Below are 57671 nucleotides of genomic sequence, written 5' to 3' on the forward strand. Positions count from 1 at the left end.
CACCGGCCCGCACCGCGGCGAGCTCCGGGTTGTCGATGCTGCCCGCGTACCGGTCGGCGGCGCGGGCGAGATGCGCCAGGCTCGGTGTCGCGGCGCGGCGCATCCGCAGCACCGCCCGGTGCTTGACGGCGGCGTCGGCCTCGGCGCGTTCGACGGCGGCGGCGAACTCGGCGACCGGGTCGAGGGTCGAGCGCCGGAACGCCAGGCGCCGCTTCTTCGGCGGCTGCGGCACCGTCGGCAGCCACACGGCCGGCGCCGCGCCGACGGGCATGTCGAGGGCGGGTGTCTCCTCGACGGTGACGAGGGTGCCGGCGAGGCGCAGCAGCTGCCCGGGGGCGAGGGTGACGGTGCCGGTCAGCGGCTCGCCGTCGATGGTGGTGCCGGCCGGCGAGCGCAGGTCGGTCGCGGCGACCTCGTGGCTGCCGATGCCCAGGTGCAGGTGGCGGCGGCCGGCGGCCGGGTCGGCGAGGACCAGGTCACCGGAGGGGTCGGCGCCGATGACGAACTCCCCCGCCGGCAGCGGCAGCCACCGTCCGGCGTCGGGCCCGGCGACGACGAGCAGCTCGAAGCGGTGCTCGGCGGGCGCGACCGGCGTTTCGGGTGCCTGCTCGGGCGGGCCGAGCACGATCGTGTCGCCGCACCGCAGCCCCTGCGCGCCGAGCGGGCGGGCCGGGTCGAGGCGGCGGCCGGTGCGCAGGTTCCACGCCCAGGTCGCCTGCTGCGGCCGGTCGGCGGGGTCGAGGTCGCTCAGGAGCGCGGTGATGAGGTCGGTGACGGTGCCGCCGTGGTCGGCCCGGAGGCGGACCGTGCGGTCCCGTCCGGTTGACAGCGACGACGGCGTCGTGCCGTCCCGTCGCGCCACTCGCACGTCGATCAGCAGGTCCATGGACCGGCCCCTTCCTTCCCGCGCAGTGCGTCCGTCGGCTACCTGTCGGCGTTGTCCAGTAGGCCTGGTGGCGGGGCGGGCGCACTGCAGGGCTCCGCATCCGACAGTAAGCGCCGGAAGGCCGAGTGGATCGCATCGACGCGCACCAGGATTCCGTCACATACAGCAGTAAAACTGGCGGAAAGCCGCGTCGGTTACCCTCGTCAGCCATGACGGTACGAGTGGCGATGTGGTCCGGCCCCCGCAACATCTCCACCGCGATGATGCGCAGCTTCGGCGCGCGGGCGGACACGGTGGTGGTCGACGAGCCGCTGTATGCGCACTATCTGGCCGCGACCGGCATCGAGCACCCGGGCCGGGAGGAGATCCTGGCGTCCCAGCCCGTCGACTGGCGGGAGGCCGTGTCGGCGCTGGTCGCGGACGTGCCGGCGGCGGTGCACTACCAGAAGCACATGACCCACCACCTGCTGCCGGACATCGGCCGGGAATGGCTGGGGGCGGTCCGCAACGCGTTCCTCGTCCGGGACCCGGCGTACGTGGTCGCCTCCTACGCGAAGGTCCGTGGCGAGCCGACCCTCGCCGACCTCGGCTACGAGCAGCAGGTGGAGATCTTCCGCGCGTACGGCGGCCCGGTCGTCGACGCCGCGGACGTGCTGCGCGACCCGGCGGGCACGCTGTCGCGACTCTGCGCGGCGCTCGGCGTCCCGTGGGACCCGGCGATGCTGGCGTGGCCGGCCGGGCGGCGCGACACCGACGGGGTGTGGGCGCCGCACTGGTACGCGGCGGTCGAGTCCTCGACGGGCTTCGCCGCCCACGACCCGCGCCCCGCCGACGTCCCGGAGCGCCTGCGGTGGCTCGTCGACGCGGCCGCCCCGCTCTACACGGAGCTGTCCGCGCACAGCCTCTGAGCCGCTACAGCCGCTGGGCGTGCTTGCGGGCATGGTCGCGGTACGTTTCGGCGAGGCGGCTCGTGACGGGGCCGACGGTGCCGTCGCCGATGGGGCGGCCGTCGATCCGCACGACGCCGGCGATCTCGCCCATCGTGCCGGTGCAGAAGACCTCGTCGGCGGTGTACATCTCGACCTGCGACACGTCGCGGACGGCCACGCTCAGCCCCTCGCCGGGCGCGAGCCGGATGACGGTGTCGCGGGTGATGCCCTCCGGGCAGGCGACCGCCCGCGGCGTGACGAGGCCGCCGTCGACGACCGCGAACAGGTGCGTGGCGTTGGTCTCCGCGACGAACCCGCGGCCGTCGAGCATCATCGCGTCGTCGGCGCCGGCGAGGTTCGCCTCCATCTTCGCCAGGATCGAGTTGATCAGGTTGTTGTGGTGGATCTTCGGGTCGAGCACGTCCGGGCCGGGGCGCCGCACGCTGGAGGTCACCAGGGAGAGGCCGCCCGTGTCGTACACCGGCGGCTTGTGCTCGGCGAGCACGATCAGCGTGCAGCCGGACGCGTTGAGCCGCGGGTCCATGCCGCTGGTGACCTTGACGCCCCTGGTCAGGGTGAGCCGCACGTGGACGCCGTCGCGCATGGCGTTGGCGTCCAGCGTCGCCCGCACCGCGGCCACGATCTCCTCGTCGGCGGGGATCCGCTCGAAGCCGAGCGCCAGGGCCGAGCGCCGCAGCCGCGCCAGGTGCTCGCGGAGGCCGTAGACGCCGCCGTCGTAGACCCGCAGCCCCTCCCAGACGGCGTCGCCGCCCTGCACCACCGAGTCGAACGGCGAGATCCCCGGCTCGTCGCGGTGCCGCAGCACGCCGTCGACCCAGTAGCGGATGTCGGCGTTGCGGGGGTCGTACTGCTGCAGCACGTGCTCAAGCTCCTTCGGATACGGCCTCAGCGGCCTCAGCGGCTTCGTCGCCCAGCTCCACCAGCAGCTCCCTGAGGTGGCCGGCCGCGGTGAGCAGCAGCTCGTCCGGCACGGGGGCGAAGAGCCGCGCCTGCGCCCTCGTCACGGCCCGCACGACCCGCTCGGCGACCGTGACCCCCTTCGGCGTCAGCCTGACCCAGGCGACGCGGGCGTCGGCGGCGTCGGCGGCCCGCTCGATCACGCCGTCCTGCTGCAGCCTGCGCAGCACGTTGCTGATCCCGCCGGACGTGAGCAGCAGGCTGCCGGCCAGGTCGGAGGGTTTCAGCGCGTACGGCGCACCCACCCGCCGCAGCGCGGACAGCACGTCGAACTCGGCCGGCGTCAGCCCGACCGCCGCCGTCTCGGCGCGGACGACCTCCTGCAGCCGGCCGGCGAGCCGGTGGATCCGCTTGCCGAGCTCCATCGCGGGCCCGACCGTGTCGGGCAGCTGCACCCGCCACTCGTCGACGACGTCGTCGACCCGGTCTCTGCGCACCAACGTCGATCCCCGGCGTCAGTCCGCGATGGTGGCGAAGACGACTGCGTCGGGGGCGGCCAGGTGGATGGGGGCGGACGGCGACACGTCGCGGACGGCGGCGCGGCCCAGGGTGTCCAGCGACGACGCCTCGGTGACGACGGCGGCGGCCTCGATCTTGCCGGCGCCGGACGCGACCGCCATCGCCACCGCCAGCTGCAGCGCGGTGACCGACAGGGACGGCAGGGCGACGGAGGCGGCGTTGTAGGTGCGGCCGTCGCCGTCGCGGACGGCGGCGCCCTCCGCGGCGCCGATCCGGGCGCGGGCGGCCCGGGCCAGGGTCACCAGCTTCGCGTCCTCCGCGGAGAGCTGCGAGGGCTCTGACTCAGGCATCGGCGTGCTGCCTTTCGCTGTCGTGGCTGGCCTGCTCCTCGTCGTCGGGGTCGGCCCGGCGGACGAGCAGGGTGTCGATGCGGTTGCGGCGGCCGGCGGTGCCCTCGGCGAGCAGGTGCAGGCCGCCGACGACGGCGGCGGCGCCGGGGATCGGGACGCGGCCGAGGGCCTGCGCGAGGAGGCCGGCGACGGTCTCGACCTCGTCGGCTGGAAGCTCCACGTCGAACAGCTCGCCGAGGTCCTCGACCGGCAGGCGGCTGGTGATCCGGTACGCGCCGTCGGGGAGCTCCTCGACCGGGGGGCGCTCGGCGACGTCGTACTCGTCGGTGATCTCGCCGACGATCTCCTCGAGGATGTCCTCGATCGTGACGAGGCCGGCGGTGCCGCCGTACTCGTCGATGATGATCGCCATGTGGGTGCGGGCGGCCTGCATCTCGCGGAGCAGGTCGTCGACGGGCTTCGACTCGGGGACGAACGTGGCGTCGCGCATGATCTGGGCGACGGGGATGTCGCCGGCGGCCGCGTCGCCGGAGGTGCGGCGGACGAGGTCCTTGAGGTAGGCGATGCCGAGGACGTCGTCGACGTTCTCCCCGACGACGGGGATGCGGGAGAACCCGCTGCGCATCGCGAGCATGAGCGCCTGGCGGACGGTCTTGTGCGTCTCGATCCAGACCATCTCGGTGCGCGGGACCATGACCTCGCGGGCGATCGTCGTGCCGAGGGCGAACACCGAGTGGATCATGTCGCGCTCGCCGTGCTCGACGACGCCGCGCTGCTCGGCGAGGTCGACGAGCTCGCGGAGCTCGATGGTGGTGGCGAAGGGCCCCTCGCGGTAGCCCTTGCCGGGGGTCACGGCGTTGCCGATGAGGATCAGCAACCGGGCCAGGGGGCCCAGGGCGGTGCCGAGCCACCGGACCGGGGGCGCGGCGATCCGGGCGACCGCGTAGGCGTGCTGGCGGCCGATCGTGCGCGGGCCGACACCGACGACGACGAAGCTCACCACCGTCATCGAGCCGGCGGTGATGAGCGCGGCGAGCCAGTCGCGGTCGCCGCCGACGGCCGCGGCGCTGACGAGCGCGACGAGTGTGGTCGCGGTCAGCTCGCACAGCAGCCGCAGCAGCAGGAGCAGGTTGATGTAGCGGGCCGGGTCGGCCGCGATGACCTGCAGGGCGTTGGCGCCGGGCTTGCCCTCCCGGGCCAGCTCGTGGGCACGGGCCGGCGACACCACGTTGAGCGCGGCGTCGGACATCGCGAACAACCCTGCCACCACGACCAGCCCTGCGGCGGTCGTCAGCAAGGTCACGTCACTCACTTGCGCCAGCTCTCCAGAAGCCGTGCCTGCAGGCCGAACATCTCGGCCTCCTCCTCGGGCTCGGCATGGTCGTAGCCCAGCAGGTGCAGGGTGCCGTGGACGGTGAGCAGCGCCAGCTCGTCGATGGTGGCGTGCCCGGCGGCGGCGGCCTGCTTCGCCGCCACCTCCGGGCACAGCACGATGTCGCCGAGCAGCGCGGGCTCGCCGCCGCCCTCGCCGGGGCCGTGGTCGACGCTGCCCTCGTCCATCGGGAAGGCCAGCACGTCGGTCGGGCCGTCGCCGTCCATCCAGCGGTGGTTGAGCTCCGTCATGTACTCGACGTCGACGAGCAGGATCGACAGCTCGGCGAGCGGGTTGACCCCCATCTCGTCGAGCGCGTGCCGCGCCACCGCGAGAATGGTGTCGGAGTTGACGTCGACGCCGGACTCATTGGCGATCTCGATGGACAACAACTGCTCCTGTTAGCCGGGGTTACCTGCGGCGCCCGCGGTCGGGCACAGCACGCACCGGCGGCTTCTGGGCCTCCTGTGCCTCCTGCGCCTCATCCCACTTGGCGTAGGCGTCGACGATCTCACTGACCAGCCGGTGGCGCACGACATCGGCGCTGCCGAGCTGGGCGAAGTGCACGTCTTCGACGTCACCGAGGATCTCACGGACCACCCTGAGGCCGCTGCGGGTGCCCCCGGGTAGGTCGATCTGCGTCACGTCGCCGGTGACCACGATGCGCGAGCCGAAGCCGAGCCGGGTGAGGAACATCTTCATCTGCTCGGGCGTCGTGTTCTGCGCCTCGTCGAGGATGATGAAGGCGTCGTTCAGCGTGCGGCCGCGCATGTACGCCAGCGGCGCGACCTCGATCGTCCCGGCGGCCATCAGCTTGGGGATGGACTCCGGGTCGAGCATGTCGTGCAGCGCGTCGTACAACGGGCGCAGGTACGGGTCGATCTTGTCGTAGAGCGTGCCGGGCAGGAAGCCCAGCCGCTCGCCGGCCTCGACCGCCGGCCGGGTCAGGATGATCCGGTTGACCTGCTTGGCCTGCAACGCCTGGACCGCCTTCGCCATGGCGAGGTAGGTCTTGCCGGTGCCGGCCGGGCCGATGCCGAACACGATCGTGTGCTGGTCGATCGAGTCGACATACCGCTTCTGCCCGAGCGTCTTCGGCCGGATGGTGCGGCCGCGCCGGGAGAGGATGTTGAGGGTCAGCACATCGGCGGGGCGCTCCGTCGTGTTCTGCTGGAGCATCCCGACGGTGCGCCGGACGGTGTCCTGGGTGAGCGTCTCCCCCTTGCGCACCAGCTCGATGAGCTCGCTGAAGATGCGCTCGGCCATGGCGTTGTCCGCGGCCGCGCCGGTGATGGTGATCTCGTTGCCCCGCACGTGCACGTCGCTGCTGACGGCCCGCTCGACGAGCTTGAGGATCTCGTCTCCGGCGCCGAGCAGCCTGACCATCGTGTGCGGGTCGGGGACCGTGATCTTGCTGATGGCCCGCACGGGCGGCTCCGACGACACTGCCGGTGCGGGGGTTGGGGTCTCGGTCATACGTCGGCCGCGTAGGGCCTCAAGCACCTGCTTCCGGGGCTCGCTCCTGCTGGGGTTGTCCCAGGCTCTTCATGGTATCGGCTGACCGCCCTTGAAGCCGTTCCCATTTCTTGCCGATGCCCGGTTAATGCCTTATAGGCTTTATATCCGGTTGGTTGTCGCCCGATCATGTCCTTTGCGCTGAAAGTCCGGACAGGCCCCTCCGCCCGGTGGTACTGAGGCAGAGGACCACATCGACAGGGAGGCCTGATGGTCGAGCGCAGCGGATACGTCGACGGTGAGCCCTGCTGGGCCGACCTGGTCGCCCCCGACCTCGCCGCCGCACAGCGGTTCTACTCGGCGCTGTTCGGATGGACGTTCCTGGACACCGGCGCCGACTTCGGGCATTACGTCATGTGCCTCAAGGAAGGCAAGGTCGTGGCGGGGATGAGCCCGCCGATGCCCGGCGCGGAGCAGACGCCCGCCGCCTGGAGCCTGTACCTCATGTCACACGACCTGGAGGACACCGCCCGCCGGGTCGACGCCGGCGGCGGCAAGATCATCGTCGCGCCGATGGACATCCCGGGCAACGGCCGGATGCTCTTCGCCCTCGACCCGTCCGGCGCCGCGTTCGGCGCGTGGGAGCCGGGCCAGCACACCGGCTCGCAGCTGTTCGACGAGGACGGCGCGCTGTGCTGGGCGGAGGTCAACACCCGCGAGCCGGACCCCGTCGACGCCTTCTACCAGGGCCTCTTCGGCTACCGGCAGGCCCGGGTCGAGGCCGACGAGCAGTTCGACTACACGGCGTGGAGCCTCGGCAACGCCGATCCCGTCGCCGGGCGGCTCACGATGACCGACGCGTGGGAGGGCATCCCGCCGCACTGGATGGTCTACTTCGCCGCCGCCGACACCGACCGCGCCGCCGACCTGGTCCGGTCGGCGGGCGGCCAGGTGCAGCACGGGCCGTTCGACTCCCCGCACGGCCGCATCGCGGTCGTCGTGGACCCCAACGGCGCCGTCTTCACGATCATCTCCCGCTGACCGCGCCCGGCCGTGCGGCACCGCCGGGCGCAGGGCGGCCCGCGACGGCCCGCGACGACCCGCGGCGACCCGCGGCGGTCAGAAGCGGTACTTGTCGAACGTCTCCTGGCCGCGCGTGAAGCGGTACGTCGCCCAGTGCAGCCGCTCGACCGTGCCGTCCCCGGCGCGGGTCAGCCGCAGCAGCTCGCCCGCCTCCCGCCCGGACACCGTGCGGAACACGTCCGGCTGGCCGTCGACCGGCGCGAAGACCGCCGGGGGACGGTTCGCGGGCTGGTCCGCCTGCCGCGCCTGCAGGGCGCCGGAGTGCCAGCTGAAGACGTACTCGAAGCCCTCACCCCACCAGCGGCCCAGCAGCGAGCGGTACCGCTGCGGCGGCGGCTCGGCCGGCTGCCACGGCGCGATGTCGGCCGGGTCGCTCTCGACCGCCGCGGCGAGCAGCCGGTGCGTCAGGTCGATGACCTCACCGGCGGTGCCGGACGAGCCGAGCGCCGCCGCCCCGAACGCCGCGGGGGTGCCGGCGCCGCCGACCCGCCCGTAGGCGCCGGCGAGGAACCCCGGCATCGCCCCGTCGTGCCCGACGTGCACGATCCGGTCGCCGCCGGGCTGCGGCTGCAGGATCAGGCCCAGGCCGATCCCCCGCGCCCACAGCACGTCCTCGGTGACGGCCCGCGGCGCCCGCATCTCCTCGACCGTCTCCGCCGCCAGGACGCCGCCGGAAGGGTCGACCGCGCGCGGGTCGGCCAGGAACGCCGCCCACTTCGCCAGGTCCGCGGCGGTGCTCCACAGCTGCGCCGCCGGGCCGACCGCGCCGAAGTCGTCCGGGGGCTCCGGGTGCGCGTAGTCGGACCAGGCGTCGACCTGGTAGCCGACGACCGGCCGGGCCGGCGTGACGACGACGTCGTCCAGGCCGAGCGGGTCGAGGATCCGCTCCCGCAGCACCTCCTCCCAGGTGCCGCCGCGCAGCCGCCCGGCGAGGTGCCCGAGCAGCGCGATCGCGAGGTTGGAGTAGTGGAACCGCCGGCCGGCCGGCAGCACCCGCTCGGCCCGGTCGAGCTGGTCGAGCAGCGTGTCCACGTCAGGCGCCTGCATCGTGTCCCAGACGTCGCCGAACGGCTCACGCTGCAGCCCCGACAGGTGCGACAGCATCCTGCCGACGGTCAGGTCGCCGTGTGCCTTCACCGGCAGGTGCCGGGAGATCGGGTCGTCGAGGTCCAGGAGCCCCTCGTCGCGGCACTGCATGACCAGCACCGCCGTGAACGTCTTGGTGACCGAGCCGATCCGCAGCTGGCTGCGCTCGTCGACGTCCGCGCCGACGGTGAACGTCCACAGCGGCCGGTCCGCCCGGTGGATCGCGACGCTCAGCGCCGGAACGCGGGCCTCGGCCTGGACCTGACGGGCGAGCCGCTCGTACTTCTCGAGCGCGGTCATGCCGCCAGCATCCGGCCGAGCGGGCGGCCGCCGAGCACGTGCCCGTGCACGTGGAAGACCTCCTGGCCGCCGAACCGGCCGGTGTTGAAGATGAGCCGGTACCCGTCGCCGGTCAGCCCCTCCTGCTCCGCCACCGCGGCGCAGGCGGCGAGCACCTTCCCGGCGAGCGCCGGGTCGGCGGCGGTGAGCGCCGCGACGTCGGCGTGATGCGCCCTCGGGATCACCAGCACGTGCGTGGGCGCCTTCGGGTCGATGTCGCGGAACGCCAGGGTGTCGTCGGTCTCGTGGACCACGGTCGCCGGGATCTCGCCCGCGACGATGCGGCAGAACAGGCAGTCATCAGTCACAGTCGCATCGTATGTGTCCTGCGGCTCTTGTACGGTGCTGCCATGGCTGGACGCAAGGTGTTGGTGACAGGGGCATCCCGCGGCATCGGCGAGGCGGTCGCGCACGCGTTCGCCGCGGCGGGCGACACGGTCGCGGTGCACCACCGCGACTCGGCGGACCTCGCCGAGAAGGTCCGGGCGGCGCTGCCCGGCGACGGTCACGTGATCGTCTCCGGCGACCTGACCGACCCCGCCGCCGTCCAGGCCTTCGTCGACGGCGCGGCACTCTCCCTCGGCGGCCTCGACGTGGTCGTCAACAACGCGGCCGTCGCCGTCGAGCACCCGATCCTCACCGATGACTACGCCACCTGGCAGGCCGCCTGGCAGGTGACCCTGGCCGCCAACCTGACCGGCCCCGCCAACGTCTGCTGGTGCGCCGCCCGCCACCTCGGCGAGGGCGGCCGGATCGTCAACGTCTCCTCGCGCGGCGCGTACCGCGGCGAACCCCGCTACCCGGCGTACGGCGCCGCCAAGGCCGGCCTGAACTCGCTGACCCAGTCCCTCGCCCTGGCCCTGGCCCCTCGCGGCATCGCCGTCAACGCGGTCGCCCCGGGCTTCGTCGCCACCGACATGGGCAACGCCGTCATGGCCACCGGCGACGGCGACGCGATCCGCGCGCAGAGCCCGTTCAACCGGGTCGCCCGGCCTGAGGAGGTCGCCGAGGCGGTGCTGTTCCTCGCGGGCTCGGAATGGTCCTCGGGCGCCGTCCTCGACCTGAACGGCGCCTCCTACTTCCGCTGAGCGGTCCTCACCAGCGGCCGAGGCGGACCGACAGGGCGGCCAGGGCGGCGGCGCCCGCCGTCGACGTGCGCAGGACCTCGGGGCCCAGGCGCACCGGGACGGCGTCGGGGAACGCGGCGAGCTCCTCCGGTGCGATGCCGCCCTCGGGGCCGACGACCAGGGTGATGTCGCCGTCGAGAGGGACGGTCGACAGCGGTTCCGACGCCTCCTCGTGCAACAGCAGGACGGTGCCGGTGAGGGAGAGCTGCTTCGTGGTCCGCGCGTCGGTGACCTCGGGCAGCCAGGCGCGGCGGGACTGCTTGACCGCCTCGCGGACCGTGGACCGCCACCGTTCGACCGGCTTGGCGTCCTTCCACCGCGCGATGCTGCGGGCGGCCTGCCACGGGACGATCCGGTCGACGCCGAGCTCCGTCATCAGCTGCACGGCCAGCTCCGCCCGCTCGCCCTTGGCGATCCCCTGCACCACGGTGATCCTCGGGTCGGGCGCGGGGACCTGCTTCAGTTCGCCGAGGTCGAGATCGAGCGCACCCTTGTGCGCCGCCGCGACCACCGCCTGCCGCAGGCCGCCGCGGCCGTCGCAGAGCAGGAGCGCCTCACCGGGCGAGAGCCGCTGCACGTTGGCCGCGTGATGCCCCTCGGGCCCGTCGAGCCGCCAGTGGTCCCCGACAGGAAGATCGGGGACCAGGAAGAGCGGAAGGCTCACGCGTGTCCGTTGAACGCGTCGCGCACCCGGGAGAAGAAGCCGCCCTGCTTGGACAGCTCGGCGACCTCCTCGCCGCGGGTGCGGGCGAAGTCGCGCAGCAGCTTCTCCTGCTCCGGCTCCAGCCGCGTCGGGGTGCGCACGTCGAGGTGGACGTGCAGGTCACCGCGGCCGGTGCCGCGCAGGTGCGGGACGCCCTTGCCGCGGATGCGCAGCGTCTGGTTGGGCTGGGTGCCGGCCTTGACGTCGACCGTCTCCTCGCCGTCGAGGGTCTTGATCGTCAGCCGGGTGCCGAGGGCCGCCGCCGTCATCGGGACGGTGACCCGGCAGTGCAGGTCGTCGTCCTTGCGGGAATACACGTCGTGCGGGCGCTCGTGGATCTCGACGTAGAGGTCCCCGGGCGGGCCGCCGCCGGGGCCGACCTCGCCCTGCTGGGCGAGGCGGATGCGCATGCCGTCCTCGACGCCGGACGGGATCTTCACGGTCAGCGTGCGGCGGGTGCGGACCCGGCCGTCGCCGCCGCACGTCGCGCACGGGTGCGGGATGACGGTGCCGAAGCCCTGGCAGGCCGAGCACGGCCGGGCCGAGACGACCTGGCCGAGGAACGTGCGCTGCACCGACTGGACCTCGCCGCGACCGCCGCAGATCTCGCAGGTGGTCGGGTGGGTGTTGGGCGCGGTGCCGGCGCCGGTGCAGGTGCTGCACACGACGGCGGTGTCGACGGTGATCGGCGCCTCGACACCGAACGCGGTCTCGTGCAGGTCGAGGTCCAGCCGCAGGATCGCGTCGGCGCCCGGCCGGATCCGCGGGCGAGGCCCGCGGCTGGCGGTCGTGCCGAAGAACGCGTCCATGATGTCCTGGAACCCTACGAACGCCCCGCCCTGCGGGCCGGCCCCGCCGCCACCGGGCGCGAGCGGGTCGCCGCCGAGGTCGACCATCTCCCGCTTACGCGGGTCGGACAGCACCTCGTAGGCCGCGTTGATCTCCTTGAACTTCTCCTGTGCCACAGGATCGGGATTGACGTCCGGGTGGAACTCGCGCGCCAGCCGCCGGTAAGCGCGCTTGATCTCGTCGGCCGTGGAGTCCCGTTTGACACCGAGAATTCCGTAGTAGTCCTTCGCCACTGAGTCCTATGCCCCTGACTCGTCCATGAGGTTCAACCTTGTCCCAGCAGATCGCCGACGTAGCGTGCCACGGCACGCACCGTGGCGATGTTTCCGGGGTAGTCCATCCGCGTCGGCCCGAGCACACCCATGCCGCCCACCACGATGGAGCCCGGCCCATAGCCGGTCGCCACGATCGACGCGCTGCGCAGGTCCTCGATCTCGTTCTCGTCGCCGATGCGGACCCGGGTCATGCTCGGCTCGACCTCGCCGAAGAGCTTGAGCAGGATGACCTCCTCCTCGAGCGCCTCGAGGATCGGCCGCAGCGAACCCTGGAAGTCCAGCAGGCCGCCGCGGGCCAGGTTGGCGGTGCCGGCGAGCGCGATCCGCTCCTCGGTGCGCTCGACCAGGGTCTCCAGCAGAACGGTCGACAGGACGGTCATCGGCGGGCGCAGGCTCGGCCCGGACTCCTCGACGAGCGCCTGGACGAGTGGCGGGGTGTCCACGAGGCGCTTGCCGACGAGCTTCTCGTTAATTCTGCGGCGCAGCTCGGTGACGTCGTCGGCGAGGATCGGGCCGGGCAGGTCGACCATCCGCTGCTCGACCCGGCCGGTCTCAGCGATCATGACCACCATCAGCCGGGTGGTGGACAGCGGCACCAGCTCGAAGTGGCGCACGCTGGCCCGCGACAGGCTCGGATACTGCACGACGGCGACCTGCCGGGTCAGCTGCGCGAGCAGCCGCACGGTGCGGTGCACGACGTCGTCGAGGTCCACGGCGCCGATCAGGAACCGCTCGATCGCCCGGCGCTCGGCGGGGCTCAGCGGCTTGACGCGGGACAGCTTGTCGACGAAGAGCCGGTAGCCGGCGTCGGTGGGCACGCGACCGGCGCTCGTGTGCGGCTGCCGGATATAGCCCTCCTCCTCGAGGACGGCCATGTCGTTGCGGACCGTCGCCGGCGAGACCCGCAGGTTGTGCCGCTCGACGAGGGCCTTGCTCCCGACGGGCTCCTGGGTGGCGACGTAGTCCTCGACGATGGCACGCAGGACCTCGAGCTTGCGCTCGTCGAGAGCCATGCGCACCTCCTCGAGAAACTGGCACTCCCACTTTGTGAGTGCCAGTCTACGTCGCCCGCGCCGCCCACGGAATGATCGTCATGTGTGCGAACCGCCGCTATTGGACTGGTCTGCGCCAAGTTTGTCCAAAAGAAGTCATGCCACGTCGCTGGCGATAGTTGATCGGTACCCCTACCGTGGCCCCCATGAGTGAACCACCTCGCCCCGGGGAGTACGGCGTGCCGCAGGACCCCAACAACCCCTATTCGATGCCGGGCGGGGCACAGTATCCGCCGCCGGGCCCGGACTACGGCCAGCAGCCGCCGGTCTCCGGTGGAGGTTACCCGCCGCCGACCAGCGGCGCGGGCTACCAGGACCCGAACGCCTACCAGCAGGGCGGTTACCAGCAGCCCGGTGGCTACCAGCAGCCCGGCGGTTACCAGCAGCCGGGTCAGTACGGATACCAGCAGCCCGGTGGATACCCCGGCGCCGGCCCGGTCGGCTACGCGAACAGCGACGAGAAGACCTGGGCCCTGATCGCGCACTTCGGTGGCATCTTCATCGGCTTCATCGCCCCGCTCATCGCGCTGCTGGCCAAGGGCAACGAGTCGCCCACGGTCAAGGCGCACGCCAACGAGGCGCTGAACTTCCACATCACGTGGGGCATCATCCTGTTCGTGGGCGCCCTGCTGTCGGTGTGCACCTTCGGCCTCACGCTCATCGTGCCGTGGATCGTCATCGTCGTGTTCGCGATCATCGCGGGCATGAAGGCCAACGGCGGCGAGCTGTACCGCTACCCGATGACGTACCGCTTCATCAAGTAAGGCATCCGATCGTTCGAGGGGCGGCCATCGAGCCGCCCCTCGCCATGTCCGGCCCCTCTGAGTTCAGGTCAGGGCAGGTCAGGTCAGGTCGCGGGCCACGGCGTCCGCGAGCAGGCGGCCACGCAGCGTGAGCACGGCCCGGCCCTCGGCGAACGGACCGGCCTCCAGCAGCCCGTCGTCGAGGCAGCGGCGGGCGCCCTCCAGCGCCGGCGGCTCCAGGACGGCCAGGGGCAGGCCCGAGGCGAGCCGGATCCGCAGCAGCACGTCCTCGAAGCGCCGCTCCTCCTCGGTCAGCACCTCCCGCGCGTGCCCCGGCGACGCACCGTCGGCGAGGCGCGCCGCGTACGTGTGCGGGTGCTTCACGTTCCACCACCGCACCCCCCGCACGTGGCTGTGCGCGCCGGGCCCGAGGCCCCACCAGTCGCCGCCGCGCCAGTAGAGCTCGTTGTGCCGGCAGGGCGAGTCGCGGGACCAGTTCGACACCTCGTACCACGTCATCCCGGCCTCCGTCAGGGCCTGCTCGGCGGCGAGGTAGCGGTCGGCGGCCACGTCGTCGTCCGGGTACGGCAGCTCACCGCGGCGCATGCGGGCCGCCAGCCGGGTCCCGTCCTCGACGATCAGGGCGTACGCGCTCACGTGGTCCACGCCCGAGCCGATCACGGTGCGCAGGGACGCCGCGAAGTCCTCGGGGCGCTCGCCGGGCGTGCCGTAGATCAGGTCCAGGTTGACCCGCTCGAACCCGGCCGCGCGCGCCTCCGCGACCGCCGCCGCCGGCCGCCCGGGGGTGTGCCGACGGTCGAGCACCGCCAGGACGCCCGGCGCGACGGACTGCATGCCCAGGGAGATCCGGTTGAACCCGGCCGCGCGCAGCTGCCGCAGCCCCGCCGCGTCGACGGACTCCGGGTTGGCCTCCGTGGTGACCTCGGCGTCGCCGGCGAGGCCCCAGGTGCGGTCGATGCCGTCGAGGATGCGGGCCAGCTCCGCCGGCGGCAGCAGCGTCGGCGTGCCGCCACCGAAGAAGACCGTGTCGACCCGCGGCGGCGCGACCACCTTGGCGGCCAGGGCCAGCTCGTCGAGGACCTGCTCGGCATAGCCGGCGCTCAGGACGCCCTCGTCGGCGGTGTACGTGTTGAAGTCGCAGTACCCGCAGCGGGACGCGCAGAACGGGACGTGGACGTAGACCCCGAACCCCGCCTCCCCCGCCGCGTCGGCGACCCCGTCGGGCAGCGCGCCGTCCCGCGGGATCGGCTCACCTTCTGGCAGTGTTCCGGGCATTTCACTAGTGTGCCCGCATGCCACTCGTACGGTCACAGACGGCGCATGGCGTGGCGACGGTCACGCTCGACAGCCCCGCCAACCGCAACGCGCTGTCGACGGCCCTGATCGAGGAGCTTCTCGCCGCGCTCGCCGCCGCCACCGCGGACGACACCGTGCGGGTCGTCGTGCTCACCCACACCGGGCCGGTCTTCTGCTCGGGCGCGGACCTGAAGGAGACCGCGGCCGCGTTCGGCTCGGGCAAGCCGCCGATCAACCGGCTCGGCGAGGTGCTCACCGCGATCTGGGAGTGCCCGAAGCCCGTCGTCGCGCGGCTCACCGGGCCCGCCCGCGCGGGTGGCCTGGGCCTCATCGCCGCCGCCGACATCGCGGTCTGCTCGCTCGAGGCGACATTCGCGTTCTCCGAGGTGCGCATCGGCGTCATCCCGGCCGTGATCTCCGCCACGGTGCTGCCACGGCTGTCCCCACGCGCCGCCGCGGAGCTGTTCCTGACGGGGGCGACGTTCGACGGCGCCCGGGCCCGCGAGATCGGTCTGGTCACCGCCGCCGTCGCCGCCGACCAGGTCGACGAGGCCGTCTCGGCGTTCGTCGCGTCGCTGGTACGGGGAGCGCCGGGCGCCCTGCGCGGCACGAAGGAGCTGCTCCGGCGACGGAAAGCCGACACGTTCCGTGACGAGCTGGCGGCCATGACGGAACTTTCCGTGTCGTATTTCGGTTCCGCCGAAGGAATCGAGGGAATCATGGCATTTCGGGACAAACGAGACCCGAACTGGATCCCTGACGGCGTCGCCTGAACGGCCGGACCCGTCCCGTCCCGGTGTGTAGCGCGGGGATGTGGTGGCGGGTGGGACGTACGCTGGTCAAGTTCTCAGGTCAGGAGGTGACGATGCGTACACGACACGTGCTGATCGCGATCGTGGTGCTCGGCATCGTCGCGACCGCCGGCATCTACGCGCTGCTGCAGAAGCTCGGCGACCACCTGCCGGCGCTGCTGCCGCCGGGCCGCGCCTGCGTCATCGACGCCGGCAGCGCGCCCGCCGCGTCGTCCGGCTCCTCCTCGACCGTCACCTCCGTGCCGCTGGACTCGGAGCAGGTCGCCAACGCCGCCACCATCACCGCCGTCGGCCTGCGCCGTGGTGTGCCCCGGCGGGCGCTGGTCGTGGCCCTCGCCACCGCGTGGCAGGAGTCGAAGCTGGAGAACCTCGCCGGCGGCGACCGCGACTCGATCGGCCTCTTCCAGCAGCGGCCCAGCCAGGGCTGGGGCAAGCCCGAGCAGATCGCCGACCCGCGCTACGCGGCGAACGCCTTCTACACCGCCCTGCTGAAGGTCAAGGGCTGGGAGAAGATGCGCGTCACCGACGCCGCGCAGGAGGTGCAGCGCAGCGCCCACCCCGAGGCGTACGAGAAGTGGGTCGACGAGTCGGAGATCATGGCCCGCGCCCTGAGCGGCGAGGCCACCGGCGCCGTCTCCTGCACCGTCACCGAGTCCTCCAGCCACGGCGTCGAGGCCGCGCAGACCCTCGCCGCCGGCGTCAAGCTCGACTGGGGCAACGTCAGCACCGCCGACGTCACCGACCTCGTCGGGGTCGCGCTCAAGGTCCGCGAGCAGAAGACCGGCTGGCAGTACGCGCACTGGATGGTCGCCCACGCCCAGGACCACGGCGTCAAGCGGGTCGCGTTCAACGACATGGAGTGGACCGCGAAGAGCGGCAGCTGGGCCCGGATCACGCAGCGTGGCGGCGCCAGCGGCGACCGCGTCGTCGCCGAGGTCTACTGACGCGCAGGTTGCACGCCGTTCGGACGGGATTTCGCACTGTCCGGTGGAGAACTCCCGACTCGGTCCGTTGTACACCTCGCGTTACCATCGGTCGTTCCCTGGTTGACGAAAGTAAGGGGAGGACATGACGTCCGCTGCACCCGACTACGGCGGTCTGACCGGCTATGAGCCGATCAGCGAGGCCGACCGCAAGGAATTCCTGGACCAGGGCTTCCTGCTGGTCCGCAACGTGTTGAAGGAAGACCACCGCGCGCAGCTCGAAGCCGCCATGGACCGGGTCTACGCCGAGGAGCAGGCGGCCGGCTCCAGCAGCATGAAGAAGGACGGCACGCTGCACCTGCTGGGCTTCCTGAACCGTGACGAGCTCTTCGGGCACCTGCTGACCCAGCCGACCCTCTTCCCGTACATGTGGGGCCTGGCCGGCTGGAACATCTACACGCACCACAACCACCTCGACATCACCCCGCCGGCGGCGATGACGGAAGCTCCCTCGTGGGGCTGGCACCAGGACGGGTACCGGCAGAACTCCGACCCCGAGACCATGGACCCGAACCTCCCGCGGCCCATGTTCTCGCTGAAGATCGCCTATGTCATCTCCGACCTCTCGGAGCAGGGCCGCGGCGCCACCAAGGTCATCCCGGGCAGCCACCTCTGGAACTCGCTGCCCCGCCCGGCCGACACCACGGTCGAGAACCCCGACCCCGAGGGCACCGTGGAGATCACGGCCAACCCGGGCGACTGCTTCATCTTCGACCGGCGCCTCTGGCACTCCCGGTCGCCCAACTACTCCGAGATCACCCGCAAGATGCTGTTCATCGGTTACACGTACCGGTGGATCCGCAACCTCGACGACATGCCGATCGACTACGACGGCGAGTGGTGGGCCAACCGCACCCCCGTCCAGCGCCAGCTCCTGGGCGAGGCCACGCACACGGCCAACTACTGGGGCATCAACTGGAACGGCTACATCGACGAGGAGATCCCCCTCCGCAAGGAGCTCAAGACCCGCGGCCTCCTCGACCGCTCCATCCCCTGGCTCCGCTAGCTTTACCCCCCTGCCTGACCGAAGCGGCCGTGCCCCTCAACCCCTGAGGCGCACGGCCGCTCCGCGTCCGCCGGGGTCATGGCGCGCGAAGGCCCCCAGTCCGGGGAGGCTGGGGGCCTGACGCGATGGGGGTGTTACAGGGTGCTGCGGCGCCCGCGACCGGCCACGCCGACCACCAGGGCCACACCGACCGCGGCGACCAGCACCTGGATCAGCAGCTCGCCCCAGTCGACACCGGGGGTGTCGGTGGAGATGCCGATGGCGTTCGCGATGACGGTGCCGAGCAGGGCGGCGACCACGCCGATCACCATGGTCAGCCAGATCGGGATGTTCTGGCGGCCGGGGACGACCAGGCGCCCGAGCGCACCGACGATCAGGCCGACGATCAGTGCCGTGATGATTCCGGTGACAGTCACGGTGTCCTCCTTCAGAGCCTCAACCTGGGGGATTGCAGTTGCGGTTGCGCTCTTATTGCCCGTGACCTCAGGGGACCAAACGCCCCGGCGATCGACGAACCTCGCGTATGGCCGACTCCATCGTGATGAACGCGAGAGGGGGCGGATCAGACAAAGGCACCCAGGCGTACTCGGTGCCTTCGGACGTGTCGAGGGTGATGGTGGCGCCGGGGGCCAGCCGGGCCAGCCAGAAGCAGTCCAGGACGGACAGCTGTTCGTTCTGGTACTCGTAGGTGCCGATCCACATGCCGACGAAGTCGCCGAGACGGACCTCGACGCCGAGCTCTTCGCGGGCCTCGCGGACCGCCGCGTCGCGGGGGTGCTCCCAGCCGTCGCAGAAGCCGCCGGGCAGGTCCCACCAGCCGACCTGCGGCGGGCGGGCGCGGCGGATGACGACGAAGCGGTCGGCGTCGTCGAAGATGATGGCGGTGCCGGTCGGGCGGGGGTTGAGGAAGACCTCGTAGCCGCAGGTGGCGCACTCCACCGGCGGGGCGTCCGTGGACGCCCCGCAACGGGGGCAGTGCTTCACTTCTTCGGCTTGTCCGCGGTGGGGGCGTCGGACGTGGACAGTGCGGCGATGAACGCCTCCTGCGGCACCTCCACGCGGCCGACCATCTTCATCCGCTTCTTGCCTTCCTTCTGCTTCTCCAGCAGCTTGCGCTTCCGGCTGATGTCACCGCCGTAGCACTTGGCGAGCACGTCCTTGCGGATGGCGCGGATCGTCTCGCGGGCGATGATCCGGCTGCCGATCGCGGCCTGGATCGGCACCTCGAACTGCTGGCGCGGGATGAGCTTCTGCAGCTTGGAGGCGATGGTGACGCCGTAGTTGTACGCCTTGTCCTTGTGCACGATCGAGCTGAAGGCGTCCACGGGCTCGCCGTGCAGGAGGATGTCGACCTTCACCAGGTCGGCCTGCTGTTCCCCGCTGGGCTCGTAGTCGAGGCTGGCGTAGCCCTTGGTGCGGCTCTTCAGCTGGTCGAAGAAGTCGTAGATGATCTCGCCCAGCGGCAACGTGTAGCGCAGCTCGACGCGGTCGGCCGACAGGTAGTCCATGCCCTGCAGGGAGCCGCGGCGGCTCTGGCACAGCTCCATGACGGCGCCGACGAAGTCGTTGGGGGTCAGGACGGTGGCCCGGACGGTCGGCTCGTAGATGTTGCTGCTCTTGCCGTCGGGGAACTCGCTCGGGTTGGTGACGGCGTGCTCCTTGCCGTCCTCCATGATCACCCGGTAGACCACGTTGGGCGCGGTGGAGATCAGGTCGAGGTTGAACTCGCGTTCGAGGCGCTCCTGGATGATCTCCAGGTGCAGCAGGCCGAGGAAGCCGCACCGGAAGCCGAAGCCGAGCGCGGCGCTGGTCTCCGGCTCGTACACCAGGGCGGCGTCGTTGAGCTTGAGCTTGTCCAGCGCGTCGCGCAGCAGCGGATAGTCCGAGCCGTCGATCGGGTAGAGCCCCGAGTAGACCATCGGCTTCGGGTCCTTGTAGCCACCGAGCGGCTCGGTGGCCGGCTTGGCGTTGATGGTGACCGTGTCACCGACCCGGGACTGGCGCACGTCCTTCACGCCGGTGATGAGGTAGCCCACCTCGCCGGCGCCGAGCCCGTCGCTCTTGATCGGCTCGGGCGAGATGACGCCGATCTCCAGCAGCTCGTGGACCGCGCCGGTCGACATCATCTTGATCCGGTCGCGGGCGCCGAGGCGGCCGTCGACGACTCGGACGTACGTGACGACGCCGCGGTACACGTCGTAGACCGAGTCGAAGATCATCGCCCGGGTGCCCTCGTCCGCGCCGGGCTTGGGCGCCGGCAGCTGCCGCACGATCTCGTCCAGCAGGTGCGGCACGCCGACGCCGGTCTTGCCCGACACGCGCAGGCAGTCGTCGGGCTCGCAGCCGATCAGGTGGGCGAGCTCCTCGGCGTACTTCTCGGGCTGCGCGGCCGGCAGGTCGATCTTGTTGAGCACCGGGATGATCGTCATGTCGTTCTCGAGCGCGAGGTACAGGTTGGCGAGCGTCTGCGCCTCGATGCCCTGCGCCGCGTCGACCAGCAGCACCGCGCCCTCGCAGGCGGCCAGGCTGCGGGAGACCTCATAGGTGAAGTCGACGTGGCCCGGGGTGTCGATCATGTTGAGCACGAACTGCTCGCCGGTCAGGTCCCCCTCGCGGACCCGCCACGGCATGCGGACGGCCTGGCTCTTGATGGTGATGCCGCGCTCGCGCTCGATGTCCATGCGGTCGAGATACTGGGCCCGCATCTGCCGAGCGTCGACCACCTCGGTCAGCTGCAGCATCCTGTCGGCCAGCGTCGACTTGCCGTGGTCGATGTGCGCGATGATGCAGAAGTTGCGGATCCGGTCCGGCACGGTGGCACCGGGACGGTTCACGCCGGGGTCGTTCGTCGGTGGCACAGGCGTCCGTTCTCCGAGTTGGCGGGGATCAGACCCCTATCGTCCCATGCCCACGGATCACGTCGAAGCGGCGCCGGTACGAGGCCCCGCCGTTACCGGAAATGTCCGGAAAAGGCGGGGCACACAGCAGCGTCAGAGCAGTGCGCCCTCGTCGTGCAGCCAGTCGACGAACCCCATCGCGACGACGGCCGCGCAGTCGACGAGCTCGGCGATGAGCTCGGGGTGGGCACCGGACAGCAGGGGCACCTGCATCTCGGCGTAGATCGGGAGCTGGCCGCGGTCGGTGGGGTCGCCGACATAGGCCTTGTAGAAGCGGCGTGTGTGGTTCCACTCGTTGACCACCCGGTAGGACCGGTCGGCCCAGTCCGGGGCACCGTGGCATGCGGCCTGGCACGCACGACGAGGATCTCGTCCGACGGCCCCTCGAGGGCGAACAGCACAGCGTGGCGCTCCCACAGCGCGAGAAGGCTGCCATCCCCATCTGTCAGGTATCGAATCTCCAGCTGCTCGAGGGCCTCAGCGACCCGCAGCAACGTCACCGGTGCGATCACGCCCGCACCCACGTCCGGGGCTCCGTCGCACACCGCGTCGGTCACCGGAATCGGCTCTTCCCGTGCCAGCTGCGCGACGGTCGTGTCGGTCTGCGACCCGTCCGTCTGCTCGGCACGCCATGGCCACTTTGGCATCGTCCCGCGCTCCCTAGCTCCCCCGTGGCCTCCACCCGCAATTGCGGTCCGTCGCCGAGTGATTTCGCTCGGCGGTGGACCCGAATGAGGACGGTACCCGTTCGGACGAGTTTCAGCAGCCCCCAATTTCACCCTCGCCCCACCCGTTCGGGTGAGGGTCTTACCACCGTCTATCCGATGAAGAGAGTCTTGGCAGCACGATGCCAGGCTGAGCCATATGCGCAGGCCAGAGCCGTCCATGGACCCGATTTCCGAACATCGACGAAGTCTCGTGCAGGTGCACGTTCGCTCGTCATGAACCCCATTCGCACGACCGCCTGCACGAGCCGTTGGGGTATCTCGACCCGCTCCCCGCCGTCGGTCGTCACGACGATCGGCACATGATCGAGCAGCGCGTCGCGGAGCACCCGGGAGCCGACCGCACGGCCACCCACGCCCTCCGCGGCGGCGGTCCGCAACGTGTCCGCCGCGGCCGCCCCGACCCGCCGGATGTCGGCACCCGGGATGCGCTCCACGACCACACCCGCGTCGCCGGGGATGGACCACCGCCACTCGCTGTCCCGGAATGCGGGAAGCTGGTCATCGAGCATCACCAGCAGCTCGCGGGCCAGGACGGTGTGATCGCCGTCGACGTGTCCGGGGACGCCGCGGCTCACCAGGACGCCCCACGGCAGGCGTGACCAGAGGGTGACGCGGTCGTCACCGGCCGGCCGCAGCCGGACCACCGCGCCGGCGTCGAGCCGGACCGCCCGGGCCAGGAATGCCCGGGCATCAGCGGCCCCGAGGCCGTCCAACCAAGCCACGGAGCGCCGCTAACCGAGCCACGGGGACAGGAACTCGCGCTCGACGTCCTTGACCCGGCGCGGCCGGCCGGCGGCAAGGTCGAAGGGCACGCAGACGGTCCGCGCGCGGGACGCGACCACGTCGCCGTCGAAGAGCTCGTAGGCGACCGTCAATCGACTTGCCTTGATCTCCTCCAGCCACAGCTCGATGCGCACGGGATCGCCGTAGTCGATGGGCCGCAGGTAGTCGATCTCATGACGTGAGATGACGATGCCGTCCTCGAACGTCTGCAACCCGGCCGACTTCGCCGCGGTGAACATCAATGCCACGCGCGCTTCCTCGTACAGGGTGAGGAAGCGCGCGTTGTTGACGTGCCCGTACGCGTCCAGGTCGGACCAGCGCAGGGCGCAGTGGTAGACGAAGCGGGCCACCTCAGTCGCGGGTGAGCTTGCGGTAGGTGACGCTGTGCGGGCGCGCCGCCTCCTGGCCGAGCCGGTCGACCTTGTTCTTCTCGTACGACTCGAAGTTGCCCTCGAACCAGAACCACTTGGCCGGGTCCTTCTCGTCGCCCTCCCAGGCGAGGATGTGGGTCGCGACCCGGTCGAGGAACATCCGGTCGTGGGAGATGACCACGGCGCAGCCCGGGAACTCCAGCAACGCGTTCTCCAGCGACGACAGCGTCTCGACGTCGAGGTCGTTGGTCGGCTCGTCGAGCAGCAGCACGTTGCCGCCGATCTTCAGCGTCAGCGCCAGGTTGAGCCGGTTGCGCTCGCCGCCGGACAGGACCTTCGTCGGCTTCTGCTGGTCGGGGCCCTTGAAGCCGAACGCCGCGACATACGCCCGGGACGGCATCTCGACCTTGCCGACCATCAGGTGGTCGAGGCCGTCGGAGACGACCTCCCAGACCGTCTTGTCGCCGTCGAGGCCCGACCGGCTCTGGTCGACGTAGGACAGCTTGACCGTCTCACCGACGCGGACCTGGCCGGCGTCGGGGTCCTCCAGGCCCACGATGGTCTTGAAGAGCGTGGTCTTGCCGACGCCGTTGGGGCCGATGATGCCGACGATGCCGTTGCGCGGCAGCGAGAAGGACAGCCCGTCGATCAGCACGCCGCGCTCGTCGAAGCCCTTGACCAGCTCCTTGGCCTCGATGACCATGTTGCCCAGGCGCGGGCCCGGCGGGATCTGGATCTCCTCGAAGTCGAGCTTGCGGGTCTTCTCGGCCTCGTTGGCCATCTCCTCGTAGCGCTCGAGGCGGGCCTTCGACTTGGTCTGGCGGGCCTTGGCATTGGAGCGGACCCACTCCAGCTCCTCGGTGAGGCGCTTCTGCAGTTTCTGGTCCTTGCGGCCGGCGACCGCGAGCCGCTGCGCCTTCTTCTCCAGGTAGGTGGAGTAGTTGCCCTGGTAGCCGTGGACCTGGCCGCGGTCGACCTCGGCGATCCACTCGGCGACGTGGTCGAGGAAGTACCGGTCGTGGGTGACCGCGAGCACGGCGCCCGCGTACTTCTGCAGGTGCTGCTCCAGCCAGTTGACACTCTCGGCGTCGAGGTGGTTGGTGGGCTCGTCGAGCAGCAGCAGGTCGGGCGCCTCGAGCAGCAGCTTGCACAGCGCCACGCGGCGGCGCTCACCACCGGAGAGCGTGGTGACGTCGGCGTCCGGCGGCGGGCAGCGCAGCGCGTCCATGGCCAGGGCGAGGGCGGAGTCGATGTCCCACGCGTCGGCGTGGTCGAGCTCCTCCTGGAGCTTGCCCATCTCCTCCATCAGCGCGTCGGAGTAGTCGGTCGCCATGAGCTCGGCGATCTCGTTGAACCGGGCGAGCTTCGCCTTGGTCTCCGCGACGGCCTCCTCGATGTTGCCGAGGACGGTCTTGGTCTCATTCAGCGGCGGCTCCTGCAGGAGCATGCCGACGGTGTAGCCGGGCATGAGCCGGGCCTCACCGTTGCTCGGCTTGTCGAGCCCGGCCATGATCTTGAGCAGGCTCGACTTGCCGGCGCCGTTGGGGCCGACCACGCCGATCTTCGCGCCGGGCAGGAACGACAGCGTGACGTTGTCGAGCACGACCTTGTCGCCGTGCGCCTTGCGCGCCTTCTCGAGCACGTAGATGTACTGCGCCACGGTGCGCCCCTACCTCCGGTAAGTCTGTGTTCGCGTCGGGTCAATCTTTCCAGGCCCCCGGCCCCGCCCCCAAATCGGGCGTCACTTCTTGGGCTGCCAGTCCCGCACGTCCTCCGACGTGGTCTGCTTGCCCTCGATCACGAGCTTGTCCCGGGAGACCGTGTACCTGGTGCCCTCGTTGGTCGCGATGTACTTGTCGGCACCGGCGTTGGTGACGTTACCCCTCGGCACCAGCAGGCCGTTGTCGCCCTCGATCGGCGTCTCGCCGGACCCGTCGACACCCGAGAAGTTCTTGCGCTTGTCGTGCCCTTGGTACCACAGGCCGTCGCCATCGGCCTCCAGGCAGATCCAGACCTCGTGCCGGTCGGTGCGGATGTACAGCTGCAGGACCAGCGGCAAGGCCGCCTTGGCGTCGCGGCTCTTGACCCCGTCCTCCATGAACGCCGGGCACGGCATGCCTTTCGGGGCGGCCTGGCTGGTGACGGAATCGACAGGCCGGGAAGACTGTCCGCTGCCGGCCTTTGACTTAGGGTCATCAATGTCTCGACGCCCTAGCACGAATCCGAACAATGCACCGATGACGGTCAGGATCAGCAAAGCGAGCAGGACGACGGTGAGCGTCCGGCCCCGTTCGGGCTCGGCGTAGGCATCGTGCGAGGACATGCCCAGCAGGATCGCACCTGTGAGCCAGGACGCTGCATGCTGCCGGGCACTTCGCGGATCAGTAGGCTGAAAGTACGAGGGTGGATCACCCAGGGGGAGGACACGACACGTGGCTGGAAACAGTGCATTCGTGGTGGTCGCCAATCGACTGCCGGTCGACAAGGTGGTCGGACCGGACGGCGAGGTCAGCTTCCGCAGGAGCCCAGGAGGCCTCGTAACGGCACTGGAGCCGGTCCTGCAGCAGCGCAACGGGACGTGGGTGGGCTGGTCGGGCGGCACGGGGGACGCGCAGCTGCCCGAGGAGACCTTCGAGGCGGGCGGGGTGCAGCTGCACCCGGTCGCGCTGAGCGCGGGCGAGGTCGAGCGGTATTACGAGGGGTTCTCCAACTCCAGCCTGTGGCCGCTCTATCACGACGCCGTGGAGACACCGATCTTCAAACGACGATGGTGGGAGTCGTACCGGCTGGTCAACGAGCGGTTCACGAAGGCCGTCGCCGACGACGCGGCACCCGGCGCCACCGTATGGATCCAGGACTACCAGCTGCAGCTCGTGCCGGCGCTGCTGCGCGAGACCCGACCCGATCTCAAGATCGGGTTTTTTCTGCACATCCCATTTCCCCCGGTCGAACTGTTCATGCAACTACCCCGCCGGGCGGAACTTCTCAAGGGTCTGCTCGGTGCCGATCTGGTTGGTTTCCAACGGCCACTCGGCGCACAGAACTTCGTCCAACTGTCCCGACATCTGCTGGGCACCCGGGTGCGGCGCGGCGTCGTGGAGTGGGAGGGCCGCACGGTGCGCGCCGAGGCCTTCCCGATCTCGATCGACGTCGAGGAGATGGAGCGGCTCGCCGCCTCGCCCGAAGTGCAGGCCAGAGCCAAGGCGATCAGGACCGAGCTGGGTGAGCCGAAGACGATCATCCTGGGAGTGGATCGTCTCGACTACACCAAGGGGATAGAAAGAAGGCTGAAGGCCTTCCGTGAATTGTTGTCGGATGGGCGACTCACGGCGCCGGATACGGTGATGGTACAAGTGGCTACGCCGAGCCGGGAGCGAGTGGAGCACTACCAGACGCTGCGGGTGAACGTTGAGCGTGAGGTCGGGCGGATCAATGGGGAGTACGGACGAGTTGGCCAACCGGCCGTGCACTACCTGCATCAGTCGTACAGTCGGGCTGAGCTGGCCGCGTTGTACGTCGCGGCCGACGTCATGATGGTGACTCCCCTGAGGGACGGCATGAATCTCGTTGCCAAGGAGTATGTCGGCGCCCGCGCCGACGGTGGCGGCGCGCTCGTGCTGTCGGAGTTCGCCGGCGCGGCGGCCGAGCTGCGACAGGCCTTCCTGTGCAATCCGCACGACCTCGACGGGGTGAAAGACGCACTCATGCGTGCGATCCACGTCGACCCGGTCGAAGGGCGCAAACGGATGCATGCTATGCATTCCCACCTGCGCTCACACGACGTCCGCGCCTGGGCGGACGCGTTTCTCGACGCTCTCGGCGCAGCATCATGACGACCACACGACCGCCCTTGCACCGCCGTGTGCACGTCAATTGCCCAAACGACCTCCATCGCTCCCACGAACAGGCCGGACATGAACCAAAACTCGGCGACAGGCAGCGTCCTCTCGCTCGACCCGGACCTCCGCGCGGCGGTGCTGCGCGTCGCCCGCGTGCCGAACCTTCTGGTGGCATGTGACTACGACGGCACTCTCGCCCCCATCGTCGCCGACCCTACGAAGGCGACCCCCAGCCCAGAATCCGTAGCGGCCGTCCGCGCGTTGTCCTCGTTGCCACAGACGACCGTCGGCGTGATCTCGGGCCGCGCGCTGCGCGACCTCGCCGCACTCTCGCGCCTGCCGGCCGAGGTGCGGCTGGTCGGCAGCCACGGCTCCGAGTTCGACGTCGGCTACATCGACGAGCTGCCGCCGGAGCGCCAGCAGCGCCGCGCGGAGCTGCACGCGGCGCTCACCGCGATCTGCCGCGACCAGCCGGGCGTGCGCCTGGAGGCCAAACCGGCCAGCGTCGCGGTGCACACCCGCGCGGCGCCGCGCGACGTCGCCGGGCGGGTCTTCGACGCGGTGCGCAGCGGTGCGGCGCTGTGGCCCGACATCGAGGTGACCACCGGCAAGGAGGTCATCGAGCTGTCGGTGGTGCCGACCGACAAGGGCCTCGCGGTCGACGCGCTGCGGATGCAGGTGTCGGCGAGCGCCATCGTGTACCTCGGCGACGACGCGACCGACGAGAAGGCGTTCGCCCACCTGCACGGCCCCGACCTGGGCATCAGGGTCGGCTCCGTCGACGGCGGCACCGAGACGCTGGCCCGCTTCAGCATCCCCGACGCCGAGGCGGCCGTGGGCGTGCTGGAGCTGCTGCTGCACACCCGGCGGCGCTGGCTCTTCGGCGAGCAGGCGGTGCCGATCGAGCGGCACTCGATGCTCTCCAACACCCACACCGTCGCACTGCTCACGCCGGCCGCCCGGGTCACCTGGCTGTGCCACCCGAAGCCGGACTCCGGCGCGGTCTTCGCCGACCTGCTCGGCGACACCGCCGCGGGGCACTTCACGGTCCAGCCGGAGAAGGGCGGGATCCCGCTGGGTCAGCGGTACCGCCCGGGCACGATGACCGTGGAGACCCGCTGGTCGGGCCTCACCGTCACCGACTGGCTCGACCACCACCGCACGGGCAACTCGCTGATGCGGGTGCTGTCGGGCAGCTCCCGGGCCCGGGTCGACTTCGTGCCCCGGCCCGACTTCGGCCAGGTGCACATCCGCCTGCAGCCGCTCGGCGACGACGGCCTGCTGGTGCTCGGCTCCAACGAGCCGATGGTGCTCTACTCCCCCGGCATCGAGTGGGAGATCAGCTCCGACGGCCACAGCGACCTGGCCCGGGCCACGGTCGACCTCGGCGCCACCGGCGGCAGCGCCATGCTGGAGCTGCGGCTGGGCACCGACTCGATCGAGCCGCCGCGGGTGCAGCTCGAGGAGCGGCAGATCGCCGCGGAGGCCGCGTGGCGGGACTGGTCCGACGCGCTGAAGCTGCCGTCGGTCGCCCGCGACCTGGTCCGGCGCAGCGCGCTGACGCTGCGCGGCCTGTGGCACAAGCCGACCGGCGCGATCCTGGCCGCGGCGACGTCGTCGCTGCCGGAGGAGGTCGGCGGGTCGCGCAACTGGGACTACCGGTACTGCTGGCTGCGCGACGCCTCGCTGACCGCCAAGGCGCTCGTCGACCTCGGCTCGACCGAGGAGGCCGAGTCGCTGCTGAAGTGGACGCTGAAGGTCGCCGACAACACCGACGGGCACCCGGAGCGGCTGCACCCGCTGTACAACCTCGACGGCACGGAGCTCGGGCCGGAGGCCGTCATCGAGGCGCTGCCCGGCTATGCGGGCTCCCGCCCGGTGCGGGTCGGCAACGCGGCCAACGGCCAGGTGCAGCTCGACGTGTTCGGCCCGGTCGCCGACCTGGTCACCACGCTCGCCGAGCTGCGCCCGCCGGAGGACGGCGACTTCGCCCTCATGGAGCAGATGGTCGAGGCCGTCGAGCGGCGCTGGCACGAGCCCGACCACGGCATCTGGGAGGCGCGCCGGCGGCCCCGGCACTACGTCTACTCGAAGGTCATGTGCTGGATGACCGTGGACCGCGGCATCCAGCTCTTCGAGCGGGTCGGCCGTCCCGTGCCGGAGTCGTGGGGGCCGCTGCGCTCCACGATCGCCGAGAACGTGCTCGACAAGGGCTGGGACGAGAAGCTCGGCGCCTACACCGTCGCGTACGGCTACGACGAGATGGACGCGTCGGTGCTGTGGATCGGCCTGTCGGGGCTGCTCGCCGACGACGACCCGCGGTTCCTCGCCACCGTCCTGGCGGTCGAGGCCGACCTGCGGGAGGGTCCCACGGTGTACCGGTACCGCTGGGACGACGGGCTGCCGGGCGTCGAGGGCGGCTTCCACCTGTGCACGACCTGGATGATCGAGGCGTACCTGCGCACCGGCCGCCGGGCGGACGCGGAGGAGCTCTTCGCCCAGTTCATCGAGTGTGCCGGCCCGACGGGCCTGCTGCCGGAGGAGTACGACCCGCTGACCGAGCGGGCCCTGGGCAACCACCCGCAGGCCTACTCGCACCTGGGCCTGATCCGCTGCGCCCTGGAGCTCGACCGCTCCTGACGTCGTGCATCTGAAAGGGGGCGCCCAGACGGGCGCCCCCTTTTCACGTCGCGAGGGCGTCGACGACCGGGCCGACGACGATCACGGCCGGCGGGCGCAGCGCCGCCTCCTTCACCGCGTCGGCGACCGTGGAGAGCCGCGCGCGCACGACCTTCTGGTCGCGGGTCGTGCCCTCCTGGATCACCGCGACCGGGGTGTCGGGCGCGCGGCCGTGCTCCTGGAGGACGGCGGCGATCGCCGGCAGGTTCTTCAGGCCCATCAGGATGCTCAGCGTGCCGCGCAGCCGCGCGAGGGCCGCCCAGTCCACCAGCGACTCGGGGTGCGCCGGCGCCAGATGGCCGGAGACGACGGTGAACTCGTGCGCCAGCCCCCGGTGGGTGATCGGGATGCCGGCCGCGGCGGGCACCGCGATGGAGCTGCTGATCCCGGGGACGACGCTCACCGGTACACCGGCCGCGACACAGGCCAGAAGCTCTTCACCGCCACGTCCGAAGACATACGGGTCGCCGCCCTTGAGCCGGACGACGAACTTGCCCTGCCGGGCACGGTCGACCAGCACCCGGTTGATCTCCTCCTGCGCGGCGGACGGGCCGTAGGGGATCTTCGAGGCGTCGAACAGCTCGACGTCGTGGCGCAGCTCGTCGAGCAGCAGGCCGGCGGCGAGCCGGTCGATGACGACCACGTCGGCGGCCGCGAGAAGCCGGCGGCCGCGGACCGTGAGCAGCTCCGGGTCGCCGGGGCCGGAGCCCACCAGCGCGACCCGCCCCGGGCCGGCCTCCGGCGGGGTGGTCGCGAGGATCGAGCCGGTCGCGAGGTGCTCGCCGATCGCGTCACGGACGGCGACGGCGCGGGCGGGGTCGCCGCCGCCGAGCACGGCGACGGTCACCGGCCCCTGGCGGGTCACCGCGGGGGTCCAGGCGGTGGCGGCGTGCCGGTCGTCGGCGCGGACGCAGAAGACCCGCCGGGCGGCGGCCAGCTCGCTGATCTCGGCGGCCGCGGCGGGGTCGCTGACCGCCACGTGGACCAGCCACGCGTCCTCGATGTCGCCCGGCTCGAAGCGCCGCGCGCGCCAGGTGACCCGGCCCGCGTCGACGTGGGCCTGCAGGGCGGGGGTGATGTGGGGGGACACCAGCACGACGTCCGCGGCGGCGTCGAGCAGTGCGGGGACGCGCCTGGTGGCCACGGCACCGCCGCCGACCACCAGGACACGCAAGCCGTCGAGCACCAGACCGAGGGGGTATGGGTTCACTTGTGGGCTACTCCAGCTGAGTCGAAAGTGGCTACCTCGTGCAACACGCGGACAGCACTGGCCACGATCGGCAGCGCCAGGACGGCGCCGGTGCCCTCGCCCAGGCGCAGGCCCAGGTCGACGAGCGGTTCCAGCTCAAGATAGCCGAGCGCCACGCCGGCTCCGGGCTCGGCCGACCGGTGCCCGGCGATCATCGCCGAGGTGCTGGCCGGGGCGAGCGCGGCGGCGGCGAGGGCCGCGGACGCGGCGATGACCCCATCGATGATCACGGGTACGCGCAGCGCCGCGGCCCGCAGGATGTAGCCGACGAGGGCGGCGTGCTCCAGGCCGCCGACCGCGGCGAGGATGTCGACCGGGTCCTCGGCGTGCAGCGCGACGACCGCGGACGTGACGACCGCCACCTTCCGGGCGTGGGTCTCGCTGTCGATGCCGGTGCCCAGCCCGGTCACCGACGCGGGGTCGGCGTGCGTGAACGCCGCGATCAGCGCCGCCGACGGGGTGGTGTTGGCGATGCCCATGTCGCCGGTCAGCAGCACCTTCGCGCCGCCGTCGACGAGCTGCTGGGCGATGTCGATGCCGACCTCGATCGCCTGGAGCGCCTCCTCGCGGGTCATCGCCGGCCCGGCGCTCAGGTCCCGGGTGCCGGGGCGGACCTTGCGCAGCTCCAGGCCGTCGGCGGGGTCGAGGGTCGCCTTCACGCCGACGTCGACGACGGTCACGCTCGCGCCGCACTGCCGGGCGAACGCGTTGACGACCGCGCCACCGGCCAGGAAGTTGGCGACCATCTGCGCGGTGACCTCCTGCGGCCACGGCGTCACCCCCTGCGCGTGCACGCCGTGGTCGCCGGCGAAGATCGCCAGCGCGGCGGGCTGCGGGATGGGGGGCGGGCAGGCGCCGGCGAGGCCCGCCATGCGCACCGCCAGCATCTCCAGCGCGCCGAGGGACCCCGGCGGCTTGGTCAGCCTGGCCTGCAGCGCCCTGGCCGCCGCGATCGCCTCGTCGTCGAGCGGCCGGATCGCCGCGAGTGTCCCAGAAAATGTCTCAGTGAGCACGTCACCCTCCCAGTACGTTGGACAACACCGCGACGAACGCGTCACTCGTGGCAGTGTCCCGCACCGCAATACGTAACCAGTCCGGGCCCAGTCCCGGGAACGTTTCGCCACGTCGCACCGCGAACCCGTGCCCGCGCAGGGCGTGCCGGACCCGCCCGCCATCGACGACCCTGACCAGGACGAACGAGCTGCGCGGTACACCGGCGATCTCCACACCGGCGGCTCGCAGCGCGGCGACGAGGTGGTCGCGGTCCGCCGTGAGCCGCTCGGCGATGGCCCGCTCGGTCTGGACCGCGAGGGGCGACGCGCAGGCGGTGGCGGCGGCGAGGGCGGGGGTGGAGACGCTCCACAGCGGCGCGTGCCGGTCGAGCTCGGCGATCAGGTCGCGGGGGCCGAGGACGTAGCCGATGCGCAGGCCGGCGAGGCCCCAGGTCTTGGTCAGGCTGCGGATGACGACGACGTCGCGGTTGCCGCTGAGCGACTCGGGCTCGCCCGGGACGGTGTCGGCGAACGCCTCGTCAACGACGACCGTCCGGCCGGGCCGGACCCACCCCGCGATTTGTCCGGATTTATGCAGACATGAGGTTGGATTGGTGGGGTTGCCGACTATGACGAGGTCGGCCGATTCCGGCGGATTTTTCAGTGCAAATCCGTCGTCGGCCGACAGCAGCAGCCGGTCCACGGCGTGCCCCACGGTCAGCAGCGCGCTCTCCGGCTCGGTGAACTGCGGATGCACCACCACCGCGTGCCGGGGGCGCAGCACCTGAGCGAGCAGCGTGAACGCCTGCGCCGCGCCGGCCGTCAGCAGCACCTCGTCCACCGGCCGGCCGTGCCGCGCCGCGATCGCCGCGGTCGCCTCCGTCCGGTCCGGGTACCGCGCGAGGTGCGCCAGGGACGCCGCGACCGGCTCCGTGAGCCACGACGGGGGCGTCTCCTGTCGCACGTTGACCGCCAGGTCGACCAGACCGGGCGCGACCTCGGCATCGCCGTGGAACCGCAGCATCAGGCGATCGTCGCGTACGGCACGGCGAATTGTCCTAGCTTGGAGGTGTGATCGCGCGCACGCTGCGAGTGGCCGGCGGATTCCTGGCCCTCGTCCGGACCGGCCTCATCGTAGGGCTCGCGATCGCCGCCCTGGTCTATCCCATGGTCGCGCTCACCGGCGTGGGCGTGAAGCGCGGCACCGACGCCCTGTCGATGCCGGTCGGCGCGCTGCGGTCCTCCCTGCCGGCGCAGACCAGCCACGTCTACGCCGCCGACGGCACGACCCTCCTCGCCCAGTTCTACGAGGAGTACCGCACGTACACCACCATCGACACGATCTCGCCCACGATGCAACGGGCGATCGTCGCCGCCGAGGACGCCCGCTTCTGGGAGCACCACGGCGTCGACTTCAAGGGTGTCGCGCGGGCGTTCGTCGCGAACCAGAAGGCGGGCTCGGTGTCGCAGGGCGCGTCGACGCTCACCATGCAGTACGTGCGCAACGTGCTGCGCGACAGCGCCGACACCCCCGCCGAGGTGTCGGAGGCGACCGAGCAGACCGGCGCCCGGAAGCTGCGCGAGATGAAGCTCGCCATCGAGCTCGAGAAGCACATGAGCAAGACCGAGATCCTGGAGCGCTACCTCAACGTCGCCTACTTCGGTCACCGCGCCTACGGCGTCCTCGCCGCCGCCGAGGTGTACTTCTCGAAACGCCCCGCCGACCTCACCGTCCCCGAGGCGGCGCTGCTGGCGGGCCTGGTGCAGGCGCCGTCCTCGTACGACCCGGCGGCCACCGACGCGGCGGCCGCCACCGCCCGGCGCGACTACGTCATCGACCGGATGGCCGAGCTCGGGTACCTCAACGCCACCGACGCCGCCGCCGCGCGCGCCACCCCGATCGCGCTGAAGCTCAGCGAACCGCCGAACGACTGCCTGGAGACCCGGGCCGGCTGGGGCTTCTTCTGCGCGATGTTCCGGTCCTGGTGGGCCGCGCAGCCCGGGCTCGGCGCCAACCCGCAGGAGCGCCTCGACCGGCTGCGGCGCGGCGGGTACACCGTGACGACCTCCCTCGACCCGCGGGTCCAGGACATCGCGCAGGCGCAGGTGCTGAAGCGGGAGAAGACGCGCAGCGCCTACGCTCTCGGGCAGGTCGCGGTCGAACCCGGCACCGGGCTCGTGCGGGCGATGGCGGTGAACCGCACGTACTCCCTCGACCGCGCCAGCAACGGCCCGCACTCCGACCCGCGCCAGCGCAAACGCCTCCGCGGCAACTACCCGAACACCGTCAACCCGCTGCTCGGCGGCGGCGACATGGCCGGCTACCAGGCCGGGTCGACGTTCAAGATGTTCACGATGCTCGCCGCCCTCGAACAGGGCATGCCGCTGGACACCGCGATCAACTCGCCGAAGACGTTCGTCTCCAAGTACAAGACGGGCCGCGACAGCCCGGCGCACTGCGGCGTCGACAGCTGGTGCCCCTCCAACGCCTCGGCCTCCATGACCGGCCGGCACACCATGTGGTCGGGCTTCGGCAGGTCCGTCAACACGTTCTTCGTGCAGCTGGAGCAGCGCGTCGGCGCCGAGGCCGCGGTCCGCATGGCCGAGCGCCTCGGGTTGCACTGGCGCACCGGCATCGACAAGCTGCAGGCCTCCCCCGCGAAGGCGAAGACCTGGGGCGCCTTCACCCTGGGCGTCGCCGACACCACCCCGCTGGAGATGGCCGGCGCGTTCGCCACGGTCGCCGCCGACGGCACCCACTGCGAGCCGATCCCCGTCGTGTCCATCCGGCAGCAGGACGGCTCCGAGGCCCTGGATGCGCAAGGTGTACCGGTGGCCCGCCCCCGCTGCGCCCAGGTGATCTCGCCGGACGTCGCCCGCGGCGCGATCGACGCGGCCCGCTGCGTCACGGGGTACAAGGCGGCGACCGGCGACTGCGGCGGCGCGGGCACGGCGGCGCGCGTCTACTCGACGGTCCAACGGCCCGTCGCGGGCAAGTCAGGCACGACGGACGACAACCGGGCCGCGTGGTTCGTCGGCATGACGCCGGGGCTGACGATCGCCGGGTTCATCGCCGACCCCGACAACCCGCTGCACCGGGTCGGCTCCGCGAACGCCGGCAAGCCCCGCGAAACGGTCGCCGAGACGCTGCGCGACGCGCTCGCCGGCACCGCCGTGCGCCAGTTCACGCCGCCCAGCAATCTCGTCGCCCACGGCACGAACGCCAAGCCCCGCATGCTCAAGAACCGCCGCTGACGCCCGCTGCTGGCCTTTTTGTTTTGCTGGCCTTTGTTTTCTGGCCTTTGTTTTCAGGCACCGCCGCTGATGTCGGCCGGGACCAGTGACCAGCTCTCGAGGTCCACCCGGCCGGTGTGCAGCGACCCAGCGTTGCGCATGAGCCCCTCGTACGTGAAGCCGGCCTTCTCCGCGACCCGCCGCGACGCGACGTTGCCGGGGGCGACCCGCAGCTCGATGCGCTGGAACCGGTGCTCCAGCAGCAGCGACAGCGCCAGTACGTCGACCGCCTCGGGCGCGACGCCGTAGCCGCGGGCGTCGGCGGCCACCGCGTACGCGATCTCCGTCGACCTGGTCAGCCAGTCCGTGTTCTTCGTCCACAGGCAGCCGACGAGCCGCTCGTCCTCACGCCGCACGATCCCGTAGTGGTCGCCGGCGCCGCTGTCCCGGCGCTCGACGGCCAGCTCCGTGCACCAGGCGTAGCCGTCGAACTCGCTGTTGTCGTCCTGCGCGATCGGCAGCCACCGCCGGACGAGCTTGTCGGCGAAGATCTCACCGACCCGCTTGTCGTCGTCGGCGCACAGCGGGCGCACCGTGAGCCTGGGCGTCTGGACCGACAGCAACGGGAAGCGGCGCAGCGCCACCGACCAGGTCGACACTAGGCGGCCTCCGTCGCACCGCCGGCGGGCGGACCCGACGTCGGCGGCCCGTCCCCCTCGCCCACCTCGGTCGCCGGCCGCTGCACCACGGCCTGCGGCGTGGCCGGCGGCGCTTGCGTCGTGGCCGGGGGTGCGGAGACCGGGTCGCTCTCCTGGACCGGCAGCTGCAGGTACGCCGTCGGCGCCTCCTCCAGGCGCTCGGCGGCGGGGATCGCCGTCATCCCGCCGGGCGCCGCCGACACGGGCGCGGCGACGGTCGGCATCGGGGCGGGCGAGACCGGCACGGCCGCCGACGTCGCCGGATCGGCCGGCCACTGGTGGCCGCTCCCGGCGCTCGACGGCGGGGTCGACACCGGCCCGGACGCGCCGACGGATCCGGCGGCCTCGGCGGCGCCGGCCTGGCCGGCCGCGATCACGGCGTCGACCGCGACGGCACCCGCGCCGGCCACGCCGGGCCCGGACACAGGGCTGGACGCGGCGACGGATCCGGCGGCCTCGGCGGCGTCGCCGGGGGCCGTGCCTGCGGGTGGGGTCGAGACGGACATGGGCGGAGCGGAGACAGTCGTCGGCACAACCCCAGACGATGGCAGCCCGGAGGCCGTCGCGGGCGCGTTCGCGGAGGAAGACACCCCAACGCTCGCCTCAGCAGCCGCGGTGTCCGCTCCGGCGCCGCCCGCCACCGCAGTTTCGGCTCCGGCGGTCTGGCTCGCGGACGCCAGGGCGACCGCCACCCGGCTGGTGGGGCCGAACGGGCTCGACGCGATGCCGTCCTGGTCTTCGTGCTGCTCGTCCTGAGCGCTGCCGGCCGCGGCCGGCGGCTGGGGCCGCTGGGGCTCCTGGGTCGCGATGGCCGCGATCGGCGACTGGGGCCGCCGGGGCTCCTGGGTCGCGATGGCCGCGGTCGGCGGCTCCTCGGCGTCCGCCACCGGGAGCGCGCCCGGGCCGACCACCGGAGCGGGCGGCGAGTACGTCGTCGGCGGGGCGGTGTACCCGGCGGGTGCCGAGACCGGGCCGGGGACCGACACGGGGCTGGCGGCCGGGGGCGTTCCCAGCCCGGACGTGCCCAGGCCGGACGGGGCGAAGCCGGCCGGTGCGGAGACGGGGCTCGCGCCGGGCGGGGCCGGGGTGCGCGCCGGGTCGGGCTTGGTCAGGCCGATCCGGGCGTCGCCGGTGTCCGCCGCTGCCGGCACGGCGGCGGTGCCGCTCACCGGGGCGGCCGGGAACTGCAGGGTCGTGCCGCCCGACGGGGCTTGCGCCGCCGGTGCCACGGACGGACGGCCATACGGATGGGTGCTCGGTGTCGTCCACTGCCCGTGCACCGGCGTGGCGGCGGCGCCGGCCGAGGCCACGAAGCGGGACGCGATGGACGGCGTGCCGGCCCAGTGCAGGCCGAGGTACGACGCGTGGACGCCGCGGTGCACGAAGCCCTCCGCGGGGCCGCCGGCCCAGGTCCAGGCGGCCTGCAGGCCGGCCCGGGGGCTGATCGTGGTCCGGTGCATCTTGTGCCCGACGACCTGGGCACCCACCGGGAGCAGCACCGACGAGCTGCGGGCGGTCGCTTCCCGGTACCCCAGGACGACCAGGTCGGTCTCGCGGGCCGAGGCGTCGACGACGCCGCACATGGGCCGGCCGTTGAAGTCGCGGCAGAGCCACACCAGGCCGGTGCCCTCCGCGGCGATCGGCTTGCCGGCGGCGGCGTGCGCGGCGACGGCGGCGCGGAGGCGGGTGTTGAAGCCGAGCTCCTCCGCGTACGACTCGGGGAGCGCGCCGCCCACGACGAGACCGTCCACGCCGGCGGGGAGCGCCTCGTCGCGCAGCGGGTCGAACGGCACGACCTCGGCACCGGCGGCGGTGAGCAGCTCGGCGGTCTCCGGGTAGGCGAACGCGACCCCGATGACCGGGCGGCGGCCGATGCGCGTGACGGCCGGCTCGGCGACCCGCGCGGCGGCGACCTCCTCGGCGGCGTTCCACGGGTCGGTGGTGAGCCGGGGCGCGGAGCGGGCCAGGGCCATCACCCGGTCGATGTCGACGGCGCCCGCGATCACCTCGCCGAGGCGCCGCACCGCGCGGACCGCGTCGAGGTTGTGGTGGACAACGGGCGCGACCCCGTGGTGCCGCGACGGCAGCGGCGCGCCGGCGTCGCCGATGTCGGTGAGCGCGTGGCGGCGCAGTGCGCCGAGCACCGGCACCCCGATGTCGTCGAGCGCCTCGCGCAGCAGCTGCTCGTGTCGCGACGAGGCGACCCGGTTGAGGATGACGCCGCCGAGCCACAGGAGCTCGTCGTACGCCCGGAAGCCATGCACCAGAGCGGCGACCGACTGCCCCATGGCGCCGACGTCCACGACCAGGACCACGGGCGCCCGCAACAGGCCGGAGATCTGCGCCGTGGACTCGCTGTCGGTGCGGCCCGCGAGCCCGTCGAACAGCCCCATCGTGCCCTCGACGACCGCGATGTCCAGCGACTGGGCCCCGTGCGCGAACAGCGGCCCCACCCGCTTCGCCCCGATCATCCGCGGATCGAGATTCCGCCCGGGCCGCCCCGCGGCCAGCCCGAGATACGCGGCGTCGACGTGGTCCGGACCGATCTTGAACCCGGCGGCCCGGTAACCCCGGGCCGACAGCGCGGACAGCAGGCCTACGGAAACGGCAGTCTTGCCGTGACCGGAGGATGGCGCGCTGATCACCAGCCTCGGGATCGTGCTCATGATGCTCCTCTGGCGCTGGGGCAAACGTGTGTCCCGGACGATACCGGGTGGGCGCCACAGCAACTGTCCGGAACGCACCGGATACCGTTCTTGCTTGTGTACCGGTTTCTCGCGTCGCCCCGGTGGCTCGGCTACGCCGCGCTGACCGTCGCCGCCGCGACGGTCATGGTGCTTCTGGGCCTCTGGCAGCTCGACCGCTATCACCAGCGCGCGTCGATCAACGCCCGCATCACGGCGGGCACGTCGGCCACCCCGGTCCCGCTCACCGACGCCGTCCCCCGCCCCGCCGGCACCCCCGGCACCACCGGCCCCGCCCCCCACGCCGACACGGAGTGGCTCCGCGTCCGGGTCACCGGCCAGTTCGACCCGTCCCGCGAGATCCTCGTCCGCGGCCGCACCGTCGAGGGCCGGGTGGGCTTCGAGGTACTCACCCCGCTGGTCCTGTCCGACGGCACCGCCGTGCTCGTCGACCGCGGCTGGGTGCCCCCCGCCGAGTCAGGCGCCCTCGCCATGCCGTCGGTCCCTCCCGCCCCGCCCGGCGAGCAGACCATCCTCGGCCGCCTCCGCCCGTCGGAGAGCCGCGGCGGCCCGCCAAAGGAGGTCAACGGCCGCCTGGAGATCCGCCGCATCACCCCGTCGGCCCTCGCCCCGTCGATGCCGTACCCGGTGTACAACGCCTACATCAGCACCGACCAGCCCGCCCCCGGCCTGACCGCGGTAGCCCCCGAGAAGCAGAACGCCCTGCAGAACGCCGGCTACGTCCTGCAGTGGTGGCTCCTGGCCATCCTCACGCTGTTCGGTTTCGCCTACCTCGCCCGCAAGGAAGCCCGAGGCCCCGAACCCGAAGACCTCCTCGACGACCTCGCGGACTCCCCCGCATAACCCCCACACGCGCCACAAGCCATTGATCCCGCGCGGTTCCGGTATCCAGGACTACCAGAACAGTTCGGGATCACGAGCAGCCGACCTGTCGCCCCGCTCGAGTCCAGAAGCCGACAGGGGCGTCTGTGAGCGGCAGAGAAATCCGCTGCAGTCGACGCTGTGCACAGGCGTCCGCTCAACACGACTCCGCTAATAAGGACAGCGACCGCATCTCAACCGATACACGGACACTTCACCACAAACCGGCCTGCCCACGAAGACCGGCACCACAATCCGACGGGCCCGGAGGCCGGCGCCACAACCGGCCTGCCCACGGAGGCCACCGCAACCGAACCCACCCGGCGGGGGCCGGAAGGCCCCACTCGCACCTGGGCGAGCAACACACCCACCAACCGGGCACCCACAGCCCACCCTGGCTCACTCTCGGGCAACCCGTCACGGAGCCCAAGGCCCGCTCGTCACGACCCGCCCCACCCACAGAGACCGGCCCACAACCGACCCACGGACGGAGATAGGCACCACAATCGACCTGCCCGCGAAGGCCGGCGACACAACCCGTCCGCGAAGGCAGAACACCGCCCGCGGAGACCGGCGGCACAACGGTCCACCCGCGCGAACGGCACCGACGTCACGACCCCAACCCGATCCCGGAGCCCAGCGATCAGCCCGCCCGCGGAGGCGGGACACCGCCGTGGAGGCTGGCGGCGCAACGGTCTACTGGCAGAGGCCGACACAACAACCGGGCTGCCCGCGACGGCCCGACCACACAACGGTCCACCGGCGCGAATGACAGCAACGTCACGACCCCAGCCTGACCCCGGAGCCCGGCGACCAGCCCGCCCGTGGAGGCAGGACACCGCACGCGGAGGCCGGCGGCACAAACACTCCACCGACAGAGGCCAGCGCCACTGCCGGGCTGCCCGCGTCGGCGACAGCACAGCGGCCCACCCGCGCGAACGGCACCAACGTCACGACCCAGCCCGACCCCGGAGCCCCGCGACCAGCCCGCCCGCGGAGGCAGGACGCCGCCTGCGGAGGCAGGACGCACGCCGTGGGGCAAGGGCGCACGAGCCAGGACGCCCGGCTGCGAGGTGGGTGGGTGGCGAGGTCAGTGGGGGTGGGGATCGGGTCAGGAGTCGGTGGGGTGGGTGGAGGTGTGGATGGCGCGGACGGCGGCGATGGTGTCGGCGTCTTCGGGGCGTTTGTCCTCGCGGTAGCGCAGGACGCGGGCGAAGCGCAGGGCCACGCCGCCGGGGTAGCGGGGAGATTTCTGGACGCCGTCGAAGGCGATCTCCACGACCAGCTCGGGGCGGACCTTGACGACCCAGTCGGACTCTTCGACGGCGAGGGACTTCAGGCGGTCGGTCTGCCAGCGGAGCATCTCGTCGGTCATGCCCTTGAAGGTCTTGCCGAGCATGACGAAGCCGCCGGTGTCGGGGTCGCGGGCGCCGAGGTGGAGGTTGGACAGCAGGCCCTTGCGGCGGCCGTGGCCCCACTCGACGGCGAGGACGACCAGGTCGAGGGTGTGGCGGGGCTTGACCTTGACCCAGGCGGAGCCGCGCCGGCCGACGTCATAGGGGGCGGCGGCGGACTTGATGACGAGGCCCTCGTGGCCGGCGGCGACGGCGGCGGCGAAGACGCGCTCGGCGTCGTCGGGTGAGGTGAGCATGGTGCGCTCGACGCGCAGGCCGGCGGGGACGGCGCGCTCCAGGGCCGCCCAGCGCACGGAGGCCGGCTCGTCGAGCAGGTCGGCGCCGTCCAGGTGCAGGATGTCGAAGAAGAACGGCTGGAGCACGGCGGTGCCGTCGCGGCGGGCGGCGCGGCTGGAGGTCTCCTGGAAGGGGACGGCGCGGCCGGTGTCGTCGACGCCGACGGCCTCGCCGTCGAGGACGATCGAGGTGACGTCGAGGGCGCGGACGGCCTCGACGACCACGGGGACGCGGGCGGTGAGGTCGTCGAGGCTGCGGCTGAAGACCGAGATCTGGTCGCCGTCGCGGTGGACCTGGATGCGGACGCCGTCGATCTTCGTGTCGGCGGCGGCGGGGACGCCCGTGTCGGCGAGGGCGTCGGTGGGGGTGGCGGCGCTCTGGGCGAGCATCGGGGAGAGCGGGCGGCCGACGGTGAGCGCATAGCCGGCGAGGGCGTCGGTGCCGCCGGTGAGGGCGTCGACGGCCACGAGCTTCAGGTCGCCGGCGAGCAGCAGGGCGCGGCGGACCTGGGCGATGGGGACGCCGGAGGCGCGGGCGACGGCGTCGACGAGGAGGCCGGCCTGGGCGCCCTGCCGCAGCTCGCCGCTGAGCAGGCCGATCAGGAAGCGGCGCTCGGGCTCGGTGGCGGCGCCGAAGAGCTCGGCGACGGCCTGCCGCCGGGCCGCCTGCGAGCCCTTGCCGGACAGCCGCGACATGGCGGCGAAGGCCTCGTCGACGTCGGTGACGGACAGGGAGGCGGTGTCGGCGGGCGGTGGCAGCTCCCGCAGCGACGCATAGCCGACGCCGGTCTGGCGCTGGCGCAGCTCACCGGACAGGTAGGAGGCGCCCGGCGAGAGCTCGGAAGGCTCCAGCTTCCGCAGCGCGTCGGCGAGTAGGTCGATCTTGGCGTTGCGCCCCGGGGTCCGCGCGACGTCGGCGGAGACGGAGGCCAGCTCGACGAATCTCATACCCCGGATTCTCACCCAGGGGTACGACAAGAACACCTCAGGCGGCGTACGCCAGCCGCACCGCGCCCAGAACCCAGCCCATCCGGCTGACGGCGGTGTCGGGGTGCTCCCCGAACTCGTGCGCGACCAGTGCGGCGCAGCCACGCGGCCCGTGCCGCCGGACGCTGCGCATCACCGCGGTGCGGATGTGCTCGGGGCTCATCTGATCGGAGGACTGCACGTCGGAGACGAACAGCGCTTCGGCCCGGACGTGTTCCAGAAGCTGCGGCGTCATCTTGTACCCCCTTCGGCTCCTCCAATCACACGCTCCCGCAGGTGTACCGCCGTGTCCGCCGGGTTGCGGACAGGGTGACACCGTCAAAACGACAGTTGCGCCGCCGGCACGGGCCGGGAGTACAGGTAGCCCTGCGCGTACTGGCAGCCCAGCGCCTTCAACGCCTGGGCCTGCGCGGCGGTCTCGACCCCCTCGGCGACCGTGTGCAGCGACAACCCCTCCGCCAGCTGCAGGATCACCTTCATCAGGGTCGAGTCGACACCCGAGGCCGTGAAGGTCCGGTCGATCTTGAGGATGTCGACCGGGAGGTGCACGAGGTACGCCAGCGACGAATACCCGGTGCCGAAGTCGTCGACGGCGATCCGCACGCCCCGCTCCCGCAGCAATCCGAGCCGCGCCGTGCGCTCCGCGTCGTCGACGAGCACCGACTCGGTGAGCTCCAGGACCAGCGCGGCCGGCGGCAGCCCGGTCTCGTCGAGCACCGCGAGGACCCGCTCGGCGAAGTCCTCCTCGCGCAGCTGGTGCCCGGACACGTTGACGGTCACGGCGACCCCGTCGCGCTCGAACCACGCCCGCGCGTCGGTGCACGCCTGCCGCAGCACCCACCAGCCCAGCGGCACGATCATCCCGATGGCCTCGGCGACCGGGATGAAGGTCAGCGGCGGCACCCCGCCGGGCGGCCAGCGCAGCAGCGCCTCGACCGCGGTGACCCGCTCGTCGAGCAGGCGGACGACCGGCTGGTAGTGCAGCTCGAACTCGCCCGCGGCAAGGGCCCGGCGCAGCCCCGAGGCCAGCTCGCGGTGGCGGGCCGCGGCGGTGCGCAGGTCGGGCTCGAAGCGGACGACCCGGTCCTTGCCGGCCGTCTTCGCCGCGTCCAGGGCCAGGTCGGCGTCGCGCAGCACGTCGGCGGAGCTGCGCTGGTCGCCGACCGCGACGAGCCCGGCGCTGCCGGTGAGGTGCACCTGGCGGCCGGCCACCGGGTACGCCGGCCGCAGCTGCGCGAACGCCGCCTCGAACGCGTCCGAAGCGCCGCGCCAGACGACCGCGAACTCGTCGTCGCCGAGGCGGGCCAGGACGTCGGCGTCGGGCAGCGCCGCCCGCAGCCGGTGCGACACCTGCTTGAGCAGCTCGTCGCCGGCCTCGTGGCCGAGCGTGTCGTTGACGTCCTTGAAGCCGTCGAGGTCGAGGAGCGCGACCGTGAAACCCGGCGGCGACGCCCCGGTGAGCACCCTGTCGAGCCGTTCGGTGAGCTGCCGCCGGTTGGCCAGCCCGGTCACCGGGTCACGGGTGGCGCGCTGCCGCAGCTCCCGCTCCAGCCCCTTGCTGCGCGCCGACGAGCTGGCGAGCGACTGCCTGAGCCGATCGGACCGCTGCCGCACCAGCAGCACCGCCGCGCCGGCCGCGGCGAGCGCCACGAGCATGGCGAGGCCGGACAGCGCTTGCTGGAGCATCGCCGGTACAGCCAGCGAAAACGCGACGAGGAACACTCCGGCGACGGCGAGCAGGGCGGCGGGCCGGCCCACCATCGGGGCGGGTCGCGGATGAGGGCTCGGCTTGCGTCGCACGCTCCGATGCTATCTATCACAAATCCGATTTTTCGCTACCTAACGGACAACACGCGCGCAAGCAAAAGGCGGGCCTCCCCGTGGGGAAGCCCGCCTTCGCGGGTCGGCGTGTCAGCCGCGCCAGTCGAAGCCCGCCTCGACCACGATCTTGTCGGCGGTGGCGGCGATCCGGTCGGCGAACTTGTTGGTGTGGTGCCCGCAGAAGGCCAGGTCGCCGGCGGCGCCGAAGGTCACACGAGCCTTGGCGGCGGCACCGCAGCTGTCGCAGCGCTCCCCCGTCAGCTCGGGGACGACGTGAACGGCCGGGCGCGAGATCAGCATCGGGGTCATCTCAGTCTCCTCGAGTCGAAGCGGTCAGCTGCTGCTTGAAATGTGGCTTTTCTGAGTGTTGAGCCTTACCTACCTAACAGTACGTTCGCCTGAATTAAGCGACTAGTTCGTAAGCGTTGGCTTTTGGTCACAGGCAGGTTGCCGACTCCGTCCGTTCGTCTGATGCATCACGGGTGAACGTCACATACCCGCCCGGCAACTTCCCGACACCACCTGGCATTTCCGCACCGTGCACGTCTGCCAGGTCCACTGTGGACAGCTCGCACAAGGACCGGGCACCCGAACGGCAACGCACGGCGAACCAGGGGTGTACCCCGAGGTGCCGAATCTTGTGGAGGTCCGGATGACACCGGCCGGACGGCAACACCGATCCACAGGATTCGCATCCACGGAAGGGCCTACATACATGATTCGCCGCCACACCCGCGCATTGATGCCGCTCGCCGCGCTCACCATTGGTGCCACCGCCGGCGCCGTGTCCCTCACCGGCATGGCCGGCGCGGAGACCACGGGCACCGCCGGCGCCGCGACCACGGGCGTCGTCCGCACCGGAGCGGGTGAGGACGGCTACAGCTCCAGCAGCCGCCCGTCGTTCAACTTCGGCGCCTCGGACACCCTCGTCGCCGGCCGCTCCGGCGCCGACACGATGGTCACGTACCTGAAGTTCACGGTCGCGAACCCCGGCCCCGGCGCGACCGTCAAGAACGCCCAGGTCGTGCTGACCCGGGAGAGCAAGGCGCTGCCGAACACCCTGTCGCTGAGCCGGGTCGCCGACACGACCTGGACCGAGAAGTCCCTGACGGCGAAGAACGACCCGGCGATCGGCGCGGTCGTCAGCAACGCCAAGCCGAAGAGCGATGCGGCCACCGTCACCTTCGACGTCAGCGCGGTCGTCAAGGGCGCCGGGACGTACACGTTCGCGGTGACCTCCCGGGTCGCCAACACCCCGGCCCGCTTCAGGTCCTCCGAGGCGGCCACCGGCAAGCCCAGCCTGAACCTCACCGTCGCCCGGCCGGCCGCCACCAAGCCGCCGGTGGAGGCCACCCCCACGCCGACCAAGCCGGCTCCCACCCCGAGCAAGCCGGCCCCCACCCCGAGCAAGCCCGTGGCCACGCCGACGACGCCCGCCCCGACGACGCCGGCACCGACCACGCCGGCCGGTGGCTGCGCCGTCGACGCGAAGCTCGTCCCGTCCTGCGGCGTGCTGTGGGGCGCGGCCGCCGGCGGCTTCTCCGACGTGCCGCGCGACGAGGCGCTGAAGACCTTCGAGCAGAAGAGCGGCCGGACGTCGACGATCTATCACACGTACCACAAGGGCGACGAGCTCTTCCCCACCAAGAACGAGATCGCGATGACCAGCGACCCGGCCAACCCGCGGACGCTGATGCTGAACTGGAAGGTCGGCTACGGCACGAAGTGGGCCAACGTCGCCAACGGTGACCAGGACGCCCGCATCGACCGCCTCTCGACCTACATCAAGACCAACTACGGCACGAAGAAGTTCTTCATGGTCCTGCACCACGAGCCGGAGAACGACGTCGTCGCCACCGCGGGCTCGGGCATGACCGCCAAGGACTACGCCGCGATGTTCCGCCACACCGTCCTGCGCATGAAGGCCAACGGGGTCACCAACGCCGTCTTCGTCGTCGCCTACATGAACTACGAGAAGTGGAACAACACGTCCTGGTGGGGCGACCTCTACCCCGGCGACGACGTCGTGGACTGGGTCGGCGTCGACACCTACAACAACGCGCAGCCCGGCGGCTTCCACACCGGTGACTTCAACTACATGATGAACCGCACCAACGCCCCGGCGAAGTTCCCCGGCTGGTACACCTGGGCCACCACCAAGCACCCCGGCAAGCCCATCATGGTCGCCGAGTGGGGCGTCTACGACTCGTCGACGGTCGTCGACGGCAAGAACAAGGCGAACGTGTTCGCCACCGTCCTGCCGCAGCTGGCGAAGATGCCGCAGATCAAGGGCCTGGTTTACTTCGAGACCGCCAAGGACCAGAACGGTCACGACATCCGCATGGACGACACCCCGGAGGCCCTCGCGGCGTTCCAGAAGATCGCCGCCGACCCGCGTTTCAACGTCAAGATCTGACCCCGTCTCCGAAGAAAAGGGCCGCCCGTCCCGGGCGGCCCTTTTTCGGTGTCCACCGGTCGCCGACCAGCGGCCCGAGCCGGGGGACGGGGCAACTGCGCTGCTACCCGGCGGGTCCCGGGAGCACCACCGACGGCCCGCAATCTTGTTTCTGCAAGGCAATGACAGCAAATGTGAAAGCAAGGGATGTAGACATATGATGAACCGCCGCGTCCTCACTGTTCTGGCCATGACCGCCGCCGCTGCCGGCTCCTTCTCCTTCGCATCCGCCGCCGCGGCCGCCCCCGCCGAGGGCATCGTCCGCGGTGCCGGCGAGGCCGGGGCGCTCAAGGACCGCTACATCGTGGTCCTGAAGGACGGCTCGACGACGTCCTCCGACGCCCTCGCGGGCAAGGTCGGCGGCTCGGTGAGCACGCGGTTCGACAGCACCGTCAAGGGCTTCTCCGGCAAGATGAGCGCGACCTCCGCGCGCCGCCTCGCCGCCGACCCGGCCGTCAAGTACGTCGAGCAGGACCGCATCGTGCAGGTCGAGGCCACCCAGTCCGGCGCGACGTGGGGCCTGGACCGCATCGACCAGGCGGCCCTGCCGCTGAACGGCAGCTACACCTACGGGCCGGCCAGCAACGTCACCGCGTACATCATCGACACCGGCATCCGGCTCACCCACAGCGAGTTCGGCGGCCGCGCCAAGTCCGGCTACGACTTCGTCGACAAGGACTCGGACGCGACGGACTGCCAGGGCCACGGCACGCACGTCGCCGGCACCGTCGGCGGCGCCACCTACGGCGTCGCGAAGGACGTCAAGCTCGTCGGCGTCCGGGTGCTGGACTGCCAGGGCAGCGGCTCCTACTCGCAGATCATCGCCGGCGTCGACTGGGTGACGAAGAACGCCGTCAAGCCCGCCGTCGCCAACATGAGCCTCGGCGGCTCGGCCGGCTCCACGCTCGACGACGCGGTGAAGAAGTCGATCGCGTCGGGCGTCACGTACGTCGTCGCCGGCGGCAACGACTCCGCCAACGCCTGCACGAAGTCCCCGGCCCGCCTGCCCGAGGCGATCACCGTCGGCGCCACCGACAGCAAGGACGCCCGCGCCAGCTTCTCCAACTTCGGCAGCTGCCTGGACCTGTTCGCGCCCGGCGTGAGCATCCTGTCCAGCGCCAACAGCGGCAACACCGGCACGACCAAGATGAGCGGCACCTCGATGGCCAGCCCGCACGTCGCCGGCGCGGCCGCCCTCTACCTGGCCGGTCACCCGACCGCCACCCCGGCGCAGGTCCGCGACGCGATCGTCAACGGCGCCGTCAGCGGCAAGGTCACGGGCGCCGGCTCCGGCTCGCCCAACAAGCTGCTCAACACCACCGCGCTGATCTCCACGACCGCGCCGACCAACCCGCCGACCACCACCCCGACCACGCCGACCACCCCGACCACCCCGACCACCTGCGCCGCGGCCTCCAACAACGCCGACTACTTCATCGCCGACCGGGCCACCGTCAACAGCAAGGTCACCATCGCCGGCTGCGCCGGGACCGCCTCCAAGACCTCGACCGTCAAGGTGGCCGTGAAGCACACCGACCGTGGCGACCTGCGTGTCGACCTGATCGCCCCGGACGGCACCGCGTACAAGCTGAAGTCCTCGATCTCCGGTGACGACGTGGCCAACCTGACCGCGACCTACACCGTGAACCTCTCCACGGAGACCCGCAACGGCGTGTGGACCCTCCGCGTGCAGGACGTCTTCGCCGGCGACACCGGCACGCTGGACACCTGGACCCTGACCATCTGATTGCTCACCTCCCCCTGGTGACCGATGGCCCCCGCGCGATGGCGCGGGGGCCATCGGCGTTGTCAACCGTTGCAGAAACCGCGAATCGGTCTCAACTAGGTCTAACCCGTCGGTACGGTGTTTGGGCATCCGAGACTAGGGGGTCGCCATGAGCACAGCGAGAGAGTCCATTGAGGTGGCCGTCCCGGCCGGGGTCGCGTACGAGCAGCTCACCCACTTCGAGAACTATCCGCAGTTCATGTCCGGGGTGATGAGCATGGCGCCGATCGACGCCTCGACGGCCCACATGGTGCTGGACATCGGCGGCAACCGCGCGGAGTTCGACGCCCGGATCACCGAGACGCGCCCCGGCGAGTTCCTGTGCTGGGAGGCCCTCGACGGCCCGCAGGTCAGCGAGGCGCTGCGGCTCGAGCCGATGGCCGACGGCATGACCAGGGTCATCGCGGAGCTGCAGATCGACGCCCGCGAGCTGATGCCGACCGAGCAGCACGCCGTCGAGGTGCTCAACCGGCGGCTCAAGGCGGACCTCAAGGGCTTCAAGCGCTTCTGCGAGGAGGCCGCCACGAAGACCACGGTCAACCGCCCGGCGGCGACGGCCACCAACCGCCCCGTGACGGCGACGCCGGCGACCATCGCGCGCGGCATCGCGTCCGCGTCCGGCATGACGCACGCCTCCAACGAGCGCCCGCCGCAGGGCCCGCCCGCCGCCGGCAACCTCGGCCCCATGCAGCACATGCAGGCCCGCGGCCGGCAGACCCGGATCTGAGCACTCCGGACAGGACAGAAGGGGCGCCGGCCGCAGGCCGGCGTCCTTTGTCGATCAGCGAACAATCACCCGAAAAGCCACATATGATGAAATCTCATGAAGGGTGAGAGGGGCGAGGACTGCTCATGACCGCCATCCTGGTCGCCGACGATGACATGGACATCAGGGACCTCGTCGCCTTCAAGCTCGAGCAGGCCGGTTACGACGTCGTCGCGGTCGACAACGGGCTCGCCGCGCTCACCGAGGCGACCCAGAACCCGCCGGACCTCGTCGTGCTCGACGTCATGATGCCCGGCATGTCCGGCATCGACGTGTGCCGCCAGCTGCGGCAGGACGCCGGCACGAAGGCGCTGCCGATCATCCTGCTCACGGCCCGCGCCCAGGAGGGCGACGTGGAAGTCGGCTTCGGCGCCGGCGCCGACGACTACATCGTCAAGCCCTTCAGCCCCCGGGAACTGGTGAGCCGCGTCGAGGCCGTGCTGGCGCGGATGCGCACGTGACGCTCGCCGGCGCCGCCCTCGTGGCGCTGGCCGTCCTGCTCGTCGCGGCGCTGGTCTTCGGCGGCCTCATCGTCGGCGGCAGGGCCGTGCGCCGCGCCCGCGAGGCCCGCCGTGCCAAGCTCGCCACGCCCGCCCGCCGGCTGCTGCTCGCCATCGCCGCCGGGGACGACGACCCCGAGCAGGTCGAGGCGCTCGTGCGCCTGTCCGACGAGGTCTGGCAGGCGGTGGAGCCCAACGCGATCGCCCTGCTGGGCAAGGTCCGCGGCGAGGCGCACACCACGCTCGTCGACGTGTTCGAGCGCCGCGGCGCCGCCTGGCGGGCCCGCAGCCGGCTGCGCCGGCGCGACCCGGTGGCCCGCGCGCAGGCCGCCGAGGTGCTGGGCAACCTGGGCCGCAAGGACGCGCTGCTGCCGCTGTGCGACCTGCTCGGCGACCCCGACCCCGACGTCCGGGTGGTCGCCGCCCGCTCACTCGGCCGAATCGGCGACGCCGGCGCGACCCAGCCGCTGCTCGCCACCCTGGCCAGCCGGCGCATGGTCCCGCAGCAGGTCGTCGCGACCGCGCTGACCAGGCTCGGCACCGCCGCGCAGGGTGCGCTGCTCGCCAGCCTCGACGACCCGCGGGCACCGATCCGCGCGACCGCCGCGGAGGTCCTCGGCCTCATCGGTGCCGTCGGTGCCACCGTACGGGTGGAGAGCGCGCTGCGCGCGGACCCGTCGCTCGACGTGCGGATCAGCGCCGCCCGGACCCTCGGCCGCCTCGGCACCCGGACCGCCCTGGCGCCGCTGCTCGACTCCCTCGAGCCGGACCGCCCCGTCGCCCTGCGGGCGGAGGCCGCGAAGGCCCTCGGCGAGCTGGGCGCCGTCACCGCCGCGTCCGCGCTGACCGTGCTGCTGTCCGACATCGAGTACGTGGTGGCCCACAACGCGGCCCGCTCGCTGCTGCGCCTCGGCGGCGCCGGCCGGGCGGCGCTCACCGCGGCGGAGCACCGGGCCGAGACCGAGCCCGACGACGAGCGGGTCCTGCTCGGCGCTGCGCACGCCCGCGAGGCGCTGGCCGCGGCCGAGCTCGACGACCACCGCAGGCAACTCGTGCCATGATCGCCGATTGGGTGCGGCAGCTGCTGACCGTCACGGACGTGTTCATCCTGACGTACTTCCTGCTGATCAACTCCAGCTACCTGGTACTGATCGTGCTCGCGTCGGCCGAGTTCGTGCACCACATGCGGCGGGTGCCGTTCGCCGGGCACGAGGAGACGTACCGCAGCCCGCTCACGCAGCCGGTCTCGGTGCTGGTCCCGGCGTACAACGAGTCGGCCGGCATCGTGCAGTCGGTCCAGGCGATGCTCGCCCTGCGCTACCCGGTCTTCGAGGTCATCGTCATCGACGACGGATCCACCGACGACACGTTCGAGCGGCTGCAGGAGGAGTTCGGCCTGGTCGAGGTGCCCCGCGTGGTGCCCGACGCGACCCCCACCCGGGGGCGCATCCAGTCGGTGCACGTGCCGAGGGAGCGGCCGGATCCGCTCGTCGTGGTGCGCAAGCAGAACGGCGGCAAGACCGACGCGGTCAACACGGGCATCAACGTCGCCCAGTACCCGCTCGTCTGCATGGTCGACGCCGACTCGGTGCTCGACCCGCAGGCGCTGCTGTCGGTGGCGAAACCCTTCACCGACGACCCGATCCGCACCGTCGCGTCCGGCGGCGTCATCCGCGTCGCGAACGGCTGCACGGTCGTCGCCGGCCGTATCGTCGACGTCCGGATGCCGCGCAACTGGCTGCCCAGGGTGCAGGTGGTGGAGTACCTGCGGGCGTTCCTGCTGGGCCGGACCGGCTGGTCGAGGATCGGCGGGCTGCTCATCATCTCCGGCGCGTTCGGCATCTTCCGCCGGGACCTGCTCGTCGAGGTCGGCGGGCTCGACCACGACTGCATCGGCGAGGACGCGGAGCTGGTCGTCCGGCTGCACCGGCACCTGCGCCGGCAGCGCCGCGACTACCGGATCGTGTTCGTCGCCGAGCCGGTGTCCTGGAGCGAGGCGCCCAGCTCGCTGAAGGTGCTCGGCAAGCAGCGCCGCCGGTGGCACCGGGGCATCACCGAGATCCTCCGCAAGCACCGGTCGATGATCCTGAACCCGAGGTACGGGCGGATCGGGCTCGTCGCGATGCCCTACTACGTGCTGTTCGAGCTGCTGGCGCCGATCGTCGAGCTGGCCGGGGTGGTCCTCGTCCCGCTCGGGCTGTACGTCGGCGCGATCGACGCCCGGTTCGCGCTCGTGTTCGTCGCCGTCGCGTACGGCTACGCGCTGCTGCTGAACCTGATCGCGCTGACGGTCGAGGAGTACTCGTTCCACCGGTACCACCGCTGGACGGACCTCATCGCCTCGGTCCTCGCGTCGGTGCTGGAGAACTTCGGCTACCGGCAGCTGACCGCGATGTGGCGGACGATGGGCATGTGGGCCGCGATCAAGGGCGGCAAGCACGAGTGGGGCCAGATGACCCGCACCGGCTTCCAGACGGTCCTGACACCGGAGAAGGCCCCGGCGAAGACGCCCGGGAAGTCACCGGTGAAGTCACCGGCCGAGCAGGTCACAGCCAAAGAGGACGTTCACGTGGAATCCTGATCGTGAAGGTGGTGCCGGCGCCGACGACGCTCTCGACGGCGATCTCGCCGCCGTGACCCTCCACGATCGTCTTCGTGATCGCCAGGCCGAGCCCGGCGCCCTGCACGGCCTCGCGGACGGCGAACGTGCCGCGGAAGAACCGCGTGAAGAGCTTCCCCTGCTCCGCCTCGTCGATGCCGACCCCCGTGTCGCGGACCACGATCACCACGTGGTCGCCGTCGTGCTGCGCGGTCATCTCGATGAGCCCGCCGTCGGGGGTGAAGTTGATCCCGTTGACCAGCAGATTGACCAGGGCACGCTCGAGCTGCTCGGGGTCGGCGTCGACGGTGCCGAGGTGCGGGGCGGTGCGCAGCTCCAGGCGGTGGCCGCGGCGCTTGGCCCGCGGCTCGACGGCCTTGCGCGCGGCGACGAGCACATCGGTGAGGTCGGTGCGGACCAGCTCGAGGTCGAAGACCCCGGCCTCGACCTTGGAGATGGTGAGGAGGTCCTCGATGAGCGCCCGCAGCCGGTCGGAGTTGCGGCCGATGACCTGCAGCATCCGCGCCTGCGCCGGGTTGAGCTCGCCGGCCTCGCCGGAGGTGAGGACCTCCAGGTGGCCGATGACGTTGGTCAGCGGCGTGCGGAACTCGTGCGACACGGTCGCCACGAAGTCGCTCTTGACCAGGTCGAGCTCGCGGAGCCGGGAGACCGCCTCGCGCTCGTGCTCGTAGGCGGCGCGCAGCGCGTCCTCGGTGCGCTTGCGGTCGGTGATGTCGTGCACGAAGGCGTTGAAGCTCCAGCCCTGCATCGCGTCCCGCACGGCCCAGATGGCGAGCTCGATCGGGAACTCGTAGCCGTTGGCGTGCCAGGCGGCGATCTCGATCCGGTTGTCGAGCACGTGCCGCTCGCCCGTGGTCAGGAAGCGGCCGACGCCGAGGTGGTGGGCCTCGCGGAAGCGCGGCGGCACGATCGTGTCGGCCAGCCGGCGGCCGATCGCCTCCTCCTTCGACAGGCCGAAGACCTTCTCGGCGGCGGCGTTCCAGCCGGTGATCATGCCGCCCTCGTCCATCGCGACGAAGGCCTCGATGCAGCTGTCGAGGATGCGCTCCATGCGCTCGGTGCCGAAGCGCAGCGCCTGGGTGGCGGCCATGCGGTCGGCGACCCGGCCGAGCTGGATGCCGACGTCGGCCATGATCTCCAGCAGTCGCGGGTCGGGGTCCGCCGGCTCGATGGTGAAGAACTCCAGCACGGCCGCGACGACCCCGCGGGCGGTGATCGGGAAGGCGATGGCGGCGCCGACGCCCGCGGTCGCGCCCGGGATGCGGGCGCGCATGAAGTTGACGTCCGTGGAGACGTCCGCCGTCCAGACGGGGCGGCCGGTGCGGGCGGCGCTGCCGACGATGCCGCCGCCGTACGTGAACCGGAGCCCTTCGCTCGCGCTGCGCAGCCCGCCGAAGGAGTCGGGGACCTCCTCGTACCAGATGTCCGTGGACACGAAGACGCGCCGGTCGCGCTCGTCGGGCAGGCACAGGTGGCCGGCGTCCCAGCCGGTGGCGGCGCAGACCGCCTTGATCACCGGCAGCCCGGCGTCGGCGATGCTGTCCGCCTCGTTCGCGATCCGGGTCGCCTCCTGCAACAGGGAGACGAGGACGAGTTCGCGATCCTTCGACACATCTTCGATCCTAAAGTCGGACCCGCCGCGATCTGCCCTTTTCGAGCGGATAACGGCGGGTCCTGACTGGATCGCGGGCTGCGGGCCGCGTGCCCGTGGGTGAAACCGTTCAGGCCGTGGCCGGCGAGCACTGCAGCGCCGCCGCGACCTCGCGGACGTAGCGGTAGAAGCCGACCTCGCTGGCGCGGACGCCGTCGCTGACCGCGACCAGCCGCACGCCGCCCTCGGCGCACGCCTGGGCGAAGCGCAGCCCGGGCAGCCGGTGCCGCTCGCTGACCTCGACGACCGTGCCGTTGGTGCGGCACGCCTCGACCAGGTCGGCGATCGCCGCGTCCGGCACCGCGGACTCGTCGATGCCGGCGCGGGCGAGGAAGTCCAGCGGGCGGGCGAGGCGGGTCGGCGCGTAGCGGGAGACCCGCTCCACGGCCAGGCCCGTCACGGTGACCACCTGGTCGATGACGTCCAGGGCGCGCATGGTGCCGTTGTCGATGAGCCCGCGCACGGCATCGGGGCTGAGCAGCCCGGCGGGCAGCGGCAGCCGGTTGAGCCCGACGGAGATGACCTCGAGGCCGTTGAGGTCGGACGGGAACGCCAGCCAGCCGTCGATGCCGATCGCCTCGACCTCGACGCCGCGGCGCAGGACGAGGTCGGTGCGCTGCTGGGCGCGCTGGATCGAGGCGAGGTACGGCGACAGCCAGCTCGTGTCGGGACCCACGCGGTCGGCGAACGTCACCTCGGTCAGCCCCGCCTGCTCGGCGCTGGCCACGAGGACGCTGACACTGTCCCGGCCGGACGAGAAGGCGGTGTGGACGTGGCCGTCAACGAGCTGGTCGATCATGTGGGCTCTCTTCCCTGGGGCTGGCTGCTCTTTCCAGGTATCAGGTTGCCGGGCCCGGGGCCCCTCCCCCGGTCCCGGCCAGTTGCGCTTGGGTTGACGGGGCCCCTCACTCGCCGGCGCGGTCCAGGACCGGCCGCCGGTACCGGTAACCGAACCCCCGCACGGACTCGATCGGCGACGCGTCCGGGTCGGTCCAGCCGAGCTTGCGCCGCAGCCGCAGGACCGCGAACTTGACCCGCTCCGGGCCGATGCCGGTCGGGTCGTCCCAGGCCTGGGCGAGCAGCTGGTTGGGCGACAGCACCGCGCCGGCGTGCCGGACCAGCACGTTCAGCAGTCGGAACTCGGTGGGCGTGAGCCGCACCTCGTCACCGGCCACGAAGGTGCGGCGGGCGGCCGGGTCGATGCGCAGGACGCCGTCGTCGTACACCTCGTCGGCCCAGGACGCGGGTCCGGCGCTGCGCCGCAGCAGCGCCTCGACCCGGGCCACGAGCTCCGCATTGGTGAACGGCTTGGTGAGGTAGTCGTCCGCGCCGCCGCGCAGGCCGCGCACCTTGTCGGACTCCTGCCCGTGCGCGGTCAGCAGCAGCACCGGGACGTCACTGACGTCGCGCAGCCGCTCCAGGACCTGCCAGCCGTCCATGCCGGGCAGCCCGATGTCGAGGATGACGAGCTCGGGGCGCTCCGTGTAGGCGTCCCTGAGTCCGGTCCTGCCGTCCTTGGCGTGTGCGACCTGGTGTCCGGCCCGCGTCAGCAGCAGGCGCAGAGCCATGGCGATATCTGGATCGTCCTCGACCACAAGAAGCCGGCTCACGATCATCCCCCATTTCGTGCTGGTCGCGAAGGCAACGACAGCGTGACCGTCGTGCCGACCCCTTCGGTGCTGGCGACGCTGATGCCGCCACCGTGCAGTTCGACGATGGCCCGGCTCACCACGAGCCCGAGCCCCGTGCCGGGCATGACCTGCCGCCCGACCGCCGCGGCGACGTTGGAGCCGCGGAAGAATGCGCTGAAGAGCCGGGGCAGGTCGGCGGCGGGTATGCCGACGCCCGAGTCCGCCACGGCGACCGTCCAGCCGTCGCCGTCGGGCCCGGCCCGGACGGTGACCCTGCCGCCGCTCGGCGTGAACTTCACGGCGTTGCTGACCAGGTTGTCCACCACCTGGTGCACCCGGGTGTCGTCGCAGATCATCTCGGGCCCGTCCTCGCACTCCAGCACCAGCTCCAGCCCGGCCGCGAGCGCCGCCGGGGTCCGCTCGGCGACGGCGACGGCGAGGAGCTCCGGCAGCCGGGTCGGCATCGGCCGCAGCTGGAGGGTGCGCGCCTCGAGCCGGGACAGCAGCAGCAGGTCCTCGATGAGGCGCAGCAGCCGGTTGGCGTTGCGGTCGATCACGTCGAGGTAGGTGCGCTGGTCCTCGCTGAGGTCGCCGGTGGTGACGTCGCCGAGCAGGTGCGCGAACGCGACGACCGACGACAGCGGGCCACGCAGCTCGTGCGAGACGGTGGCGACGAACTCGTTGTTGAGCGCGGTCGCCTCGATCAGCGCCCGGTTGCGCTCCTCCAGCCCGCGGCTGCGCTCCTCCAGGCCCCGGCTGCGCTCCTCCAGCCCGCGGTGGACCGCGACCCTGGCGGTGACGTCCCGGAGGTGCACGAGGGTGCCCGAGTCCGTCTCGCCGGGGCCGGCGACCGGCACCAGATCGATCTCCAGGACCCGCCCGTCGTCGAACGGGATCTCCTCGCCGACGATCGCGCGCCGCAGGATGAACGCCTCGCGCAGCCGCTGGATCCGCGCCGAGTCCCGGCCGACCCGCTCGACCGCGCGGCCGATGACCGCGGCCCAGTCGAGCGGGTCGTCCTCGGTCAGGTCGCTGCGCGACGCGCCGGGGCCGACCATGCCGGTGTCCAGGAGCCGGTGCGCGGCGAGGTTCGCCAGCCGGACCCGGCCCTGCTCGTCGAGCAGCAGCAGCCCGTCGTCCATCGTCTCGACGAGCCGCGCGAGGCGCTGCCGCTCGACGGCGGCGGTGCGCTCGGTCTCGCGCTGGCGGGTGACGTCGATGCCGAAGAAGACGACGGCACCGACCTGGGCGTCGTCGACGAACGTGCGGGCGGCGACCTCGATGACGCGCCACCGGCCGGCGGCGGTGCACAGCCGCAGGTCGGTGGTCCCGGACGGGTGGTGGCCGGCGCAGCAGGTCAGGAACATGGCGACGGCCGCGGGCCGGTCGTCGGGGTGGATCAGGTCGACGAGGCGGTAGTCCGGGGGTCTGTGCCGGTCGTGCCCGAGGACCGTGCCGAACGAGTCGGACAGCGCGCTCCATCCCCGGGCGGGGTCGACGGTCAGGATCATGGCCCGCGCGCCGGTGGTGATCGCCCACGCGAGGGGCGAGCCGAGCATCGGCGGTGGCGGCACGGCGCGGCACGGCTGGACGAGGGCGCGGTCGGCGGCGGCGGCGATCTCCGCGGCGGCGGCGAGCAGCTCGGTGCGGGCGGGCGCGGCGCTGAACTCGACCCGCAGCTCCTGGCCCCACTGGGCCGGGCCGACCGGGAGCCGCTCCAGCAGGTCGAGCTCGCCGACGACCGGGGTCAGCGCGGCGACGATCTCCGCGGAGCGGACACCGGAGAAGCCCCGCAGCTCCGCGACGAGGCGCTGCGCGTCCACCACGGTGGTCGCGTTCGCGGCACGGACCACCAGGTCGACCACAGCGCCTTCGATCAGGCCCGTGTCAACCAGACGGTCGGTCTCTCCACGCAAAGCTCTCCTCGGCCGGCAGCCTTTGCGACATTCGTCGCTTACTGTCGGTACACACATATCCTACGCAATGTAATGACATGTCCTGTAACGTTTCCGAAGGACCGAGGGGGTGCTCATCGCTGACGACACCGCCACAGAAGCCACCGGATCGCCCGACGCGGCCACCGGCTCCGGCATGTCCCAGCTGGGGACCGAGTTCATCCGGGTGGCCGCGCACGAGCTGCGGACGCCATTGACGTCGATCATCACGTTCGCCAACATGCTCGACGCCGCCGAGGACATCCTCGAGCTCGACCCGGCCGACCGGCACGCCGCGCTCGCCGCCATCCGGCGCAACGCGGAGCGCATGCAGCTCACCGTCGCCGACCTCATGCTGCTGGCCGAGCTGGAGTCCGCCGAGGCGCCGCTCGACGCGGTCCGGGTCGACCTTCGGCCGCTGCTCCATGAGGTCACCGGCGGGCTCGCCGTCGTCCTGGACGTGCCGGACGCCGCGCACCTCTTCGGTGACGGGCCACTGCTGCGGCAGCTGGTGCGCACCGCCGTGGACGTCGCCGGCCTGGTCAACGACGCGGACCGGCCGATCGCCGTGACCGCCGCCCGCGCCGGCGGCACCTGGACGGTGCTGGTGGTCGCCACGGTCGCGGGCCCGCTGAGCGCCGAGCGCCTGCTGTCGATGCGGATCCCGCACCCCGACCACCCGGGCGAGCACCGCACCGCGGCGCTCGCCCTCATGCTCGGCCGCGAGATCGCCGCCCGTCACGGCGGCGGCATGGTGACCTGCGTGGAGCAGCGCGGCGTCACCGTCCGGATCACGCTGCCCCATTCCTGACGGCGGTTGTCAGGTTCGTACGGGAGGCTGCCAGCCATGGAAACCAAGGCCGTCGCGCCGTTCACGATCGAGACCTGGGAAGACGACCTCTGCGACGAGCGCGCCGGGGCCCGCCTGTCGCGCACCAGGATCACCAAGACGTTCACCGGCGACTTCGCCGGCACCAGCGAGGCCTTCAC

52 protein-coding genes and 1 pseudogene (2 of these 53 only partly in view) are annotated in these 57671 nt (G+C 71.8%); 19 read left to right on the plus strand and 34 right to left on the minus strand.

Annotation, left to right across the window (positions count from 1 at the left end; all coding sequences use genetic code 11):
* Positions 1 to 886, minus strand: partial view of a type VII secretion EssC family protein gene (locus tag ABD332_RS48715; RefSeq protein WP_344511951.1) — the 5' end (the start) only. It extends 2441 nt beyond the left edge of the window; only the first 886 of its 3327 coding nucleotides appear in the window; it begins with the start codon at positions 884 to 886; the stop codon falls past the left edge of the window.
* Between the two features lie 209 nt (positions 887 to 1095).
* Here ABD332_RS48715 and ABD332_RS48720 point away from each other — a divergent pair, with 209 nt between their 5' ends.
* A complete protein-coding gene (locus ABD332_RS48720; RefSeq protein WP_344511953.1) occupies positions 1096 to 1794 on the plus strand; it encodes a sulfotransferase-like domain-containing protein in 699 nt (232 codons plus the stop codon).
* A gap of 4 nt (positions 1795 to 1798) precedes the next feature.
* On the opposite strand, the gene ABD332_RS48725 is transcribed toward ABD332_RS48720, so the two are convergent.
* The 6 genes from ABD332_RS48725 to ABD332_RS48750 are packed head-to-tail and all read right to left on the minus strand — an operon-like array spanning position 1799 to position 6450.
* Entirely contained in the window at positions 1799 to 2695 is an 897-nt protein-coding gene (locus ABD332_RS48725) for an aminotransferase class IV (protein WP_344511955.1), read from the minus strand.
* Positions 2696 to 2699: 4 nt separating this feature from the next.
* Positions 2700 to 3230 (minus strand): MarR family winged helix-turn-helix transcriptional regulator, encoded by a 531-nt coding sequence (locus ABD332_RS48730; protein WP_344511957.1) that lies wholly within the window; start codon positions 3228 to 3230, stop codon positions 2700 to 2702.
* Between the two features lie 18 nt (positions 3231 to 3248).
* On the minus strand, positions 3249 to 3602 hold the full coding sequence (locus ABD332_RS48735; protein ID WP_344511959.1) for a cytidine deaminase: 354 nt from the start codon (positions 3600 to 3602) through the stop codon (positions 3249 to 3251).
* Positions 3595 to 4923 (minus strand): hemolysin family protein, encoded by a 1329-nt coding sequence (locus ABD332_RS48740; protein ID WP_344512080.1) that lies wholly within the window; start codon positions 4921 to 4923, stop codon positions 3595 to 3597. Before ABD332_RS48740 ends, ABD332_RS48735 begins: the two co-directional genes overlap by 8 nt.
* The gene (gene ybeY, locus ABD332_RS48745) at positions 4911 to 5363 is read right to left on the minus strand and encodes an rRNA maturation RNase YbeY (protein ID WP_344511961.1); all 453 of its coding nucleotides are present in this window, start codon (positions 5361 to 5363) and stop codon (positions 4911 to 4913) included. Before ybeY ends, ABD332_RS48740 begins: the two co-directional genes overlap by 13 nt.
* A 22-nt stretch (positions 5364 to 5385) precedes the next feature.
* Entirely contained in the window at positions 5386 to 6450 is a 1065-nt protein-coding gene (locus ABD332_RS48750) for a PhoH family protein (RefSeq protein WP_344511963.1), read from the minus strand.
* A 249-nt stretch (positions 6451 to 6699) separates the two neighbouring features.
* Between ABD332_RS48750 and ABD332_RS48755 the strand changes: the two genes are divergently transcribed.
* The gene (locus ABD332_RS48755; RefSeq protein ID WP_344511965.1) at positions 6700 to 7470 is read left to right on the plus strand and encodes a VOC family protein; all 771 of its coding nucleotides are present in this window, start codon (positions 6700 to 6702) and stop codon (positions 7468 to 7470) included.
* A 78-nt stretch (positions 7471 to 7548) separates the two neighbouring features.
* On the opposite strand, the gene ABD332_RS48760 is transcribed toward ABD332_RS48755, so the two are convergent.
* Positions 7549 to 8898: a serine hydrolase domain-containing protein gene (locus tag ABD332_RS48760; protein WP_344511967.1), complete on the minus strand. Its 1350-nt coding sequence runs from the start codon at positions 8896 to 8898 to the stop codon at positions 7549 to 7551.
* Positions 8895 to 9245, minus strand: a complete 351-nt coding sequence (locus tag ABD332_RS48765; protein WP_344511969.1) for a histidine triad nucleotide-binding protein — start codon at positions 9243 to 9245, stop codon at positions 8895 to 8897. The genes ABD332_RS48760 and ABD332_RS48765 overlap by 4 nt, the downstream gene beginning before the upstream one ends.
* A 42-nt stretch (positions 9246 to 9287) precedes the next feature.
* Between ABD332_RS48765 and ABD332_RS48770 the strand changes: the two genes are divergently transcribed.
* Positions 9288 to 10025 (plus strand): SDR family NAD(P)-dependent oxidoreductase, encoded by a 738-nt coding sequence (locus ABD332_RS48770; RefSeq protein WP_344511971.1) that lies wholly within the window; start codon positions 9288 to 9290, stop codon positions 10023 to 10025.
* 7 nt (positions 10026 to 10032) lie between these two features.
* Here the strand turns inward: ABD332_RS48770 and ABD332_RS48775 are convergent, their stop codons facing one another.
* The 3 genes from ABD332_RS48775 to hrcA are packed head-to-tail and all read right to left on the minus strand — an operon-like array spanning position 10033 to position 12904.
* Positions 10033 to 10728, minus strand: coding sequence for a 16S rRNA (uracil(1498)-N(3))-methyltransferase (locus ABD332_RS48775; RefSeq protein WP_344511973.1), 696 nt, complete (start codon positions 10726 to 10728; stop codon positions 10033 to 10035).
* Positions 10725 to 11849: a molecular chaperone DnaJ gene (gene dnaJ, locus ABD332_RS48780; RefSeq protein ID WP_344511975.1), complete on the minus strand. Its 1125-nt coding sequence runs from the start codon at positions 11847 to 11849 to the stop codon at positions 10725 to 10727. The genes ABD332_RS48775 and dnaJ overlap by 4 nt, the downstream gene beginning before the upstream one ends.
* 32 nt (positions 11850 to 11881) lie before the next feature.
* Positions 11882 to 12904, minus strand: a complete 1023-nt coding sequence (hrcA, locus tag ABD332_RS48785; protein ID WP_344511977.1) for a heat-inducible transcriptional repressor HrcA — start codon at positions 12902 to 12904, stop codon at positions 11882 to 11884.
* 185 nt (positions 12905 to 13089) lie between these two features.
* On the opposite strand from hrcA, the gene ABD332_RS48790 reads away from it, so the two are divergent.
* A complete protein-coding gene (locus ABD332_RS48790) occupies positions 13090 to 13707 on the plus strand; it encodes a DUF4870 domain-containing protein (RefSeq protein WP_344511979.1) in 618 nt (205 codons plus the stop codon).
* 78 nt (positions 13708 to 13785) lie between these two features.
* Here the strand turns inward: ABD332_RS48790 and hemW are convergent, their stop codons facing one another.
* On the minus strand, positions 13786 to 14982 hold the full coding sequence (gene hemW / locus ABD332_RS48795) for a radical SAM family heme chaperone HemW (protein WP_344511981.1): 1197 nt from the start codon (positions 14980 to 14982) through the stop codon (positions 13786 to 13788).
* A gap of 17 nt (positions 14983 to 14999) precedes the next feature.
* Between hemW and ABD332_RS48800 the strand changes: the two genes are divergently transcribed.
* From ABD332_RS48800 to ABD332_RS48810, 3 genes are all read left to right on the plus strand, one after another.
* Entirely contained in the window at positions 15000 to 15776 is a 777-nt protein-coding gene (locus tag ABD332_RS48800) for an enoyl-CoA hydratase-related protein (protein WP_344511983.1), read from the plus strand.
* A gap of 92 nt (positions 15777 to 15868) precedes the next feature.
* Positions 15869 to 16759 carry a hypothetical protein gene (locus ABD332_RS48805; protein WP_425552409.1) on the plus strand — a complete coding sequence of 297 codons (891 nt, stop codon included), beginning with the start codon at positions 15869 to 15871 and terminating at the stop codon, positions 16757 to 16759.
* Positions 16760 to 16883: 124 nt separating this feature from the next.
* Entirely contained in the window at positions 16884 to 17804 is a 921-nt protein-coding gene (locus tag ABD332_RS48810) for a phytanoyl-CoA dioxygenase family protein (RefSeq protein ID WP_344511987.1), read from the plus strand.
* A 134-nt stretch (positions 17805 to 17938) separates the two neighbouring features.
* Here the strand turns inward: ABD332_RS48810 and ABD332_RS48815 are convergent, their stop codons facing one another.
* From ABD332_RS48815 to ABD332_RS48850, 8 genes and pseudogenes are all read right to left on the minus strand, one after another.
* On the minus strand, positions 17939 to 18220 hold the full coding sequence (locus tag ABD332_RS48815) for a GlsB/YeaQ/YmgE family stress response membrane protein (protein WP_344511989.1): 282 nt from the start codon (positions 18218 to 18220) through the stop codon (positions 17939 to 17941).
* Between the two features lie 67 nt (positions 18221 to 18287).
* Positions 18288 to 18743, minus strand: coding sequence for an NUDIX hydrolase (locus ABD332_RS48820; protein ID WP_344511991.1), 456 nt, complete (start codon positions 18741 to 18743; stop codon positions 18288 to 18290).
* Between the two features lie 41 nt (positions 18744 to 18784).
* A complete protein-coding gene (gene lepA, locus ABD332_RS48825; RefSeq protein ID WP_344511993.1) occupies positions 18785 to 20662 on the minus strand; it encodes a translation elongation factor 4 in 1878 nt (625 codons plus the stop codon).
* A 132-nt stretch (positions 20663 to 20794) separates the two neighbouring features.
* A pseudogene (locus ABD332_RS48830) lies at positions 20795 to 21348 on the minus strand (type III secretion system chaperone family protein).
* A gap of 170 nt (positions 21349 to 21518) precedes the next feature.
* On the minus strand, positions 21519 to 22151 hold the full coding sequence (locus ABD332_RS48835; protein ID WP_344511995.1) for a DUF8185 domain-containing protein: 633 nt from the start codon (positions 22149 to 22151) through the stop codon (positions 21519 to 21521).
* A gap of 9 nt (positions 22152 to 22160) precedes the next feature.
* Positions 22161 to 22562, minus strand: coding sequence for an acyl-CoA thioesterase (locus ABD332_RS48840; protein WP_344511997.1), 402 nt, complete (start codon positions 22560 to 22562; stop codon positions 22161 to 22163).
* Between the two features lies 1 nt (position 22563).
* Positions 22564 to 24243 (minus strand): energy-dependent translational throttle protein EttA, encoded by a 1680-nt coding sequence (ettA, locus tag ABD332_RS48845; protein ID WP_344511999.1) that lies wholly within the window; start codon positions 24241 to 24243, stop codon positions 22564 to 22566.
* Between the two features lie 81 nt (positions 24244 to 24324).
* Positions 24325 to 24681 carry a hypothetical protein gene (locus ABD332_RS48850; protein WP_344512001.1) on the minus strand — a complete coding sequence of 119 codons (357 nt, stop codon included), beginning with the start codon at positions 24679 to 24681 and terminating at the stop codon, positions 24325 to 24327.
* A gap of 334 nt (positions 24682 to 25015) precedes the next feature.
* Here ABD332_RS48850 and ABD332_RS48855 point away from each other — a divergent pair, with 334 nt between their 5' ends.
* Together ABD332_RS48855 and otsB are read left to right on the plus strand one after the other, a co-directional pair.
* The gene (locus ABD332_RS48855; RefSeq protein WP_344512003.1) at positions 25016 to 26416 is read left to right on the plus strand and encodes an alpha,alpha-trehalose-phosphate synthase (UDP-forming); all 1401 of its coding nucleotides are present in this window, start codon (positions 25016 to 25018) and stop codon (positions 26414 to 26416) included.
* Between the two features lie 81 nt (positions 26417 to 26497).
* The gene (gene otsB / locus ABD332_RS48860) at positions 26498 to 29062 is read left to right on the plus strand and encodes a trehalose-phosphatase (RefSeq protein ID WP_344512005.1); all 2565 of its coding nucleotides are present in this window, start codon (positions 26498 to 26500) and stop codon (positions 29060 to 29062) included.
* Positions 29063 to 29105: 43 nt separating this feature from the next.
* Here otsB and cobA read toward each other — a convergent pair whose 3' ends face one another.
* Genes cobA through cobC form a run of 3 tightly spaced genes read right to left on the minus strand, consistent with a single transcriptional unit; the run spans position 29106 to position 32366 of the window.
* Positions 29106 to 30311 carry a uroporphyrinogen-III C-methyltransferase gene (gene cobA / locus ABD332_RS48865; RefSeq protein WP_344512007.1) on the minus strand — a complete coding sequence of 402 codons (1206 nt, stop codon included), beginning with the start codon at positions 30309 to 30311 and terminating at the stop codon, positions 29106 to 29108.
* A complete protein-coding gene (gene cobT / locus ABD332_RS48870) occupies positions 30308 to 31363 on the minus strand; it encodes a nicotinate-nucleotide--dimethylbenzimidazole phosphoribosyltransferase (RefSeq protein WP_344512009.1) in 1056 nt (351 codons plus the stop codon). The genes cobA and cobT overlap by 4 nt, the downstream gene beginning before the upstream one ends.
* A gap of 1 nt (position 31364) precedes the next feature.
* A complete protein-coding gene (gene cobC, locus ABD332_RS48875; protein ID WP_486303847.1) occupies positions 31365 to 32366 on the minus strand; it encodes an Rv2231c family histidinol phosphate aminotransferase CobC in 1002 nt (333 codons plus the stop codon).
* Between the two features lie 47 nt (positions 32367 to 32413).
* On the opposite strand from cobC, the gene ABD332_RS48880 reads away from it, so the two are divergent.
* Positions 32414 to 34597, plus strand: a complete 2184-nt coding sequence (locus ABD332_RS48880; protein WP_425552410.1) for a transglycosylase domain-containing protein — start codon at positions 32414 to 32416, stop codon at positions 34595 to 34597.
* A 53-nt stretch (positions 34598 to 34650) separates the two neighbouring features.
* On the opposite strand, the gene ABD332_RS48885 is transcribed toward ABD332_RS48880, so the two are convergent.
* Both ABD332_RS48885 and ABD332_RS48890 read right to left on the minus strand, forming a co-directional pair.
* Positions 34651 to 35235, minus strand: a complete 585-nt coding sequence (locus ABD332_RS48885) for a GNAT family N-acetyltransferase (RefSeq protein ID WP_344512011.1) — start codon at positions 35233 to 35235, stop codon at positions 34651 to 34653.
* Complete coding sequence (locus ABD332_RS48890; RefSeq protein WP_344512013.1) at positions 35235 to 37940, minus strand: cobyrinic acid a,c-diamide synthase CobB; 2706 nt, start codon at positions 37938 to 37940, stop codon at positions 35235 to 35237. Before ABD332_RS48890 ends, ABD332_RS48885 begins: the two co-directional genes overlap by 1 nt.
* Positions 37941 to 38036: 96 nt before the next feature.
* Between ABD332_RS48890 and ABD332_RS48895 the strand changes: the two genes are divergently transcribed.
* Positions 38037 to 38822, plus strand: coding sequence for an SURF1 family cytochrome oxidase biogenesis protein (locus tag ABD332_RS48895; RefSeq protein WP_344512014.1), 786 nt, complete (start codon positions 38037 to 38039; stop codon positions 38820 to 38822).
* Between the two features lie 1129 nt (positions 38823 to 39951).
* Here the strand turns inward: ABD332_RS48895 and ABD332_RS48900 are convergent.
* The 4 genes from ABD332_RS48900 to ABD332_RS48915 all read right to left on the minus strand — a co-directional run bounded on the left by ABD332_RS48900 (position 39952) and on the right by ABD332_RS48915 (position 43647).
* Positions 39952 to 41478, minus strand: a complete 1527-nt coding sequence (locus ABD332_RS48900; RefSeq protein ID WP_344512016.1) for an ATP-dependent DNA ligase — start codon at positions 41476 to 41478, stop codon at positions 39952 to 39954.
* Positions 41479 to 41515: 37 nt separating this feature from the next.
* Positions 41516 to 41752: a hypothetical protein gene (locus ABD332_RS48905; RefSeq protein ID WP_344512018.1), complete on the minus strand. Its 237-nt coding sequence runs from the start codon at positions 41750 to 41752 to the stop codon at positions 41516 to 41518.
* Between the two features lie 83 nt (positions 41753 to 41835).
* Entirely contained in the window at positions 41836 to 43317 is a 1482-nt protein-coding gene (locus ABD332_RS48910; protein ID WP_344512020.1) for a putative bifunctional diguanylate cyclase/phosphodiesterase, read from the minus strand.
* Between the two features lie 111 nt (positions 43318 to 43428).
* On the minus strand, positions 43429 to 43647 hold the full coding sequence (locus ABD332_RS48915) for a DUF7455 domain-containing protein (RefSeq protein ID WP_033364102.1): 219 nt from the start codon (positions 43645 to 43647) through the stop codon (positions 43429 to 43431).
* 406 nt (positions 43648 to 44053) lie between these two features.
* On the opposite strand from ABD332_RS48915, the gene ABD332_RS48920 reads away from it, so the two are divergent.
* The 6 genes from ABD332_RS48920 to ABD332_RS48945 all read left to right on the plus strand — a co-directional run bounded on the left by ABD332_RS48920 (position 44054) and on the right by ABD332_RS48945 (position 51426).
* Positions 44054 to 45754: a CBM96 family carbohydrate-binding protein gene (locus ABD332_RS48920; protein WP_344512026.1), complete on the plus strand. Its 1701-nt coding sequence runs from the start codon at positions 44054 to 44056 to the stop codon at positions 45752 to 45754.
* A gap of 229 nt (positions 45755 to 45983) precedes the next feature.
* Positions 45984 to 47540, plus strand: coding sequence for a S8 family peptidase (locus ABD332_RS48925; protein ID WP_344512027.1), 1557 nt, complete (start codon positions 45984 to 45986; stop codon positions 47538 to 47540).
* A gap of 148 nt (positions 47541 to 47688) precedes the next feature.
* On the plus strand, positions 47689 to 48306 hold the full coding sequence (locus ABD332_RS48930; protein WP_344512029.1) for an SRPBCC family protein: 618 nt from the start codon (positions 47689 to 47691) through the stop codon (positions 48304 to 48306).
* A 125-nt stretch (positions 48307 to 48431) separates the two neighbouring features.
* Entirely contained in the window at positions 48432 to 48806 is a 375-nt protein-coding gene (locus ABD332_RS48935; protein ID WP_203847576.1) for a response regulator transcription factor, read from the plus strand.
* On the plus strand, positions 48803 to 49906 hold the full coding sequence (locus tag ABD332_RS48940; protein WP_344512033.1) for a HEAT repeat domain-containing protein: 1104 nt from the start codon (positions 48803 to 48805) through the stop codon (positions 49904 to 49906). The genes ABD332_RS48935 and ABD332_RS48940 overlap by 4 nt, the downstream gene beginning before the upstream one ends.
* A complete protein-coding gene (locus ABD332_RS48945) occupies positions 49903 to 51426 on the plus strand; it encodes a glycosyltransferase family 2 protein (RefSeq protein WP_344512035.1) in 1524 nt (507 codons plus the stop codon). Before ABD332_RS48940 ends, ABD332_RS48945 begins: the two co-directional genes overlap by 4 nt.
* On the opposite strand, the gene ABD332_RS48950 is transcribed toward ABD332_RS48945, so the two are convergent.
* The 4 genes from ABD332_RS48950 to ABD332_RS48965 form a co-directional block, all read right to left on the minus strand.
* The gene (locus ABD332_RS48950; RefSeq protein ID WP_344512037.1) at positions 51392 to 53077 is read right to left on the minus strand and encodes an ATP-binding protein; all 1686 of its coding nucleotides are present in this window, start codon (positions 53075 to 53077) and stop codon (positions 51392 to 51394) included. The two genes, ABD332_RS48945 and ABD332_RS48950, sit on opposite strands and share 35 nt — an antisense overlap.
* Positions 53078 to 53186: 109 nt before the next feature.
* Positions 53187 to 53915: a hydrolase gene (locus tag ABD332_RS48955; RefSeq protein ID WP_344512039.1), complete on the minus strand. Its 729-nt coding sequence runs from the start codon at positions 53913 to 53915 to the stop codon at positions 53187 to 53189.
* Positions 53916 to 54021: 106 nt separating this feature from the next.
* Positions 54022 to 54732, minus strand: a complete 711-nt coding sequence (locus ABD332_RS48960) for a response regulator transcription factor (protein ID WP_344512041.1) — start codon at positions 54730 to 54732, stop codon at positions 54022 to 54024.
* Entirely contained in the window at positions 54729 to 56612 is a 1884-nt protein-coding gene (locus tag ABD332_RS48965) for a PAS domain-containing sensor histidine kinase (protein ID WP_344512043.1), read from the minus strand. Before ABD332_RS48965 ends, ABD332_RS48960 begins: the two co-directional genes overlap by 4 nt.
* Before the next feature lie 160 nt (positions 56613 to 56772).
* Here ABD332_RS48965 and ABD332_RS48970 point away from each other — a divergent pair, with 160 nt between their 5' ends.
* Both ABD332_RS48970 and ABD332_RS48975 read left to right on the plus strand, forming a co-directional pair.
* Positions 56773 to 57492: a sensor histidine kinase gene (locus ABD332_RS48970; RefSeq protein WP_344512045.1), complete on the plus strand. Its 720-nt coding sequence runs from the start codon at positions 56773 to 56775 to the stop codon at positions 57490 to 57492.
* A 36-nt stretch (positions 57493 to 57528) separates the two neighbouring features.
* Positions 57529 to 57671 carry the start of a DUF3224 domain-containing protein gene (locus ABD332_RS48975; RefSeq protein WP_344512047.1) on the plus strand. The gene runs 244 nt beyond the window's last position, so only the first 143 of its 387 coding nucleotides appear in the window; it begins with the start codon at positions 57529 to 57531; the stop codon falls past the right edge of the window.

It is taken from the genome of Dactylosporangium maewongense, from assembly GCF_039531485.1.
GTDB classification, from domain to species: Bacteria; Actinomycetota; Actinomycetes; order Mycobacteriales; family Micromonosporaceae; genus Dactylosporangium; species Dactylosporangium maewongense.

Bases quoted from the DNA above. Each gene is read 5' to 3' on its own strand.
- ABD332_RS48960 (WP_344512041.1), bottom strand. From the start codon at position 54,732: ATGATCGTGAGCCGGCTTCTTGTGGTCGAGGACGATCCAGATATCGCC.
- ABD332_RS48750 (WP_344511963.1), bottom strand. From the start codon at position 6,450: ATGACCGAGACCCCAACCCCCGCACCGGCAGTGTCGTCGGAGCCGCCC.
- ABD332_RS48900 (WP_344512016.1), bottom strand. From the start codon at position 41,478: ATGAGATTCGTCGAGCTGGCCTCCGTCTCCGCCGACGTCGCGCGGACC.
- ABD332_RS48770 (WP_344511971.1), top strand. From the start codon at position 9,288: ATGGCTGGACGCAAGGTGTTGGTGACAGGGGCATCCCGCGGCATCGGC.
- ABD332_RS48930 (WP_344512029.1), top strand. From the start codon at position 47,689: ATGAGCACAGCGAGAGAGTCCATTGAGGTGGCCGTCCCGGCCGGGGTC.
- ABD332_RS48810 (WP_344511987.1), top strand. From the start codon at position 16,884: ATGACGTCCGCTGCACCCGACTACGGCGGTCTGACCGGCTATGAGCCG.
- hrcA (WP_344511977.1), bottom strand. From the start codon at position 12,904: ATGGCTCTCGACGAGCGCAAGCTCGAGGTCCTGCGTGCCATCGTCGAG.
- otsB (WP_344512005.1), top strand. From the start codon at position 26,498: ATGAACCAAAACTCGGCGACAGGCAGCGTCCTCTCGCTCGACCCGGAC.
- ABD332_RS48920 (WP_344512026.1), top strand. From the start codon at position 44,054: ATGATTCGCCGCCACACCCGCGCATTGATGCCGCTCGCCGCGCTCACC.
- ABD332_RS48905 (WP_344512018.1), bottom strand. From the start codon at position 41,752: ATGACGCCGCAGCTTCTGGAACACGTCCGGGCCGAAGCGCTGTTCGTC.
- ABD332_RS48735 (WP_344511959.1), bottom strand. From the start codon at position 3,602: ATGCCTGAGTCAGAGCCCTCGCAGCTCTCCGCGGAGGACGCGAAGCTG.
- ABD332_RS48945 (WP_344512035.1), top strand. From the start codon at position 49,903: ATGATCGCCGATTGGGTGCGGCAGCTGCTGACCGTCACGGACGTGTTC.
- ABD332_RS48850 (WP_344512001.1), bottom strand. From the start codon at position 24,681: ATGGAGGACGGGGTCAAGAGCCGCGACGCCAAGGCGGCCTTGCCGCTG.
- hemW (WP_344511981.1), bottom strand. From the start codon at position 14,982: ATGCCCGGAACACTGCCAGAAGGTGAGCCGATCCCGCGGGACGGCGCG.
- ABD332_RS48805 (WP_425552409.1), top strand. From the start codon at position 15,869: ATGCGTACACGACACGTGCTGATCGCGATCGTGGTGCTCGGCATCGTC.
- ABD332_RS48790 (WP_344511979.1), top strand. From the start codon at position 13,090: ATGAGTGAACCACCTCGCCCCGGGGAGTACGGCGTGCCGCAGGACCCC.
- ABD332_RS48925 (WP_344512027.1), top strand. From the start codon at position 45,984: ATGACCGCCGCCGCTGCCGGCTCCTTCTCCTTCGCATCCGCCGCCGCG.
- ABD332_RS48935 (WP_203847576.1), top strand. From the start codon at position 48,432: ATGACCGCCATCCTGGTCGCCGACGATGACATGGACATCAGGGACCTC.
- cobC (WP_486303847.1), bottom strand. From the start codon at position 32,366: ATGCTGCGGTTCCACGGCGATGCCGAGGTCGCGCCCGGTCTGGTCGAC.
- ABD332_RS48760 (WP_344511967.1), bottom strand. From the start codon at position 8,898: ATGACCGCGCTCGAGAAGTACGAGCGGCTCGCCCGTCAGGTCCAGGCC.
- ABD332_RS48755 (WP_344511965.1), top strand. From the start codon at position 6,700: ATGGTCGAGCGCAGCGGATACGTCGACGGTGAGCCCTGCTGGGCCGAC.
- ABD332_RS48915 (WP_033364102.1), bottom strand. From the start codon at position 43,647: ATGACCCCGATGCTGATCTCGCGCCCGGCCGTTCACGTCGTCCCCGAG.
- ABD332_RS48955 (WP_344512039.1), bottom strand. From the start codon at position 53,915: ATGATCGACCAGCTCGTTGACGGCCACGTCCACACCGCCTTCTCGTCC.
- ABD332_RS48890 (WP_344512013.1), bottom strand. From the start codon at position 37,940: ATGAGCACGATCCCGAGGCTGGTGATCAGCGCGCCATCCTCCGGTCAC.
- ABD332_RS48800 (WP_344511983.1), top strand. From the start codon at position 15,000: ATGCCACTCGTACGGTCACAGACGGCGCATGGCGTGGCGACGGTCACG.
- ABD332_RS48720 (WP_344511953.1), top strand. From the start codon at position 1,096: ATGACGGTACGAGTGGCGATGTGGTCCGGCCCCCGCAACATCTCCACC.